The organism is Delftia sp. GW456-R20 (assembly GCF_001622915.1).
Classification (GTDB): Bacteria; Pseudomonadota; Gammaproteobacteria; order Burkholderiales; family Burkholderiaceae_C; genus Comamonas; species Comamonas acidovorans.
This window is the reverse complement of sequence record NZ_LWCN01000004.1, coordinates 3,370,307-3,426,452: the sequence shown is the minus strand read 5'-3', so window position 1 is coordinate 3,426,452 and position 56,146 is coordinate 3,370,307. Positions and strand designations below refer to the sequence as shown.

Genomic DNA, 56,146 nt, shown 5'->3' with positions numbered 1-56,146 from the left:
ATGAAGGCCCTTGCTCCGGCCGCTTGTCCTAGGCTTTTCCCAAGCCCGTTCCGGGTGGGAGAGCCGGCAACTTCCCCTTGGCAATCCTATTTTTCGGCAGAAACTGGAATTTCCATGGGGCGGCTCATTCTTCCATGATCTTTCCGTATCGAAAGACCGGGAGGGCGCCCCCGCAGGGCGCGAGCACCAATGACACGCCGAGTCACCATACACACGCCATTGGGCGAGCAGCTGCATTTCCGTGAATTGCGCGGCCAGGAAAACATCAGCCAGCTCTTCAGCCTCGATGTGGAAATGCTCAGCGAAAGCGAAAGCATCGATCCCAAGGCCCTATTGGGCAAAAACGCCACCATAGAAATAGAAACCCAGGGCGGTGGCAGGCGTTTCATCGACGGCATCGTCACCCGCTTTGGCATGCAGGGCCAGGACCACCGCCACTACGCCTACAAGGCGCGCCTGAGCCCCTGGCTGTGGCTGGCCACGCGCAAGAGCGACTTTCGCATCTTCCAGAACCAGACCGTGCCCGACATCATCGAGCAGGTATTGGGCGTCTATGGCCATCCCCTGCAAAAGAAACTCACGCGCGCCTATCGCAGCTGGGACTATTGCGTTCAATACAACGAAAGCGATTGCGACTTTGTCTCGCGATTGATGGAGCACGAAGGCATCTACTACCACTTCGCGCATGCCATGGGAGAACACACCCTGGTGCTGTGCGACGACATCATTGCCTCTCACAGCGCATTGCCAGGCGGCGAATCCATTCCCTTCTATCCCCCCGAAAAAGCCGCTGCAGGCGACCAGGAAAACATCCACGCCTGGCAGCTGGAGCAGGAAATCAAATCGGGCCGCCATTACAGCGACGACTACGACTTCAAGAAGCCCCGGGCCGACCTCACCCACCTGCGGCGCGACCCACCAGGCCATGCGCACGACGGCCATGAAACCTACGAATGGCCGGGCGGCTACACGGAGTACGGCGATGGAGAGGCCTACATCCGCGTGCGCCTGAAGGAAAGCCTCACGGGCCAAAGCCGGGTGCGGGGCCAGTCCTGTCACCGGGCGCTGGCCACGGGCTACACCTTCAGCCTCTGCAACTACCCGCGCGGCGACCAGAACCAGCAGTACCTGATCACCGGCCTGAGCTACCACCTGAAAGAAAACCCTCGCGTCAGCGCGATCACCAGCGTACGTGGCGCCCCATCCGCACCGAGTGCCCGGGACGGCGCCAAGGAAGAAGGCTCCTTCCAGCGCTACGAGTTGCAGGCCCAGCCCACGAGTCTTGCCTACACCCCTGCACGCACCACGCCCAAGCCGCGTACCACCGGCCCGCAGACCGCCGTCGTCGTGGGCCCTGCTGGGCAGGAGATATGGACCGACGAATACGGCCGCATCAAGGTGCAGTTCCACTGGGACCGCCTGGGCAAGAAGGACCAGAACTCCGGCTGCTGGATACGTGTTGCCACCCAATGGGCGGGCACAGGCTTTGGCGTTATCTCCATCCCGCGCATCGGCATGGAAGTCATCGTGGACTTCCTCAATGGCGACCCCGACTACCCCATCGTCACGGGCTGCGTCTACAACGCGGCCAACATGCCGCCCTGGGCGCTGCCTGCCAATGCCACGCAATCGGGCATCAAGACGCGGTCGAGCAAGGGCGGCGCACCGGGCGCGGGCATGAAGAACGGCCCGGGCGACGCCAATGCCATCCGCTTCGAGGACAAGGCCGGGCAAGAACAGCTGTGGCTGCATGCGCAAAAGGACCAGCTCACCGAAGTCGAGAACGACGAGGACAAATGGGTGGGCAACGACCGGCGCAAGACCGTGGACCGGGACGAGACCAACGTCATCCACCGGGACCGCACGGAGACCGTGGGCCGCAACGAGAAGATCGACGTGCACGGCTGGCGCACGGAGGTGGTGGACCTGGACGAGACCCTCACCGTCCACCAGAACCGCACGCGCACGGTGGACCTGGATGAAAGCATCCGCATCTGCAAGAACCGCACGAAAACCGTGGATGCCAATGGGCGCGACAGCATCGGCCGCAACTGGACCCTGGCCACGGGGCGCATGAAATCCGAAACCGTGGGCATCGGCTACACGCAGGGCACGGGCCTGTTCAAGATGGTCACCGTGGGGTGCGCCTACAACCTCAACGTGGGCGCGGTGCTGATGAGCAACGTGGGTGTCCTGCGAAGCGACAGCGTGGGGATGGACTGGAGCCGGACCGTGGGGCGCAATCGCAGCGCGCAGGTTGGCAACGATGAAGGCCTCGTCGTGGGCCACAACCGCAGCAGCACCATCCAGAACAATGACAGCACCGAGGTAGGGCAGGACCAGTCGGTCAACGTCGGCAACGACCACGCGCTGCGGGTGGGCGCCAACAGCCTGGTCGATGCGGGCGGACAGCTGGCCCTGGCGGCGGGCACCACGCTGACGGTCGATGGGCAACAGGTCATCGTCACCGGCACCCAAAGCATCCGGCTGCAATCGGGGGCGAGCTCCATCGAGATCTCTCCGGCCATGGTCGAGATCAAGTCGCCGCTGGTGAAGATCAACTGCTGAACCCGGGGCACTCGCATGGGACAACCTGCAGCAAGAGTGGGCGACATGCATGCCTGCCCCGCCCACGGGGGCGGGGCCATTCTCTCCGGCCAGGCCAATGTGCTCATCGGTGGCATGCCGGCGGCCAGGGTCACGGACAAGGCGCTGTGCCCCCGTTCACCGCCCGATGCCCTGGCCGAAGGCGAAGCCACGGTACTGATCGGTGGCAGGCCCGCGGCCCGCATGGGGGACAGGACCTTGCACGGCGGCGTGGTCGTCTCGGGCTGCACCACCGTCTGGATCGGTGCGAATGCGGGCCGGTGCCTGGCCGAAGCCGCGCAATCGGGGGCCGCCTTCGTGTCGGCCATGGAGGACTGAATCGCCATGTCCACCTTGATCCCCCCAGGCCCCGGCACGCCGGACGATCTCCAGATGGCGCGCCAGGCCGTGCTCGAAAAGGTGGCGGCCACCTATGACGGCCTGCTCTACGCCATCGTGGATGCGGCGGCGGATGAACACCTGCATGACGCCATCCTGGCCGAGCCGCCGCAGTCGTGCATCACCTGTCTGTATGACGGAATGCCCGCGGCCCGCTATGCCCGCTACGCGCCCTATCTCATGCGGGTGCATGCAGGCAGTCCGCTGTTCCAGCGCTGGCCGCATGAAGGTTGGCAGGCGCACTGGGGCATTTTCCTGATCAGCCGGCTGCCGGCCCCTGCGCTCAAGCGCCATCTCAAGCGGTTTCTGCAGGCCAGGGGGGACGGCGGCCAGCGGCTGTGGCTGCGTTTTTACGACCCGCGCGTGCTGCCTCGCCTGCTGGCGCAGTTCGACCCGGCGCATCTGGGGGACTGGTTCCGCGGCCACAGCATCCTCGCCTGCCTGGCACCGCATCCCGAGGGGATCTGGGTCGGCATGGCGCAGCGCAAGTTTATGGACCACGTCACAGGCCTGGCGCGCCTGGACAACAGGCAATGGGAGGTGTCTTCGCCATGATGGAAATTTCAACCCTGGAAATGCAGCGCACGCTGCGCCGCAACCTGGTGCCCAGCGAGGGAGGGATTGCCGCCATCGTGCGGCAGACCTGCCATCTCAGCGAGCAGGATTGGCCGCATGACAGGCTGCTGGCCCATACTCGGCGAGGCCTTGACCGTGCGGTGGGCTGGGGCCTGTCGACGCCGGACGATGTCATCGGCTTCCTGGCCTTGCGCCACCAGTTTGGCGAGCGCTTCGACGAGTTTCCCGCTGTGCGCAAGTTTCTCTCGCGCACCGACCTGCCGCCTGACGGACGCATCCAGTTGATGATGCTTGAACTGCCGATGGGCATCTGGGACGTGGTGCGGCGGCGTACGTCGGCAGGCGAGTCCTCCTCGCCTCTGGGGGGCCCGGGTGCATGAGCTGCGAGCAACTGGTCCCCGCCTTCATCGCCCTCAATCGCCTGAAGCGGTCCAGGGACCTGTGCAAGGCCATCGTCCTTGTGGGCTTCAACAAGGTATGCGGCACCCGGGACTTCGACAATGAACTGGACCGCAGGGCGCTGTGCGAGCTGTTTTGCTGCTGCATGACCGGCGGCATGGGCCAGCGCTGCGTGGCCGGCGTGGTCATGCAGGCCGACGGGTTTGAAGGCTACCGGGGCTACTACAAGCAGGAAGTGCCGTACCTGAACAAGGCCCCCGTCATGTCGCGCAACGAGCCCGTGCGCCCCACGCGCAGCCGGCCTGCGGGCTCGCGCATTCCCGATGTGGTCGTGGTGAAGAACCCGCGCCTGCCGCCTGTGCTGGACAACGTGCGGCGGGTCTATGAGATGAAGTTTCCGGGGGATAAATTTTCTTCAGACCTTGGGCCAGACGGCAGAAGTCAGCTTCAGGCCTACACATATATTTTTGAAGACAAGTTTCAAAAGGATGCCTTGGACGCTGGAAGCTGTGCTTGCGACAGTGATGGCGAAAACGCAAATGAAAGTGTGTTGAACCAGGCAGCGCAATGGCAGGCCAACAGGGAAAAGGTCATCTCTTTGTCCGAACGGGTGAATAAGGATACGGCGGCGGCTGTCGGGGCTGCCGCCGGTGCGTCTGCGCTGGGTCGGGTACTCAGAGGTGTCGGTACGGTAGGGAGTGCACTCGCAAGAGTCCTTGGATTGTCCTTTTGAAGCGATGGTTTAGGTACAGCGAAATATGGGGGATGGATATGGCGAAAGACTTCAACAAACCTTTGAGTACCAGAGAGCTACAGAAGGCCACTGTGGCGACTATGGATATTCTCAAGGCGCTGGTATTGAAGAACCAATTTGGGCGTATTTGTGCGCGAGCAGGCTGGACCATTGAAATGGTGTTTCATGATGGGGATTCATTGGCTGTGCGCGAGCGAGCTTGGAAGGTGATAGATCTATTCATTGAAGTCGTTGGTTCTGAAAAGCTTGCAATATGGTGGGGGCTGGCTCCTGTTGCTATGGCCAGCGAGAAAGGGCGGGAGAGGATGGAAAAACACAAACCGAGTACGCTCAATAATCCGAAGGGCTTTGCAATGATGTTTGATCTGGCCTCGGGCAAACCAAAACCTCCAGATGATTGGGTGGAAAATGCACAAGACTTTCGCCTTTGCTGTCGTGTGGAGAATGATGAAGGTATTTGGTATCGTGAAAGATATAGAACCCCGGGGAGAGGCCCTGCCATGTCTTTCATTCGCATGGCATTTCCCGCATGGTGGATTATGGGTCAACCGCCAGAGCACAATGTGGGCCGGCTCACCACCCAGATGGTGGAGTTGATGCAGCCCTATTGGGCCATTGCAGGCTGGGGCGTTATGCCCGCAGTGGAAGAACGCAATATTGGACCCGACGGGAAAGGGCAGCAAATACTGTATCCCTACTTGCAGCGTTTTCCAGGCTTGAATGCCCTGGGCAGCCTTGCGTTGATGAGCCATGACTTCAACAACGCCATGTACAGCATCAATTGGCTCAGTTTTGTCAGCGATGCCTTGCTGGAAAAACTGGGCGGGCGGGAAGCGGTGCGCAAGCAGATCGAGGCCAGCCAGTATCTTTCGGCCGGTGATGTAGGCAACTGCCTGGGAATCCGTGCAGGAGACTTTCCTGGTCTGGGGGATATGGATCAAGGACTGACGCTGCCCGCTTTTGGCGAGGCGGCACGCCTGCTCAAGCCTGTCCGTGCCAAATCTCGGCTCAATAACTTCATCGGCCCACCGCCTTCTGGCTCGAATGATGAACATGCGTGGCTACTGGCATGCGATGCCTATATGAGCCGGTTTGATCTGTTCTGATTTATGGGATTCTGAAGGTATAGGGAGATGACGATGGCTGCGGAACATGATTTCAATTGGCCCTCAGGCAATCGGGAAGCGGATGCTGCCATGGCGGCGACATTGGATATTCTCAAGGCACTGGTATTGCGGAATAATTTTGGCAATATTTGCGCAAGAGCTGGCTGGACCATCGAGATGGTATTCCATGAAGGGGATTCATTGGCTGTACGCGAGCGCGCTTGGAAGGTGATAGATCTATTCATTGAAACCGTTGGTGCTGAGAAGCTTGCAATATGGTGGGGGATGGCTCCTGTTGCTATGGCCAGCGAGAAAGGGAGTGCGAGAATGGAAAAGCACAAGCCGAGTACGCTCAATAATCCGAAGGGCTTTGCAATGATGTTTGATCTGGCTTCGGGAAGTCCAAAACCTCCAGATGATTGGGTGGAAAATGCACAAGAATTTCGACTTTATTGCCGGATAAAAAACAATGAAGGCATCTGGCTGCATGATCGCCATACAACACCTGGCATAGGACCTTCCATGTCTTTCATTCGCATGGCATTTCCAGCATGGTGGATTCTTGACCAGCCGCCTGAGCACAATGTGGGTCGCCTCACCACCCAGATGGTGGAGTTGATGCAACCCTTCTGGGCTATTGCCGGATGGGGTGTCATGCCTGCAGTGGAAGAGCGAAATATCGATCCCGACGGCAAAGGACAACAAGTGTTGTATCCCTATCTTCAGCGGTTCCCGGGCTTGAATGCCCTGGGAAGTCTTGCGTTGATGAGCCATGACTTCAACAACGCCATGTACAGCATCAACTGGCTGAGTTTTGTCAGCGATGCATTGCTGACAAAACTGGGCGGGCGAGAGGCCGTGCGAAAGCAGGTGGAGGCCAGCCAGTATCTTTCGGCCGGGGATGTGGGCAACTGCCTGGGAATCCGTGCGGGAGACTTTCCTGGTCTGGGGGATATGGATCAAGGACTGACGCTGCCCGCCTTTGGCGAGGCGGCGCGCCTGCTCAAGCCTTTGCGCGCCAGATCCCGGCTCAACAACTTCATCGGCCCACCGCCTTCGGGCTCGAATGATGAACATGCGTGGCAACTGGCATGCGATGCCTATATGAGTCGGTTTGACGGGTTTTGAATGGAAAGCACCATGAAGCCACAGCCCATCGCCCCGTTGATGGATGCCGTGTTGCGCACGCTGGGACGGCATAGCCGGCAGGACTACCTGCGCCTGGCCCTGCGCCAGGCGGGATTGAGCGATGCGCAGCTGCTGAAGATCGATCACGCCCCACCTTACCCGGTGACATGGGCGGAGAGGGGGCTGGGCCTGGTCCTTCAACGCCTGGCCTGGGGCGACATGCCAGGCGCTCCGACTTGGGGCGTGCACAGCGTGACCCTGGATGCGCAGCGCTGGAAGGGGACTTGGCCCATGGGCCTGGATCCGGAGACCGTGACCGCGCAGGAATTCGTCAGCATGCTGGCCCAAGACCCGGCCGAGGCGCTGTGCCTGCCCCAGATGGCCTGCTGCACGATCCGCGGTTTCGACGAGCAGACATGGGCACTGGTGGCAGTCTTTGGCGGCGCCAGCGGCGCTTTGCAGAATTTGACGATGAGCCGGGTCGGGGAATGGGTGGGGCTTTCCATGCTCCCGGCCTGGCAGGGAGCCGGGTAGCGGGTGGGCCATGTGGGGCGATAGGGCCCCGTGGGCGCCAGTTCCGACCGGGCGCCACGGGCATGGCGGCGCGGCTACACTGCGGGCCATTCATTCGAGGGGCTGGCCGTGGCCGGCTCCTTCCCCCTGTTTTCCCTAGAGATTTCCGCCATGTCCAACGACGCCCACGAAGCCACCGCCCTGCCCGACGAGCCTGCCCTGACGCCCGAGGCGCTGGAGGAACTCGACGATCTGCTCGACGAGCTGCGCACGCGCGGCGACGAGATTCCGCAGTGGGAGTTCTGCGACGGTTTCCTGACGGCGCTGATCTGCACGCGCCGCGAGGTGCCGGCCGCCGAGTGGCTGCCCATGCTGCTGGGCGACGGCGGCACGCTGGAGGCGGCCGAGGGCCAGCCGCTGCCGCTGATGGAAGTGTTCAAGGACGCGGCGCAGCAGGCGCGCTTTCTGGAGCTGGTGGGCCTGCGCATGGACGAGATCCGCACCCAGCTGGACGCCGATGTCAAGACGCTGGAAGACGACCGCACCTTCCAGCCCGAGGCCATGGACATGCGCGGCGCCATCCTGTCGCTGCCCGAGGAAGAGCGTCCCGATGACGGCGAGATTCCCTCGTTCGGCCAGATCTGGGCGCTGGGCTTCATGTTCGTGGTCGAGAACTGGGCCGAGGAATGGGCCGCCCCGCGCGACAAGGAAGCCGCCGGCTGGCTCAACGAGGCGCTCAACGCCGTCGTGGCCCTGACCGAGGACGACACCGGCAAGCCCGAAGTCTGCATGTACGACGAGGACGGCCCCGCCAGCACCAGCCAGGAGCGCGTGGAGCAGTTCGGCGAGGCCATCTGGGCGCTGTACGACCTGCGCCAGATCTGGAAGAGCATGGGCCCGCGCCAGGAAACCATCGTCAAGGGCGAGCAGCCGGGCCGCAACGACCCCTGCCCCTGCGGCAGCGGCAAGAAGTTCAAGAAGTGCCACGGCGCCTGAGCGCCCGCGCCACAGGCTTTGGATGCACGGGCCATGAGACATATCGGTGAACGCATACGCGCCCGCCGCGCCGAACTGGGCATGACCCAGGGCCGGCTGGCCGAGGCCGCAGGCATCACGGCCTCGGCCGTGTCGCAGATCGAATCGGGGGCCATCCGCACCCTCAAGAACGACACCCTGGCCCGCGTGGCCCTGGCGCTGCAGACCACGGCGCTGGAGCTGACGGCCGGCCTGGAAGACGACAACGCGCCGCTGCCCGTGGACGAGCAGCGCCTGCTGGAAAGCTACCGTGCCCTGCCTGCACCGCTGCAGGAGATCGCGCACCGGCTCATAAAAGCCTTGCGCTGATCAGCGCATTGAGGCGCTGCAAGGCGTGTGCCACGGTGGCCTGGCGCACGGCGGTGCGGTCGCCGTCAAAGCGCAGGCATTCGCTGTGCGTGGTGCCGTACACGCTCCAGCCGAACCAGACCGTGCCCACGGGCTTGGCGGCGCTGCCGCCCCCCGGCCCGGCCACGCCTGTCACGGCCACGCTGCACTGCGCGCGTGAGTAGGCGATGGCGCCTTCGGCCATGGCGCGCGCCACGGGCTCGCTCACGGCGCCGTGCTCGGCGATCAGCGCCTCGGGCACGCCCAGCAGGTCGTGCTTGGCCGCGTTGGAGTAGCTGACAAGGCCGCGCTCGAACCATTCGCTGGAGCCGGCGCGGTCCGTGCAGGCCGCGGCGATCATGCCGCCCGTGCAGCTCTCGGCCGTGGCCAGCATCCAGCCGCGCTGCAGCAGCAGGCCTGCCAGGGTTTCGACGAGTTCGTTGGATGCGCTCATGCCAGTTCCTTCAGCCGATGAAATGGCGCCACAGGGCGATGACCAGCAGCGTGCAGAAGGCGGCCACCAGGTCATCGAACATGATTCCCCAGCCGCCGCGCCAGCCGAAGCCCTTGAAGCACCGGTCGGCCCATTTGACGGGCTGGGGCTTGGCGGCGTCGAAGAAGCGGAACAGCGCGAAGGCGATGAGCTGGCCCCAGAAGCCCGTGGGCATGACCAGCCACAGCACCAGCCAGAAGGCCACGATCTCGTCCCAGACCAGGTTGCCCGGGTCGGCCACGCGCATGTGGCGCGCCGTGACCGTGCAGGCCCACCAGCCCAGGGGAATGCTGCCCGCGATCAGCAGGCCGATCTGCTGGGGCGTGAACCAGTGCTGCAGCAGCAGGAAGGACAGCCAGGCCCACAGCGTACCCACGGTGCCGGGCGCGATGCGCCCCAGCCCCGAGCCCAGCCCCATGGCGATGAAGTGGGCCGGGTGGGACATCATGAATTCCAGCGTGGGGCGAGCCATGCCGCCCTGCGGCGGGCCTTCCGGTGGGCGCGCCGCAGAGGCAAAGGTGGGGGTAGCAGGATCGCCGGAAACCTCCGGCCGCAGCGGCGCGTCACTCATGGGGCCAGATCATAAGCGCGGCCCTGGTGCTTCACTGACGCTCTTCCACCGCCAGATCCTGCGGATGGCGGATCTGGTGGCGGGCCTCGAAGCTGGCGCTGGCGCCAGCGGCCAGCGGCTGCTGCCAGGCGATCATGCCGTTGCGGTCGTTCCAGCGCGTGGTGGCCGGCTGCGGGTTGTATTGGGACTGCACGCGGATCTGGTCATTGCGCGAGATGGGTGCGGCGTCCACCACCTGCAGCTCGATGGCGCGGTCATGGCGGTTGTCCACCTGGAAGCGCCGCGTGACCTGGCGTTCGGTGCTGCTGCTGAGCAGGCCGCCGCTGCCCGTGGCCGAGTCCACGGGCAGGTTGCGCACCACCACCTTGTCATCGCGGCCGAAGGACAGGCCCTGGGCCAGCGCGGCGGCGTTGCCGAAGTCCAGCCGGCCCTGGCCGGCGAAGGCGCCGTCGCGGAACAGGGCCACGGGGCCTGCGGGCCACACACCGGCCGGCACGGCCAGCTGGGCCACCAGGTAGGCGGCCTCTTCCACGGCGGGCGCCGTGCGCGTGAGCAGGGTGGCCGGCAGGTTCTGCGAGCCCAGGGCCAGGGTCACGCGCTCGCTGCTGGAGGGCACGCTGATGCGGTAGGGCACGGAGAACTGCGTGGCGTAGGCGGTGTTGAGGCTGGCGACATCGAGCACCGGCAGTTCGGCCGCCTCGCTGGCCGCCCCGGGCTTGCGGGCGCGCTCCAGCATCATTGCAGGGGCCGCCGGGGCCGGCGCTGCCGCAGGGGCCATGGCGGCCACGGGGCGGGGCCGTTCCACATCCAGCGTCCAGGGATTGGGCAGGCGTGCCTGCGTGCTGCGCGAAGGCTGGCCGGTGGACAGCAGCAGTTGCACCTGGCTCCAGTCCTCGCCGCTGTTCTGGGCCACCAGGGCCAGGCGTTCGATGGCCACCGTGCCCTTGGCCGGGTCCAGCTGGGCGCGGTAGGTGGGCTGCCAGCTCGGGCCGCGCACCTGGTAGGTGAGCTGCACATTGGCATCGGCCGGGCTGGCCAGTTGCACGGTGACCTTCATCACCTGGGCGTTGCCTGCGCCCGTGCGGTCGCGTTCGAGCTGCAGCGGCCTGAGCTGCTCCTGCAGCGCCTGCTTTTGCCGCAGGATCTGGTGGGCGCGCAGCGTGTTGCCACGGCTGGTGCTGCGCAGCGCCTCGGTGGCGGCGCCCAGCTGGCTGGCGGCGGGCAGGGCGGGGGCTTTGGCGTCATCGCCGGGCTTGGCCAGGCCCTGCAGGTAGTCGCCCACGAGCTTGGCGGCGGACTCGTCGGCCTCCAGCGCGGCCAGTTGGTCTTCCAGCGTGCGGATCTGCTGCTCCAGCGGGCTGGCGCAGGCCTTGGAGGCCAGTTCGCGCGGCTGCGACTGCAGCTTGTAGTCGCCCAGGCGCACGCCGGCATCGGCGCTGACCTGCAGGCTCTGCGGGTCGATGGAGCCGGGCAGGCACTCGAACACCAGCTGGCGCGTGGCGGCCGTGATGCGCGCCGTGCGCTCCACCGAGGCCACGCCCGCATACAGGGTGACGCGCGCTATGGGGGCGCGGGCGATGGTGGCTTCCTGGGCTTGTGCCTGGGCCTGGACCGGGGTGCCTGCCAGCAGGAAGCAGGCGGCGGCCAGGGCAGAGAGGGCGGGCAGGGCGGAGCGTTGAACCATGGGCAGTCCTTCTCGGATGAAAGTGGTTTGGCGCGGCGTCAGGCCGCAGCGAAGTGGTCGAATGAGGTCCACCGGGGCGCCATGGCCGCTCCGTCCGGGCCGATCAGCCGCAGGCCGGGCGGGGCCTCGATGCAGCCGATGCGCGTGACGCGCGTGGCGGTGTCGCGGCCTGCGGCCTGCACGGCATCGCGCCGGTCGGCCGGGGCCGTGAAGCACAGCTCGTAGTCGTCGCCGCCGGACAGGGTGCACTGGTGCAGCAGGTCGATGGCCAGGGGCGCCTGTTGGCCGGCATCGAGCAGCGGCGTGATCAGGCGCGTGTCCAGGCTGGCGCCCACGCGGGACTGCTCGAGGATGTGGCTCAGGTCGCCCAGCAGGCCGTCGCTCACATCCAGCGCGCTGCTGGCAATGCCGAGCAGCGCCTGGCCCAGGGCCACGCGCGGCGTGGGCGCTTCCAGGCGCTGGCGCGCGGCGGCCAGCGTGCCGGGTGGCAAGGTGGTGTGGCCCAGCAGGGCTTCCAGCGCCAGGCGGGCATCGCCCAGGCTGCCACTGACCCAGATGTCGTCGCCCGCGCGCGCGCCGCTGCGCAGCAGGGCCTGGCCGGGCGGCACTTCGCCGAAGACGGTGATGCAGATGTTCAAGGGCCCCTGGGTGGTGTCGCCGCCGACCAGCTCGCAGCCGTGGGCGTCGGCCAGGGCCAGCAGGCCGGCCGCAAACGCCTCGGTCCAGGCTGCATCGGCGCGCGGCAGGGACAGGGCCAGGGTGAAGGCCAGCGGGCGCGCGCCGCAGGCCGCCAGGTCGGACAGGTTCACGGCCAGGGATTTGTGGCCCAGCAGGCGCGGGTCCACGTCGGCGAAGAAATGCCGGCCCTCGACCAGCATGTCGCTGGAGACGGCCAGCTGCATGCCCGGCGCCGGGGCGAGCAGGGCGCAGTCATCGCCCACGCCCAGGGCGGCGCGGCGCACGGGGCGCTGGAAGAAGCGGCGGATCAGGTCGAATTCACCCACGGTGGCGGCTTTCGGATGCGTTTGGCGATCGGGCTATTGTGCTGCGAGGTTCGTGCTGCCCCGTATCAGGTGGTCTCGCCCGCACCGGGCCGATGCTCCAGCGCCAGCGCGTGGAAGGCCTGGGCGGCAGGCGACAGGCTGCGCTGGCGCCTGCGCACCAGGTACAGGTCGCGCCGGCGGTCGGCATCGGCCAGCGGGCGCGTCACCAGGCCAGGCTGCACGAAGTGGAACAGCGCCAGGGCCGGCACCACGCTGATGCCCAGGCCCGCGCGCACCATGCCCATCACGGTGGCCAGGTGCTCCACTTCCAGCAAGGTGTTGAGGGCCGGGGCCTGCTCCTGCGATTCCAGGTACTGGCGCACGCTGCTGTGGCGGGCGAGCTGGATGAAGGGCTGGTCCCGCAGGTCGGCCATGGCCGGCGCGGGCAGGGCCGCCAGCGCATGGTCGGCGCGGCAGACCAGGTGCAGTCGGTCGGCGCAGAACCATTCGGCCTGCAGCTCCTCGGTGTCGGCGCGGATGGCGGCCAGCGCCAGGTCGGCCTGGCCCGAGGCCACCTGGGCGATGCACGATTCGGACAGCAGATCCGACACCTGCAGCTGTATGCCCGGATGGCGCGCATGGAACAGTGCCAGCACGGGCGGCAGCCAGGCCGCCGCCAGCGAAGGCAGCAGGGCGATGGACACGCGCCCGCGCTGCAGCGCCGCCGCCTCGCGCAGGCCGTGCACGGCATCGCCCAGGTCGGCGCGAATGCGCTGCGCGGCATCGAGAAACTGCGCCCCCTCCTGCGTCAGCGCCACATGGCGCGTGCTGCGGTCGAACAGGCGCACGCCCACGCCGTCTTCCAGCCCCTTGATCAGGGCGCTGAAGGCCGGCTGCGACAGATGGCAGCGCTGCGCGGCCAGCGTGAAGCTGCTGAGCTGGGCCAGGGCGATGAAGGCATCGAGCTGGCGGGAGGAGATATTCATCTGGTTTTTGGATGAGTTGATCCGAATAATCGATTTCACAGATTAGCAGCCCTTGCCTACATTGGCCTGCATGGACCACCTGGAAAACTCCTTTGCCCCGGACAAGCCCCCGCTGTGGGTGGGCTGCGCAGCCGGCTTCTCGGGCGACCGCACCGATGCCGCCGCGCCCGTGGTGCGCGCCCTGGCGGCCAGCGGCCAGAGCGCCTGCCTGATCTTCGAGACCCTGGCCGAGCGCACGCTGGCGCTGGCCCAGCTCGCGCGGCGCGAGCAGCCCGACGCGGGCTATGAGCCCCTGCTGGAGGACCTGCTGGAGCCCGTGCTGGCCGACTGCCTGGCGCATGGCATACGCATCGTCAGCAACTTCGGTGCCGCCAACCCCGAAGGTGCGGCGCGCTGCATCAAGCGGCTGGCGCAGCGCCTGGGCCTGCGCGTGCCGCGCATCGCCGTGGTGCATGGCGACGACGTCAGCGGCCCAGCGTACCGCGAGGCGCTGCGGGCCGCGCTGGGCGCAGAGTTCCCCGAGGATTCGCTGGTCAGTGCCAACGCCTACATCGGCGCGCGCGCGATTGCCGAGGCCCTGCAGGCCGGCGCCGAGATCGTGGTGGCCGGCCGCGTGTCCGACCCCTCGCTGACCCTGGGGCCGGCCATGGCGCATTTCGGCTGGGCCTGGGACGACTGGGACCGCCTGGCGCGCGCCACCATGGCCGGCCACCTGCTGGAATGCGGCGCCCAGGTCACGGGCGGCTACTTTGCCGACCCGGGCTTCAAGGACGTGCAGGGCCTGGCGCGGCTGGGCTATCCCATCGCCATCATCGAGCCCTCGGGCGACTGCACCATCACCAAGCCCGAAGGCACGGGCGGCCTGGTCAGCGAACGCACGGTCAAGGAACAACTGCTGTACGAGGTGCACGACCCGGCCGCTTACCTGACGCCCGACGTGGTGGCCGACCTGTCCGAGGCCGAGGTGCACCAGGTGGGGCCTGACGCCGTGCGCCTGAGCGGCGTGCGCGGCCATGCGCACAACGGCCACTACAAGGTCAATGTCTGCCATGCCTCGGGCTGGCTGGCCGAGGGCGAGATCTCCTATGCCGGCCCGCGCGCCCTGGAGCGCGCCCGGCTGGCCGGCGAGGTGCTGCGCGAGCGCCTGGGCGGCGAGGCCGCAGGCGACCTGCGCCTGGACTGGATCGGCGTGGCCAGCGTGCTGGGCGACGACGCCGGCCGCTGGCGCGACGCGCAGCCGGCCGGCGCAGCCGCCCCCCAGGACGTGCGCCTGCGCGCCGCCTGGCTGCGCCCCACGCAGGCCCAGGCGCGGCGCCTGCCGCGCGAGGTCAATGCGCTGTACACCTGCGGGCCGGCCGGCGGCGGCGGCGTGCGCACGGCGCTGCGCGCGCGGCTGGGCACGGTGTCCTGCCTGCTGGCGCAGCAGAGCATCGCCACCGGGTGGAAGTGGGCCGAGGGAGAGGTTAATAAAGGAGTCGAGAAAGAAGCCGGGGAGCACGCCGCATGAACACACTGCCAACCACGATGCCCGTCACCGTGCCGTTGTACCGCCTGGCGCACGGGCGCACGGGGGACAAGGGCAACCGCTCCAACATCAGCCTCATCGCCTGGAATGCCGCCTGCTGGCCCGTGCTGGTGGAGCAGATCACCGAAGAGCGCGTGGCCGCGCACTTCGCCGCCCGGCGCCCTGCGCGCGTGCAGCGCTTCGTGCTGCAGCGCCTGCAGGCCATGAACTGGGTGCTGGACGCGGTGCTGGACGGCGGCGTCAACGACGCGCTCAACCTCGACAGCCACGGCAAGGCGCTGTCGTACTGGCTGCTGCAGATGCAGGTCCACATACCGGCTTCGCTGCTGCCCCACCTGGCGCCGGAGTAGCCGGCAGGACCCGCCCGTCACACATTCATCACAACAAAGGAGACAGACATGAACCTTTCGCAGAACCTTCCCCGCCGCCATGCGCTCGTGCTGGCCGCCTGCGCGCTGGCAGCCGCCGCAGCACCGGCACTGGCGCAGGACTATCCGTCCAAGCCCATCACCTTCGTCGTGCCGTTTGCGGCCGGCAGCGCCACCGACCAGCTGGCACGGGCGCTGGGCCAGGCCGTGACCACGGCGACCAAGCAGGCCGTGGTGGTCGAGAACAAGGGCGGCGCCAGCGGCATGATCGCGGCCCAGCAGGTGGCGCGCTCGGCGGCCGATGGCTACACGGTGCTGATCACCACCAACACCACGCATGCGGCCAACCAGCATCTGTACAAAAAGCTGCCCTATGACGCGGTCAAGGACTTCGCGCCCGTGGCCGGGCTGGGCAAGGGCGGCCAGGTGCTGGTGGTGCGCGCCGATGCGCCGTACAGGAACGTGGGCGATCTGCTGGCGGCGGCGAAGAAGCAGCCGGGCAAGCTGTCGTTCGGCAGCGGCAGCTCCTCCAGCCGCGTGGCCGGTGAAATGCTCAAGCAGCTGGCCGGCGTGGACCTGATGCACGTGCCCTACAAGAGCAATCCGCTGGCCATCACCGACCTGCTGGGCGGCCAGATCGACCTGATGATCACCGACACCTCCACCGGCGTGCCCCAGGTCAAGTCGGGCAAGCTGCGCGCCCTGGGCTACTCCACCACCAAACGCAGCCCGCAGCTGCCCGAGGTGCCCACGCTGGAGGAAGCCGGCGTCAAGGGCTATGACATGGGCTACTGGTTCGCGGCCTACGCGCCCGCTGGCACGCCCGAGGCCGTGGTGGCCCGTCTCAACCGCCTGCTGTCCGACGCCGTGCACAGCGCGGGCGCCAAGTCCTTCTTCGAGATGTCCGGCTCCGAGGGCTGGACCGCCACGCCCCAGGAGCTGGCCGCCTTCCAGGCGGGCGAGACCCAGAAGTGGGGCCAGGTGATCAAGGCCGCCGGCATCCAGCCCGAGTAGGCCGCTCTCCGCTCTCCCGTTCCCTTTTTTTCCGAACCGTCCTAGGCCGCCGCAATGCACGGCGGCCAGGGCGGAGCCTTGCCTGTGCCATGACCCCAAGGAGACAACATGCACATCAGATCCATCCATCCACTGGCCCTTGCCCTGGCCGCATCCGGCCTGCTGACCGCCTGCGGCGGCAGTGACTCGCCCGCCGGCTCGCAGGCGCCGCGCATGCAGCTGAGCATCAGCGCCACCGAGGACTTTGCCGGCAGCTACGGCAGTGTCGGCGCCTACGAAAAAGTGACCGGCGTGCTGCGCGGCGAGCTGGACCCGGCCGACCCGAAGAACGCCGTGATCCAGGACCTGGCGCTGGCGCCCGTCAATGCGCGCGGCATGGTCGAGTACAGCACCGACTTCGTCATGCTCAAGCCCAAGGACATGTCCAAGGCCAGCGGCGTGCTGCGCTATGACGCGCCCAACCGCGGCAACATCCTGACCATGCCCAACCCCACGGCCACGCCCGGCGATGCGGTCTACCTGGAGCGCGGCTATGTGCTGCTGTACTCGGCCTGGCAGGGCGATGTGCCCAAGTCCACGCCCGCGCGCCTGACGGTCACCGTGCCCGTGGCCCGCAACAAGGACGGCAGCAGCATCACGGGCAGCTACCGCACCGAGCTGGTCCCGGCCGCCGCCGTGCCCTCCATGACCCTGCCCGGTGGCGTGTTCAACGGGACCATGATCCCCTACGAGCCCGCCAGCCTGGACAACACGCAGGCCGGCTACTCGCTCACGCGCCGCATCAACGAAACCGATGCGCGCCAGACCGTGCCTGCGGGCGACTGGAAGTTCGCCAGCTGCGATGCCGCCGCCAATCCCTTCCCCGGCACGCCTGCGGCCACCAGCGTCTGCCTGAAGGGCGGGTTCGACCCGCAGTACCTCTACGAGCTGGTCTACGTGGCCAAGGACCCCAAGGTCATGGGCGTGGGCCTGGCGGCGCTGCGCGATACGGTGAGCTTCTTCCGCGCCAAGTCGGCCGACGCTGACGGCAAGGCCAATCCGCTGGCCGGGCGCATCACGCACACCATCGGCCAGGGCACCTCGCAGTCGGGCAATGCCATGAAGACCTTCCTGCACCTGGGCTTCAACCAGGCGCTCGATGGCGGCAAGGTTTTCGACGGCATGTATGCCCATGTGGCCGCGCGCCAGACCAACATCAACACGCGCTTCGCCGTGCCCGGCGGCGGGGGCGGCCTGCGCACCGACCACACGGCCTTCGGCCAGACCGCGCCGCGTGGCCTGGACAAGGACTACAGCGACGAGGTCAGCGGCCGCCAGGGCGGCGTGATGAAGCGCTGCGAAGCCAGCAACACCTGCCCCAAGTTCTTCCTCGGCCTGTCGGGCACGGAGTTCTGGCAGCTGCAGGGCTCGCCCGTGCTGACCGATGCCAACGGCCTGCGCGACATCGCCCAGCCCGCCAATGCGCGCATCTACTACTACGCCAGCACCCAGCACGGCGGCGCGGGCGGCACGGCCAGCATCGGCTATGCGCCCACGCGCAATGTCTATCCGGCCGGCACCGTGGTGCACTTCAACGACACGTTCCGCGCGCTGTTCATCGCGCTGGAGGACTGGGTGGTGCGCGGCACCGAGCCGCCGGCCAGCCAGGTGCCCAGGCTGGCCGACGGCACCCTGGTGCGGCCCGACAAGCTGGTCTTTCCCGCCATGAAGGGCCTGAGCTGGAGCGTGGGCGGCGTGCAGACCGCCATCCCCGAGTTCCGCTACCTGGCGCGCCACAACGGCTTTGCGCTGCTCGACTTCGGCCCGCAGTACGTGCCGCAGGACGAAAGCGGCATCGCCACGCTGCAGCCGCCGCGCGCCACGGGCAAGGACTACGCCATCCTCGTGCCCCAGGTCGATGCGGCCACCGGCCTCACGCGCGCAGGCATCCGCAGCGTGGAGGCGCGGGCACCGCTGGGCACCAGCATGGAGTTCAACTACGTGGCCACGCCGGGCATCGTGGACCTGTCCAACCTCACGGGCAGCTTCATCCCCTTCCACAAGACGCGCGCGGCGCGGCTGGCGGCCGGTGACGGGCGGCCTTCACTGGAGGAGCTGTATGTCGACCAGGCCGGCTACGTGAGCGCCGTCACGGCCGCGGCCCAGGACCTGGTGCGCCAGCGCCTGCTTCTGCAGCGCGACGCGGACGCGCAGATCACCGCCGCGCGTGCGGCGGCGGTACTGCCTTGAGCCTGCGCTGAACGCAGGCCTCAGACGGCCTGGCCGCGAAAGCGCATGGCCGCCTGGCGCGAGACCTCGGCCAGCAGCTGCTCGCTGCGCTGGCGTTCGCGCAGCCAGCGGGCATCGTTGCTGCCGGCGGCCACGTCGCTGCGCAGCAGGTGCAGGGCGGGCGCGGCGCCATGGCGGGCCGCGTAGTCGGCCACGGCATCCATGGTCTTGAGGATGTGGTCGGCCAGCGGCATGTGCTCGCCCGTGGCCGGGTCCACGTACACGGCCTCCAGGCCGAAGCGGCAGGCCTGGAAGCGGTTGTAGGTGTAGACCAGGTAGTCGTCCTCCACGGGCGTGAAGGGCTGGGTGTCCATGAACCAGGCAGCCAGCGCCTGCACATAGCCGGACAGGGCGGCTGCGCGCTCGATGGTCAGCGGCGTGTCGAACACGCGGATCTCGATGGTGCCGAACTCGGGCTTGGGCCGGATGTCCCAGTAGAAGTCCTTCATGCTCTTGACCACGCCCGTGCGCGTCATCTTGTCGAAGTACTGCTCGAACTCGCTCCAGTGCAGCACGCAGGGCGCGCGGCCCGACAGCGGAAAGGCGAACACCGAGTTCAGCCGCGCCGAGTCGAAGGCCGTGTCGTGGCCCTGCACATAGGGGCTGGAGGCCGACAGCGCAATGAAGTGCGGGATGTAGCGCGACATGCGGTGCAGCATCAACAGTGCCGCGTCGGCGTCGGGGCAGCCGATGTGCACGTGCTGGCCGAAGATGGTGAACTGCTTGGACAGGTAGCCGTACAGCTGCGACAGCTCCTGGAAGCGCGGCTTGTCGTAGATGCGCCGCTCATGCCACTGCTGGAAGGGGTGGGTGCCGCCGCCCACCACGGCGATGTTGAGCTTGTCGGCGCTTTTGACCAGCGCATCGCGGATCTGGCTGAGCTGGCCCAGCACCTCCGAGGCCGAATGGCAGACGCTGGTGGAGATCTCGATCATGCTGTTCGTCATCTCGGGCACCACGCTGCCGGGCAGCGGGTTCTTGAGCATGAGGCGCAGCATGTCCTCGGCGTAGGGGGCCAGGTCGTAGTCGTGGGTGTTGACCAGCTGCAGTTCCAGCTCCACGCCCAGGGTCAGCGGTTCGGACGAGTTGAAGGCTTCAAGACTCACGTTCATCTCCTGCGGTATTCGTGCGGCTCAGCGGCTTCCAGGGACGGGAGCTTTCGCCGGAGCGGTAGATGGCCACGGTGGCGAGGGCGGCACCCAGCACCTCCATCACCAAAATGGTGGGCAGGGCCACGCCTGCGATCTGCGCGCCCAGCTCGGGCGCGGCGGCCACGAACTGCGATGCAATCAGCAGCGCCACCGATGACATGGGCGCCATCGCGCAGCCCACCCAGAAGGCCTGGCGCCAGTTGGCGCCCGTGCCCACATTGCCCACGGCCACGCCCAGGGTCTTGGCGACCAGGCGTGCCAGGATCACGGCGCCCACCACGCCGGCCACCGGCGCGCTCCAGTCGGCCTGCGCGGCCACGGTGGAGACCAGCACGAACATCAGCATGGTCAGCAGCGAGGCCGCCGTGCCCAGCTGGCGGGGCCAGGCCCAGGGGCGCGGGTTGAACTGCTTGAGCAGGATGCCGCCCAGCAGCGCCGCCAGCGGCGCCGAGCCGCCCAGGTAAGAGGCTACGGGCACGCTGGCCGAGATCAGGGTGAGAAAGAGGATGGAGGTGTTCTCGCTGGCCGGGCTCATGAAGCGCAGCGCCAGGCGCATCAGCACGGCCAGCACCAGGGCCACGGCCACCGAGACGCCCAGCACCACCAGCACCGGCATGATCGAGGCCACGAAGCCCGCCTTGGGCTGCGTCAGCATGCCCGCCTTGGCGCTGCCCAGGGCCAGCGCATACAGCGTGGACAGGGTGGCCAGCACCAGGCCGCGATCGGTCACGGCGCCTGCGGCACGCATGTCGGCCACCACGCGCGTCAGCACCAGGGGCGAGGCCGCCATGGCCACCAGGGCCAGCGGCCCGGCCACTTCGGGGGCCACGCCCAGCCAGCCCAGCACCAGGGAGACCAGCACATAGGTCAACGCGGATTCGGCCACGCTTTGCACCAGCACCATGGGGTTGTGGCGGAACCAGCGCAGCGTGATGCGCCCGCCGCATTCGAACAGCACGATGGCCACGCCCAGCTCCAGCAGGAACAATCCCGTGCCCTGCAGCGGCCAGGCGGTATTGGCGCCAAAGCCGATCAGCCCGGCAATGCCGCCCACCAGCGAATAGCCGACCACCTTGGGCAGGGCCGCATGGCGCTGGCAGGCGTAACCCACCATGGTGGCCACGGCCAGCAGCAGGGACCATTGCACCGTGGCCAACCCGGCCGATGGCCGCAGCCACGGTTCCCAGAAGCTCAGCATGTCATTCATAAGCGAGGTCCTTTGCGCGAGCCAGTGGCCCGCAAGCGAAGCTCCGCAGAGCCTTCCCTGCGGCGCGGGCAAGCCCGCGTCCCGTGCGCATGGCACGGGGACACTTCGTTGGCGATCCACTGGCGTGACTGCCGGGCTGCAAGGCCGGGCGGGCACGCCAGCACGTGGGTTCCGCGTGGTTCCCGAGGTCCCGCAGGCTCAGGGGCGGAAGAAACTCAGCGGCGCTGTGCGCAGACGGCGGCGGATGGCCGAATAGATGCGCGAGCGGTCGACTCCGCTGACATTGTGTGCCCTCATCGCAACGCGGAATGCCAGATAAAAGCTGACAGTGACATTCAACGCGCCATTGACCGGCAGTAGGGCAACCGCCCACCAGAACATGTCGGAGTGCAGCACCTGCCAGCCCAGGGCCGCCATGGCGGCACCGATCTGGCCTGCCGACAGCGTGACGTGGCGCACCTCCAGCCCCAGGCCGAAGAAGGCAGCGAACGCGGGCACCAGGCCCAGCATCATGCCCAGCGAGACGTTGGCGGCAAAGCCCGAAATGTTCTTGCGCCAGAAATGCGCCCAGCGGTCGGCGCGCTTGGCGCCCAGCCAGCGCGTGATGCCGGGGTTGTAGCGGATCACCGAGTCCAGCCGGCGCAGCACGAACCAGTTCTCGGCCCAGCCCGCGATCAGGCTGCTGGCGAACAGCAGCACGCCCGTGAAGGCCGCGAACAGCGGCGACATGCCCAGCAGACTCAACGAGTCGAGCACGGCAATCGCATGCGGCCCGTCGATGGGCGTGTGGCCGAACAGCTGGGCATAGCCCAGCGACAGCAGCAGCACCATGGGCAGCACCACCAGCACGTTGCCCAGCACGGCCGCCACCTGCGAGCGCACCAGGTGGGCGACCTCGTCCACGAACTCTTCGATGGCCTCGCTGGCGCGCAGGTCCTTGAGCTTGGCGGCCATGGCCGGTGCCGTCATGGCCGGCTGCTTGGTCGCCACCGTGAAGTGCAGCAGCTGGATCAGCACAAAGCTGATGGAGTAGTTGATGCCCGCCGCCAGCCCGCCCCAGAACGCCGACAGCCCCAGCGCGTAGAGCGCGAACTTCAGCAGCGTGGTGAAGGCCATCACAAAGCCGCCGCCGGCGGCCTTGGTCGCCATGGACAGGTATTCGCGGCCGGTGCGCGTGATGTAGTGCTCGCCCGTCTCGGCGCTGCGCTCGGCCACCTTGGCCGCCAGCAGCGAGGTGTTGGTGGACAGCAGCGCGCGCAGGCTGCGCCGCTCAATGCCCACGGACACCAGGTTGGCCAGCAGGTCGGCCGTCTCGGTGGCGCGGTTGTCGGCCACCAGGCAGTCCAGCAGCCGCCTGACGCGCAGGATGCGCGCGCGCAGCTGGCGCAGGCGGAACACCAGGCCCACCGAAATCCCTTCGGACTCGAAATGGGTGTAGACCGATGTCACGGCCGCGCGGCAGGCATCCAGGCGCTCGCGCAGCCGGGCCTCGGCCGCATCGCGCCGGTCATTGGTGCGCAGCGCGTGCATCACCTCCACGCGCAGGCTCTCGGCGTCGTGGATCAGGGCGTGGAAGGGCTGGTCGTCGCGCGCCTGCTCGTCCATGCGCAGGCGCAGTTCGGGCGAAAAGCCCGTGGACAGGATCTGCCCCGTGCAATAGGTGATGGAGCCCAGCAGGCTGTTCTGCCAGAAGCTGCTGCCCTGGCCCTCGCTGCCATCGGTCAGCAGCAGTGCGATGCGTTCGAGCAGCGGCGCCTCCAGCGCGTGCAGCCAGCGCGCGTCGAATTCGTCGGGCATGGCCAGCATGAACAGCTCGGAGGCATCCACCGTCTCGGGCGTGCTGGGCAGCAGCTTGTAGCGTGCGCGCTCGGACAGCTCGCTGAACATGTTGGTGCGCGGCGCAAAGCCGAAATCGGCCAGCAGCGCCGTGATGTCCACGGTGTCGATGAAGCGCAGCCACCAGGCATGCAGGCGCTGGCGCACGGCCGGGTCGGCCTCCACGGCCTCCACCAGCAACTGCACACGCTGCACGGCGCCGTCCACCGACGGCTTGGGCGCGCGCACCCACTCCAGCAGGTGGATCAGCCAGATATGGCGGTGCGCGAGGTCGGCCTCGGGGTCGAGTGCGGCCAGAAGGCCGGGCAGGTCTTGGGTGATTCGCTTCATGTAGGGGTCTTGCGGCAGGGCGGAAGACTAGCGCCTCCCCCGAGGAACGCGCTCAGTGCAGCACGCGGTTGTCAGGGTCTGGAAAGCTGTCGCCGCCGGCACCGGATATCAGCTGGAATCGCGGAATGCTGCACTCGAAGACCTCGCCCTCGTGGCTGATGCACAGATAGCTGCCCTGCATGCTGCCGTTGGGCGTGCGCAGCTGGCAGCCGCTGGTGTACTCGAAGGTCTCGCCAGGCTGCAGCAGCGGCTGGCGGCCGATCACCCCCAGGCCCTTGACCTCTTCGACATGGCCCAGTTCGTTGGTGATGATCCAGTGGCGCGCGATCAACTGGCCCGGCACCTGGCCGGTATTGGTCACGGTGATCGTGTAGGAGAAGGCGTATACGCCCGCCGCTGGAGCGGATTGCTCTGGCAAAAAGGCGGGGCGGACCTGGACCTGGAACTCGTTCATGGGCATGGCGGCAATGGTAACTACCCGCAATGTACCGGCTTGCGAACGTCCCCACGCGCCGCCGCCCATGGCTTTGTGCCGTCGCTGGTGCCGGCATGGGCTAGCTGCGACAATCGCAGGCCATGAGCCCCACCTACCGCATCGCCCCCTCCATCCTGTCTGCCGACTTCGCCCGTCTGGGTGACGAGGTCAAGAATGTGATCGCCTCCGGCGCCGACTGGATCCACTTCGACGTGATGGACAACCACTACGTGCCCAACCTCACGTTCGGTCCCATGATCTGCGAGGCCCTGAAGCCCCATGCGAAGACGCCCGACGGCCAGCCCGTGCCCATCGACGTGCACCTGATGGTCTCGCCCGTGGACGAACTGGCCACGGCCTTCGCCAAGGCCGGCGCCGACTACATCAGCTTCCACCCCGATGCCACGGCCCACGTGCACCGCAGCATCCAGAACATCCGCGCCCAGGGCGCCAAGCCCGGCCTGGTGTTCAACCCCGCCGCCCCGCTGGACGTGCTGGACTGGGTCATCGACGACATCGACCTCATCTTGCTGATGAGCGTGAACCCCGGCTTCGGCGGCCAGAGCTTCATCGACAGCACGCTGCGCAAGATCGAGGCCGCGCGCAAGCGCATCGAGGCCAGCGGCCGCGACATCCGCCTGGAAGTGGACGGCGGCATCAAGGAAACCAACATCCGCCGCGTGGCCGATGCCGGTGCCGACACCTTCGTGGCGGGCAGCGCCATCTTCGGCAAGCCTGACTACAAGGCCGTGATCGACGCCATGCGCGGCGCCCTGGCCGCCTGAGCTTCGGCCTGCCTCCAGCAAAAAAGGGCCCGCGAATTGCGGGCCCTTTTCGTTGCCAACGGCGCTTTCAGCCGCCCAGCTCATGCTCTCCGGGCATGACGAAGATGCTCTTGCCCTGCGTGTCGAAACCGGGCGGCGCAAAGCGCGCCACCGGGACGTGGTTGTGCTGGATGGAGCTGACCTTCCACGCGAATGTGCGGCCCTGGCTGGTGAAGTTCACGGTTTCGCCGCAGGCGATATTGATGGGCGCTTTCTGCGATAGATCGACAGTACGGTAGACGCCCGCAGGCGCGGGCGATCCGTAATAGGATTTGCCGTTTGCAAAGCGTTCTGCATGGGCCGGCAATGCAGCCATGACGATTGCTGCGGTGCCCAATATGAATATGGATTTCATTGAATATGCCTCCGAAATAGGGCGGATACATGGGCGGATTCATGAAATCCGCCATGAACTGTATTCAGTCCATGGCGGAGACTGTAGAGTCATCGGCTTCTATATATCCGGGCAGCCGGATGACATTTCAGCCATATTGCCGCAAATGCGTGGAAATCTTCAGAAACTATGGCGCATGCCGAGTTCAGCGCCTGTGGAGCTGCCGCCCGCAGCCAATCCGGTGGTGCCGCCATTGAGGCTGAAATTGGCCCCGCCCTTGTTGGTCACGCGTGCAAGGGTTCCGTACAGCGCCGTGCGCCGCGACAGGTTGTGCACATAGCCGATCGCATACCTGTTGGCATCGCTGCCATTGAAGGCCACCGGGCCACGGCGCGAATCGGTGCGCACATAGGAGGCGCGGATGTAGTTCGCCCCCACGGGCACGGTAAGTCCGACCTGCCAGCGGTCCTCGGAGCCCGCGATGCGGGTTCCATAGGTGCCATAGGGCAGGTCCTCGCGCTGGAAATACCCCATCAGCTTGGCAAAGCCGAAATCGTAGGAGGCGCCTGCGCCGTATTGCTTGAGCTTGGTGCCCGCAGCATTCACATCGGTCGAGCCATAGGTGAGCGCCAGGTTCAGAGGACCGTTGTCGTAGGTCAGGCGGCTGCCGAAATGGCGGCCGGCGCTGCTCACGGGGTCTTCGTCCAGGGCATACATCACTTCTGCCTGGAAACCGCTCCATTTGGGAGTGAAGTACTGGATGGCGTTGTCGCTGCGGTAGTAGTTCGAGAAGGTGCCAGGCAGGCGGCTGATGATGTTGGAGTTTGCCAGGCCGATCACGTTGAACGGGTCGAACTTGGTGGGATTTTGCGCGGCCGGCGTGAAATCGCGGCCCAGGCGCAGCTCGCCGAAGCCGCCCGCCAAGCTCACCGTGGAGCGGCGCTGGAAGAACTTGCCATTGGCGTTTGTCGTGCCGGTGTCGGCATAGAGGTCTGACTCCAGCCAGAACTCGGCCCTCAATCCGCCGCCCAGATCCTCGGTGCCGCGAAAGCCAAACCGGCCCGATGACAGCCCGCTGTTGTTCATGGTCATGTTGCTGGGCAGATCGCTGTTCTTCACGTAGCGCCCATTGACGTCAACGATGCCGAACAGGGTGATGGATGACTGCGCGCTGGCCGCCAGCGAAATGACGGGCAGTGCGGCCGCCAATATACGATTGAATTTCATGCCTGGTCCTTGTATTGAATGTGGATTCCATGCGCATCCATTTCAAAACGGATGCTGTTGTAAATACTAGAATTCACAGGACGGCGCCAGGAGTCTTGAAAAGGAATCGACGGGGGGTGGCAAGCCAATCACAGGTTTTTAGGGCTCAACATGTTCCGTCCGGCCAACACCAATGGATTGCAATTCCATTCATGGCAGTTATCTTTCTTCAATATGTCTTGAATGTCACTTTTCTGTTGGGTAGATGGATTCTGGAGATTGATAGCATCCCGTGGGTTGAATCCGGTAAAGAAGAAAAAATCAATTCGTATCGGGTTGTTGATACGGCTGTGAGCGGGTATCGCAAGATAGGAGGGGACAGAAAAATGCGGCGCGAGGATGTCAAGCTGAGGATGCTGGCCAGGCGAGGGGACACGGGTGCCAGGCTTCAGCTCGGGGAGGCGTATCTGACCGGGGGACCCGGCGTTTCCAGGAGCATCCCGGTGGGGTTGGAGTATCTGCAGGCCGCACTGCCTCAGGTCAGGCGCCAGGCCTCGGTCTGCATAGCCTTGCATCTGCCGCTCAGGGAGTTGCTGGAGCACGGGCTGCTGGAGACCCTGAGGATCGCGGCGGAGTATGAGGATGTCGGGCGCCAGAAGCTTGCCGCATGGCATCTCATCCGGGGGGAGCTCGATCTGGCGCTGGAGTGCCTTGGCAAGTGCAGCGCCGCCCTGCCAAGCCATCTGGCAAGCAGCGTGTCTGCGCACACATCCGGCGAGCTGCTGCAGGCGTTGCAGATCCTGCGCGCCATACAGCCGCTGGACATTGCCGAAGTCATGGCCTGCGAGGCCCGGCAGGCCATGGCCAAGGGCCAGTCGCACCGCGCCGTGCGGATGCTGGAGCTCCTGCGCGACCTGCCTCATGCCGCTCATGGCCCGGTCATGCAGCAGCTGATTGCCGACCTGGTCCACCAGGCGGAGGTGGCGGGCCATGGCCTGGGACGGCTGACCGTGGGCTGTATCGAAGCCAGCCTGGACCGATGCGCCGCCAATGGCGACGTGCGCGCCTGCCACGTGCTTGGACGGGCGCTTTCGGGGCTGCCCTGTGCACACCTGGCTCCCGAAAACCTCGTGAATGCGCAGAACCTGCGCAAGGCCGCAGCCCTGCTGCTGCGCGCTGCCGATGGCGGCATCGTCACCGCCTGGCTGCACCTGTTCCGCATCTGCTCCGACTACCGCAGCTCGGTGGCCAATCCCACCCTGGCACGCTTTTGCCTGGAGAAGGCGGCACGTCACGGGCTGCCCGAGGCCGAGCGCCGTCTGGGTGCACTGGTGCTGCGTGATGCCACGCACATCGAACCCATGGAACAGGGCGTGGCCCTGCTCCATGCTGCAGCGGCCAAGGGGGACGTGCTGGCCGGGCTGCTGCTGCGTTCCTTGCTGCTGCCCGTGGGCGGAGACAACGAGGAGGAGGCCCTCGCGGCCATCGAGGCGGTACAGCCAGATGCCCCGCTGCTGGCCATGCGCCTGCGCCTGGCGCGCGTGTTCGGGCTCACCAAGCTGGAGGCGCTGTCGGTCAATCCCTCGACCGCCATGCGTCCCTGGGGGCTGGTGGTGGGCCACAACCCCCTGGTGGCCAAGGCCCGGCTGTGCGAGCCCCGTGCCGTGCCCGCGACCACGCCCGATGCCCAGCGCTGCCTGGAGCAGGCCGCGTCCATGTTCTCGGCGCAGCACGGGGAATCCCTGGCGCCGGAAGGCTCGCTGAGGGCCCGATCCCTGCAGATGCGGCGGCTGTTTCACCGCCTGCAGATCAGTGAAACGGTCTTCTTCGCTTCTGCCTCCTCACAGCAGCGCGATGCCATTCGCATTGGCACGAAATGGGCCAGGCGGCAGCAGCAGATCCTCCGGCAGGTGCTGGCCTGAGCCTCGCCTGTGCCCGCGTGCGAAGGAAAAGACATGAAGATCCTGATCGTGGATGCCCACCCGCCGTCGGCGCAGTACCTGTGCCAGGGCCTGTGCCAGGACGGATTCAACGTCGATGTCGTGCATGACGGTCTGCAGGGCCGCAACCTGGCACTGAGCCGCGCCTACAGCCTGCTCGTGCTGGATCTGGACCTGCCTGGCCAGAGCGGGCGTGCGGTCCTGCAGACCCTGCTCCAGGCGGGCGACACGCCCACCATCGTGGTCACCGCAAACGACAGTCTGGAGGACCAGGTGTTCTGCCTGCAGAACGGCGCCGATGACTACCTGGTCAAACCCGTCAGGTTGCCGGTGTTCCTGGCCCGTGCACGGCTGCGGATGCGAGGCGCGGCCGGCCAGGAGGGCCTGCGCCTGACATTGGCGGATCTGGTGCTGGACCTGTCGAAAAAGCGGGCCGAGCGTGCCGGCCGGCGACTGGACCTGACTCGCCAGGAATTCGCCGTGCTGTGGCTGCTGCTGCAGCGCCAGGGCGATGTGGTCACGCGCGCCGAACTGGTGCAGCAGGTCTGGAGCCTGCCCGTCGATGCGCTGAACAACGTGGTGGATGTGGCGGTGTGCAGGCTGCGCAGCAAGCTCGATGATCCCTATGCGGTCAAGCTGCTGCACACGGTGCGCGGCATGGGCTACTTGCTGGCGTTGCGCGACGGGGATCCCGCCAAGTAGCCCTCATCTGCACTGCACTGCACTGCTTTGCTTTGCTTTGCTTTGCTCTGGAGCGCCCGCTGCCACAACGCCGGGCGTTCAGTCCAGCCACTGCCGGATGCGCCCCGCCAGCGCCTGGGCACTGATGCCGTAGCGCTCATGCAGCGTGGGCAGGGCGCCCGCGTCGAGGAAGGCGTCCGGCAGGCCCGCCAGCCGAAAGCGCGCGGGCCGCACATCGCGCTCCAGCAGGGCGCCGGCCACGGCCTCGCCCAGGCCGCCCACCACCGAATGGTTCTCCGCCACCACCACCAGGCGCGGCCCGCTGGCCACGGCCTGCACGATGGCCTGCACATCCAGCGGCTTGATGGTGGCGCAGTGCAGCACGGCGGCGCCCACGTTGTCGGCGGCCAGCAGCTGTGCGGCCTCCAGCGCGCGCATGGTCATGAAGCCGCTGGAGATGATGAGCACCTCGCGGCCCTCGCGCAACATCTTCGCCTTGCCCAGCTCGAAACGGTAGTCGTACTCGTCCAGCACCAGCGGCACGTTGCCGCGCAGCAGCCGCATGTAGACGGGGCCGCGGTGCGCCGCGATCTGGGGCACGGCCTGGGTGATGTCCAGCGCATCGCAGGGATCGACGATGGTCAGCCCCGGCACGGCCCGCATCATGGCCAGATCGTCCGTGGCCTGGTGGCTGGGGCCGTAGCCCGTGGTCAGGCCGGGCAGGGCGCAGCAGATCTTGACGTCCAGGTTTTCCTCGGCAATCACCTGGTGGATGAAGTCATAGGCCCGGCGCGTGCCGAACACCGCATAGGTGGTGGCAAAGGGCGTTAGCCCCTCCTTGGCCATGCCGCCGGCGGCGGCCATGAGCAACTGCTCGGCCATGCCCATCTGGAAGAAGCGCTCGGGGTGGGCCTGAGCGAACAGGTGCAGGTCGGTGTACTTGGCCAGGTCGGCCGTCATGCCCACCACATCGGGCCGGCTGGCGGCCAGCTCCACCAGGGCCTTGCCGAAGGGCGCGGCCTGCACGCGCTGGCCCTCGGCGGCGATGGAGGCGATCATGGCCGAGGTGGTCGGCCGGGGCTTGGGGGTGGCAAGAGGCATGTTCATGGCAGGGCGGGCTCCAGGGGTTGCGATGCGTCCAGGATGGCGATGGCCTGCTGCCACTCGGGCGGATCGACGCGGATGAAATGGTTCTTCTCGCGCTGCTCCAGGAAGGGCACGCCCTTGCCCATCAGCGTGTCGAACAGGATGACGCGGGGCCGGTCCTCGGCCAGCGCCCGCGCCGCGTCGAAGGCCTGCACCACCTGGGCCAGGTCGTTGCCGTCCACGCGCTGCACATGCCAGCCGAAGGCGGCCCATTTGTCGGCCAGCGGCTCGAAGCCCAGCATGCGCGTGGACGGGCCGTCGGCCTGCTGGTTGTTCACGTCCACCAGGCAGATCAGCCGGTCCAGGCCGTGGTGGGCTGCGGACAGCGCGGCCTCCCAGGTCGAGCCCTCGTCCAGCTCGCCGTCGGACATGGAGTTGTAGACAAAGGCATCGCTGCCCTTGTGGCGCAGCGCCAGCGCCATGCCCACGGCGATCGGCAGGCCCTGGCCCAGCGAGCCGCCCGAAATCTCCATGCCCGGCGTATAGCTGGCCATGCCCGACATGGGCAGGCGGCTGTCATCGCTGCCATAGGTCTGGAGTTCCTCGTCGGACAGGATGCCCGCCTCGGCCAGGGCCGCGTAGAAGGCGATGGCGTAGTGGCCGTGCGAGAGCAGGAAGCGGTCGCGGCCCTCCCACCCGGGCTCATCGGGCCGCAGCCGCAGCGCGTCGCCATAGGCCACGGCCAGCACATCGGCCCAGCCCAGGGCCTGCCCTATGTAGCCCTGGCCCTGCACCTCGCCCATTTGCAGGGCGCGGCGGCGTATGCGCCAGGCACAGGCCGCGAGCCGGTCCAGGCGCTGTTGCAGTTCTTGGTTCATGCATCGTCTCCTCGGGATGGAAGGGCGCGCGGCTCAGCGCAGGATGCTGGCCGGCACATAGGACACCAGCGCCAGCACGGCCAGCGCCACCAGGTAGAAGGGAATCAGCTCGCGCACGGTCTGGCCCACCTTGACCCGGGCCAGCGAACTCGTGATGAACAGCGTCGTGCCCACGGGCGGCGTGTACAGCCCCAGGGCCAGGTTCACGACCATCATGATTCCCAGCTGAGTCATGTCCATGCCGATGCTCTGGGCCAGCGGCACGAACACCGGCGTGAGCAGCAGCACGGCGGCCGGCAGGTCGATGAACATGCCGATGAAGAGCATCAGCAGGTTCATCAGCACGATCACCAGCCAGGCCGAATGCACATGCGACTGCACCCACTGCACGATGCCGTCGGGCATGCGGTCGAAGGTCAGCAGCCAGCCGATGGCCGACGAGGCCATGATCACCAGCAGCACCACGCCCGTGGCCAGGCCCGCATGCACCACCGCATCGTTGAGCCGGCGCCAGCCCAGGTCGCGGTAGATGGCGGCCGACACCAGGCCCGCATACAGCGTGGACAGCACGGCCACCTCGGTGGGCGTGGCGATGCCGAAGCGCAGGAACACGATGATCAGCACCGGCAGCAGCAGGGCCGGGCTGGCGTATAGCAGGTGGCGCCGGAAGGCGGGCCAGGCAAAGGGCGTGGTGTCGCGCGGAAAGCCGCGCCTGCGGCCCACCCACCAGCACACGCCCATGAAGCCCGCGCACATCAGCAGCCCCGGCACGATGCCCGCCACGAACAGCGCCGCAATCGAGGCATTGGCGCTGAGCGCGAACAGGATCATGGGGATCGACGGCGGGATCAGGATGTCGATGGTGGCCGCCGCCGCCAGCGTGGCCGCCGAGAACGCGGGCGGGTAGCCCAGCCGCCTGTGCCACGGGATCATCAGCGAGCCGATGGCCGAGGCATCGGCCACGGCCGAGCCCGACACCCCGCCGAACAGCGTGGACGACATCACCCCCACCTGGGCCGGCCCGCCGTGAAAGCGCCCTATCAGCGCCGACAGCACGCCCACCAGGGCCTCGCCCAGGCGCCCGCCCATCATCAGCGAGCCGGTGAGCATGAAGAACGGAATGGCGATCAGCGGAAAGCTCTGCACCTGGGCCACCATCTGCTGCACCAGCAGGTCCAGCGGCACGCGGTCCGATGTGGCCGCCGCCGCCATGGCGCCCATGAGCAGCGCGTGGGCAATGGGCATGGCGATCACGGCGCCCGCCATGAAGACGAAAAGCATGATGAAGGACATGGACCTGCCCCCTTCACCAGTGCACGGCGGCCACGGGCCGCGCGGGTTCGGCATCGGCACTTGCGGCATCGGCCGCATCTGCAGCCCCTGCGGATGCCCGGCCCCCGCCCGCCACGCAGGCGCGCCAGGCCGACTGCAGGGCCAGCAAGGCCAGCAGCGCCATGCCCACCATCACGCAGCCATAGGTCAGCGAGCCGGGAATGCCCAGGATCTGGCTGCGCTCGTCATGCACGATCTCCAGCATGTTCAGCGTGGACCAGGCCAGCGTGGCGTACAGGGCGGCCACGGCCAGCCAGCCCAGCACGGCCGTGGCGCGCTGCACGCGGGCCGGCAGGGCCTCGACCAGAAAGCTGGTGGTGATGTGGGCACCATGGGCGGCGGCCAGCACCACGCCCGACATCACCAGCCAGGGAAACAGCAGCTCGGGCACCTCGTTGGCCCATTGCAGGCTGGCGCCGCTGGCATAGCGCAGGGCGGTGTTGCACACCAGGATCACGAAGATCACCAGGGTGCTGGTCCACAGCACGGCGCGGCACAGGCCCGTGACCAGGCGTTCGATGAGGTTCATGGATGGCTCCCTGCGCTTCACTGCGCGCCTGCGGCCTTGACGACCTTGGCGATATAGGGGCCCGCAGGGCTGGCCAGCCACTTGTCCTGCACCTTGGCCGTGGCCTGGGCGAAGGCCCGCGCGTCGATGGTGCTGACCTCCACGCCCTTGGCGCGGATGTCGTCCAGCAGCTTGTCGTCGGCCTCGCGCGCCAGCTGGCGCTGGTAGGCCGTGGCCTCCTGCGCAGCCTCGGCCAGCAGCGTGCGGTCGGCGGCCGGCAGCCGGTCCCAGCTGCGCTTGCCCATGATCAGCGGCGTCATCTGGAACATGTGGCCAGTCAGCGTCAGGTGCTTTTGCACCTCGTACAGCTTGCTGGCGTGGAAGTTGGCCAGCGGGTTCTCCTGGCCGTCGACCACGCCCTGCTGCAGGGCCACGTACAGCTCGGCGAACTTGATCTGCTGGGCCTCGGCGCCCAGGGCCTGCATGATGTCCACCAGCACCGCGTCGGGCGGCGTGCGCATCTTCAGGCCCTTGAGATCGTCCACGCTGCGTATGGACCGCTTGCTGTTGGTCATGTGGCGTATGCCGTTGTCCCAGTAGCCCAGCACCACCATGCCCTTGGCGGCCGACCTGTCGGCCAGCTCGCGCCCCAGCGGCCCGTCCAGCACCTGGAAGGCCCGGGCCGGCGTGGCGAACAGAAACGGCATGCCATAAGCCGCGTACTCGGGCACGGCCGCCGCCACCGCGCCCTGGGAATTGGCCGACAGGTCCAGCGCGCCCGTGCGCAGGGCCGTGACCATGGCCGCGTCGTCGCCCAGCTGCGCCGAGGGGGCGACCTGCACCTCGATGCGGCCCGCGCTGCGCGCCTTCACGAGCTCGGCGAACTTCAGCGATGCGAGGTGGCGTGGATTGTCGGGCGCGGCGCCATGGCCCAGCGTGAGCTTGACGGCCTGGGCACAGGCCAGGGCCGGCAGCAGCAGGGCGCAGGCGGCCAGGGCGGCGCGGTGGAAAAGCGTGCGTTGCATGGTCTTGTCTCCTTTGCTTGGGTTGTGCGCGGCCATGCAGGCCATGGCCAGGTGCGCGGGGCTCAGTGGATGAGCATCCCGCCGTTCACATCGAGCGTGATGCCCGTGCAATAGGCGGCCAGGTCGCTGGCCAGGAATACGCAGGCGCCGGCCACATCGTCGGCGCGGCCCAGGCGTGCCAGCGGAATCGTGGCGGAGATCTCGCGCTTGCGTTCGGGGCCGAGCTTGCCCTGGGTGATATCGGTCTCGATCAGGCCCGGCGTGACGCAGTTGATGCGTATGCCATCGCCGCCGAACTCGCGCGCCATGGCGCGGGCCAGCCCCAGCACGCCGGCCTTGGCGGCCGAGTAGTGCGGTCCGCCGAAGATGCCGCCGCCGCGCTGGGCCGAGACGGAGGAGATGCAGACAATGGCGCCCGCTTGCTGCCTGCGCATGGCCGGCAGCACGGCCTGGGACATGTACAGGGTGCCGCGCAGGCTCACGTCGAGCACGCGGTCGTAGTCGGCCCCGCCGATCTCCAGCGTGCCCACGGCCTGCGTGATCCCCGCGTTGTTGACCAGCGCATCGATGTGCCCGAAGGCGCGCAGCACGGCAGCGGCGGCCGCCTCGCACGAGGGCTTGTCCGTCACATCGGCCACCAGCCCCAGGTGCCCGTCGCCCAGCCGCGCGGCCGCGCCGGCCGGATCGGCCCGCTCCAGGTCGAGGATGGCCACGCGGGCCCCCTGGGCGGCCATCTGGCGCGCCGTGGCAAAACCGAGTCCGTTGATCCCTGCGCCGCCGGTGATGATGGCGACCCTGTCCTTGAGCAGCATGTGCCTGTCTCCGCTGTAGTGGTGGTGGATGCAGCGATCTTGGGCTGTCGCGAGCATGAAGACAAACGATGTTTCATCAGCCTAAGATGACGGTTCTTCAGCTCAAGTAAGGGGTCTCCCGGGGTCTTCCGGTGTCTGCCCGTGAGCTGCCCGTGTCCTCGAGGAACTTGCCATGGCATCCATTCCCAGCAGTGCCCACCTGCAGGCCTTCGAGGCCGTGGCGCGCCGGCGCAGCTTCGCGCTGGCGGCCTCCGAGCTGCACCTGACGGCCTCGGCCGTCAGCCACCAGGTGGCCAAGCTGGAGGCGCAGCTGGGCGTGCGCCTGTTCGAGCGCAGCGCGCATGGCGTGCGCCTGAGCCGCCCGGGGCAGGCCTACCTGGAGCGGGTGGGCGGCGCGCTGGCGGCCATCGTCTCGGCCACCGAGGACCTGCGCCACAGCATGAGCAACAGCCTCTACGTGCACTGCGCGCCCAGCATCGCCAGCCTCTGGCTCATGCCCCGGCTGCGGGACTTTGCGCGGGCCTGCCCGCACATTGCGCTGAACCTGTCGGCTGCGCATTCGCACAGCGACTTCGCGCTGGGCCAGGCCGATATCGATATCCGCTACGGCATTGCGCAGTGGCCGGAGCTGGAGGTGGAGCCCCTGTTCGAGGAGCACATCCTGCCGCTGGCCAGCCCCGCCTTCGTGGCCGAGCATGGGCTGCAGCGCGTGCAGCAGTTGCTGCATGTGCCGCTGATCCAGAGCAACGTCAGCATCGTCCAGTGGTCGGACTGGTTCCAGTCGTTCTCGCAGCTGCGCGCGCCAGAGCGCTTTGCCGTGCGTTTCGACCGCGCCCAGATGTCGCTGGACGCGGCCACGCAGGGCCTGGGTGTGGCGCTGGAAAGCGCCATGAATGCGGGCGGCCACATTGCCGACGGCCGGCTGGTGGCCCCCTTCGGCATGGACCGGGCCCTGCGCGTCAAGGCCCACTTTGCCGTCTACCCCGCGCGCAACGCCCGGCGGCCCGCCGTGGCGGCCTTCCTGGCCTGGCTGCATGCCGAGGCCGCCCGCACCGAGCAGCAGCCCTGCCGCCAGAGCCCGGACTGAGCAGGCGGCCAGCCCGGGAAAAGGGCCGCACCGATATTCCTGCCTCCATCGGGAAATGCCTGCGATGCAATTTCTCTATGAATGAGAGAGAGAGCGGCAAATGGTTTTATTGCCCCTGTTTTCGGTGAATGACGACGTGAATGCGGGCAGGGATTGGCAATAATTCCGGACAGCCATACACACAGGGAGTGCCACGCTGAAATGGCCAAATCAGCAAGACGCCGATTTATCGGACTGATCACGGTGAGCTACGGATTGCTCGCATTCGCCTGGATCCTTCTGTCCGACAAGCTGTTGTTCGCATTGGCAGGCAGTGCGGATATCGGCTGGCTTTCCGTCGTCAAAGGGCTGTTCTTTGTGCTGGCCACGGACTTCCTGCTGTTTTTCGCGCTGTGCTCGGTGCCGGCCGGGCAGGGCATCGGCGCCTCCGCCATCGCCCAGGAAATGGGGCCGCGCCGCTTTCCGGTCTGGGCCTCCTATCTGTTTGCCCTGGCCATGAGCCTGGCCGTGCTGGCCGCCAGCAGCACGCTGGCCAGCCATTTCGGTGAACGCTCGCTGCTGCTGCTGTTCATGCTGCCCGTGCTGGTCAGCGCGCTGATCGGCGGCCTGGGGCCGGGCCTGCTGGCCACGGCCTTTGCCGCCTACAGCCTGGACCAGACCGACGGCGTCGCCGTGCGTGACTGGGCGCAGTGGGGCGTGGTGGCCGTCAACGGCCTGGCCGTGAGCGTGCTGGCCGAGACGCTGCAGCGCTCGCTGCGCAAGGCCAACATGCAGCGGCAGCTGCTGGACTCGGTGATCTCCGGCACCTCGGACGCCGTCTTCGTGAAGGACCTGCGCGGGCGCTACCTGCTGGTCAACCGGGCCGCCGCCAGCCTGGTGGGCCGGCAGGCCGAGGACATCGTGGGCAAGGATGACTTCGCGCTCTTTCCCTTCGGCATCGCCAGCGCCATCCGCAGGAAGGACCAGGCTGTGCTGCGCCAGGAGGTGGCCACGCATGAGGAGCAGCTGACGGTGGAGCCGGGCAGGACGCTGGACCTCCTTGTCACCAAGGGCCCGGTGCGCAACACCGCAGGCCACATCGCGGGCCTGTTCGGCATCTCCCGGGACATTACCGAGCGCAAGCGCTTCGAGCGCGAGCTGGCCCAGGCCGCCGTGGTGTTCGACAGCAGCCACCAGGGCATCATGGTGGTCGATCCGGGGCGGCGCATCACGCGCGTCAACCCGGCCTTCACCCGCATCACCGGCTATGCGCCCGAGGACGTGATCGGCAAGACGCCGCGCGTGCTGTCCTCGGGCCTGCACGGCCCGGAGTTCTACCGTCAGATCTGGGCCAGCATCACGCGCGACGGCTTCTGGCACGGTGAAATCTGGAACCGCCGCAAAACGGGCGAGATCTTCGCCGAAATGCTGTCCATCTCCGCCGCGCAGGGCGCCGGTGGCGAGATCGAGCACTACATCGGCGTCTTCACCGACATCAGTCACATCAAGGCCCACGAGGCCGAGCTCGAGCGCGTCACCCACTACGACCTGCTCACCGGCCTGCCCAACCGCCGCCTGCTGATCGAGCGCCTCAACCAGGCCATGCTGCGCACGGCGCGCGAGGGCCGGTCCCTGGCCGTGTGCTTTCTGGACCTGGACGGCTTCAAGGAAATCAACGACCTGCACGGCGCGGCCGCAGGCGATGCCCTGCTGGTGGGCGTGACCGCGCACCTCAAGAGCGTGCTGCGTTCCGAGGACACGCTGGCGCGGCTCGGTGGCGACGAGTTCGTGCTGCTGCTGTCGCACATCGGCTCGGCCGAACACTGCACCACCATCCTCGACCGGGTGCTGGAGGCGGCCAGCCGTCCCGTGCCCGTGCAGGACAGGCTTCTGGCCGTGACCGCCAGCGTGGGCGTCAGCCTCTATCCCGACGACCAGGCCGACCCCGACCTGCTGCTGCGCCATGCCGACCAGGCCATGTGCGTGGCCAAGCAGGCCGGGCGCAACCGCTACCAGCTGTTCGACCCGGAAAACGACCGCAAGGCCCATGCGCGCCGCCTGCAGCTGGGCTGGCTGCGCCAGGCGCTGGAGCAGGGCGAATTCCTGCTGCACTACCAGCCCAAGGTGGAGCTGGGCGGCGGCAGGCTGGTGGGTGCCGAGGCCCTGCTGCGCTGGCACGACCCGCGCCAGGGCCTGCGCGCGCCGGGCGAGTTCCTGCCCTTCATCGCGGGCAGCGACCTGGAGCGGCCGCTGGGCGACTGGGTCATCGGCGAGGCCGTGGCCCAGGCGGCGCGCTGGTTCGGCCAGGGCCTGGACCTGTGCGTGAGCATCAACGTCAGCGCCAACCAGCTGCTGGACGGCGGTTTCCACGCCAAGATGGCCCAGGTGCTGGCCCGCCACCCGGACCTGCCGCCGCACCTGATCGAGCTGGAAATCCTGGAAAGCGCCGCCATTGCCGACATGGAGCAGGCCATCCAGGTGATGGGCCAGTGCCGGCAGCTGGGCATACGCTTTGCGCTGGACGACTTCGGCACCGGCTACTCCTCGCTCACCTACCTGCGCAAGCTGCCCGTGCAGTCGCTCAAGATCGACCAGAGCTTTGTGCGCGACATGCTGGCCGACCCGGACGACCTGGGCATCGTCGAAGGCGTCATCCAGCTGGCCAGCACCTTCCAGCTCGAATCGGTGGCCGAAGGCGTGGAAACGCCCAAGCATGCGCGCCGCCTGCGCGACATGGGCTGCCACGTGGCCCAGGGCTACGGCATCGCCCGGCCCATGCCCGCCGACCAGCTGCCCGCCTGGGCCGCGCGCTGGCAGGCCGGGGAAAACTGGCTGGCGCATGGAACACACGGCACGCACGGCGCTCAAGGCGCTCAGGGCGCTCAGGGCACGCACGATCACCCGCTGCAGTCCGGGACCTGAGTTCCGCAAGACTCCGCTGTCACCAACGGCTTTGCGCAGGCACTACGATCGGTGCCCGACATCCTTCAACCGTTTGCAAGGCCGTGCAAGTGCACCTCATTCCCCTCGATTCCACGCAACTGGACGCCGCCATCGTTGATCTCGACGGCACCATGGTCAACACCCTGGGCGACTTCGCCGAAGCCCTCAACCGCATGCTGGCGGACCTGCAACTGCCGGCCATCGCCCCGCAGGCCATCGAGAACATGGTGGGCAAGGGCTCGGAGCACCTGATCCGCTCGGTGCTGGCCCATGTGGGCGCGGCCGATGTGGATGCCATCTACGGCCAGGCCTGGCAGCGCTACGAGCACCACTACCTGCAGCTCAACGGCCAGTTCGCCGAGGTCTATCCGGGCGTGCTCGAAGGCCTGCAGGCCCTGCGCGCGCGCGGCCTGCGGCTGGCCTGCCTGACCAACAAGCCGCTGTCCTTCGCACAGCCGCTGCTGGCACAAAAGGGCCTGGCGCCGCTGTTCGAGCAGGTCTTCGGTGGGGACTCCTTCGAGCGCAAGAAGCCCGACCCCCTGCCCCTGCTCAAGACCTGCGAGGCCCTGGGCACCTCCCCCGCGCGCACGCTGATGCTGGGCGACTCCAGCAACGACGCCCAGGCCGCGCGCGCCGCGGGCTGCCCCGTGGTGCTGGTCAGCTACGGCTACAACCACGGCCAGCCCGTGCGCCAGGTCGATGCCGACGGCTTTGTCGATGCGCTGACCGAACTGGCCTGATTTGCACAGTTCCAGGTTTTTTGGAAAAAGAATGGGATTTGGCGATGGTTAACGCACTTTGACGGTGCGATTTATGTTTTTGCTAGAGTCGTCTGCTTTGCCATCCTGGCCGCGATCCGGCCACAGACAAGGAGGAAGCACGCCACATGCACGGACTGCACCTGACCGCCGATCTCTACCAATGCCAGGGCGACGCGCGCCACATGCTCGATGCCGACGCCATCGCCGCCCTGTGCCGCGCACAGACCGCGCAGGCTGGCCTGACCCTGGTGGAGGACCGCTGGGTCAAGTTCCCGGACTACCAGGGCCAGCCCGGCGGCGTCACCGGCACCGTGCTGCTGGCCGAATCGCACCTGGCCATACACACCTGGCCCGAGACCGGCTGCGTCACCGTCGATGTCTACGTCTGCAACTTCTCCGCCGACAACTCGGGCAAGGCCCGCGCGCTGATGGAGGGCGTGATCGCCGTCTACGCGCCGGGCCGCGTGGTGCGCCAGCAGCTCATGCGCGGCGACATCGGCCCCGGCGCCAAGGACGAGGCGGCGGCCGATGAGGGCGATTGGGCGCTGGAGGCGCTCACGCCCCATGCGCGCTTTGGCTGGCGCGCCACGCGGCGCGAAACCGTGCAGACGCCCCATCAGGAACTGGAGCTGCTGCATACGCCGCAGTTCGGCAAGGTGCTGCGCCTGGACGGGCGCTTCATGACCTCCGAAGGCGAGGAATTCTTCTACCACGAGGCCCTGGTCCACCCCGCTGCCCTGGCCCACCCGGCGCCGCGCAAGGCGCTGATCCTGGGCGGTGGTGATGGCGGCGCAGCCGAGGAGCTGCTCAAGCACCCGTCCATGGAGCAGGTGGTGGTGGCCGAGCTGGACGAGGCCGTGGTCCAGGCCGCGCGCACGCACCTGCAGCAGGTGCACCGCGGCGTGTTCGATGACCCGCGCCTGCAGCTGCGCATAGGCGACGGCATGGCCATGGTGGAGCGCACCGAAGAACGCTTCGACCTCGCCCTCATGGACCTCACCGACCCCGACACGCCTGCCAGCGCGCTGTACTCCGACCAGGCCCTGGCGCGCATGAAGCGCGTGCTGGCGCCGGGCGGCGCCCTGGTGCTGCACCTGGGCAGTCCCGTCTTCCATGGCGAGCAGGTGGCGCGGCTGGTGGCCGGCCTGCGCGAGCGCTTTGCCATCGTGCGCTGCTACGGCCTCTACATCCCCCTGTACGGCGCCTACTGGGGCCTGGCCGTGGCCTCCGACACGCTGGATGCGGCGGCGCTGCCCCCCGCCCAGCTGCGCCAGCGCCTGGCCGAGCGCCGCCTGCCCGACCTGCGCTACTACAACGCCGAAGTGCACCCCGCACTGTTCGCGCTGCCCAACTATTACCGCGACCTGGTGCAGCCCGCGCCCCTGGCGGCGCTGCCCCCGCGCGCGGTCCGCGTCGCCTGAACCCAGCCCGCCCTGGCCGGGCTGCGGTGCCAACTGCGCGCCCGGCAGGGCAAATTTGACACAGTGCTGCAATCTGGTGGCAAGTCTGCTGTAATGAAAAACGGCGGGAAGGCCCGTGCGCCCGCCATTTTTCCGGCTTCCTGGTAAGTATTCCGGGATATTGCGTGCTTGCAAAAACCATATCAACAGATAAAGCGCCAGACGCCCTGTATCAAAATGACTGCTTCCCTTTCAAAAACAAGAATATCCGCGTCCAAATACCATGATGATTCCTTGCTGCGGCTTTGGAATTGGGCTTTGTTGGCGGGGCTGGTATTGAGTTTCCCCCTGAGCTTTGTATTGCCGCAGAGCCTGAGCTGGGAAAATGGATTCCTGGAGAATATCCAGGCCGTGACCCTGCTGCTGGGCATGGTGGCGGCCCTGGTTGCGGCGCGGCGGCAAAAGGGCTCCTTTGCAGCGCCACTGTGGTGGATCGCCTCCCTGTTCTGGCTGGCCTTTCTGGGGCGTGAACTGGCCTGGGGCGCGGCTTTCCTGCCCAGCCTGGAGGCTGGCAAGTGGGGGCCGGTGATCAGCTCCCAGGTGCTGTGGTACCGGCCCGCCGTCAAATGGGTGGTGGGTGCCATGCTGCTGCTGTGCTGCTATTGGTTTGTGCGCCATGGTGTCTGGAACAAGGTCATCAAGCGCCTGGTGCGCGAGAAGGCGCTGCCGATATTCAGCCTGGCGATATTTGTCGCGGCCATGGTGATATCCACCAATGCGGAAGGTCATGGCTTCATTGTCCTGCAGCAATGGTTTGATTATCAGGTGATCGTGCTGGAGGAGCTGGTGGAGACCTTTGGCTATATGGCACTGTGGCTGGCACAGTGGGCGCTGGTCAGGTATGTTGCTGGCTGGCAGGAAGATATTTGAGCCAATATTGATCAAACCGGCCGCCTGCATATTCCCGGTGTAATGGGGCAGATTCAGGGGCCGGTAAGTCGCCAGTAAGACGCAATCGGGGAGCATGGCCGTTTTCCCCGAAGGTTTGCCGCTCTCGCGGCGGACCGACGGAGCCTGAAACGACAGAACGTGCCATCGCAATGCAAGCCTCCATCTACCAGGACGTGATAGGTATCCAGGCGGCGGGCCAGGCGTATTCCCTGGGTTCGCGCTTCCAAGAATGCAGCCAGCACCGTGCAGTGCGGCTGGAGACGATCTTCGAGCTGCTCATCCTCAAGTTCCGCGAGGACCTGCTGCAGGCGCTGGCCGAGGAGCCGCCAGGCCCCGCACGCCACCTGCGCGCCTACGTGCGCTGCGTCTGCGAGCATGCCCTGTCCCGCCAGCGCGGCCAGAAGACGGCCGCACAGTTGCTGACCCGCGCAAGATTCCAGAACATATGGTTTGATTTCGTGGACGCGGCCTGCGCCGACGATCTGGTGTCCGAGGACATTGCCCTGCAATGCCGCGCCATGGTCGAGGACCTGTGGGTCATCCATGTGCTGGTCGAGCCCATGGCGCCGCAGCGCATCACCGGGATCAGGGAGCATTTGCTGTCCCTGTGCGGCAACGACGGAAACCATGAATCGCATCGCATTAATTGAGGACCATGCCAGGCTGGCCACGCTGGTCAGCCGCTCGCTGGCCAACTCCGGCATAGAGACCGACGTCTTCCACCAGATCTCCACGGCCTGGCTGGCCCTGCAGGACATCGACTACGGCGTCATCGTCATCGACCGCGGCCTGCCCGACGGCGACGGCCTGCAACTGGTGCAGCGCCTGCGCGCCGCGGGCCGCTCCACGCCCTGCCTGATGCTCACGGCCCGTGACGCACTCAGCGACCGCGTGGGCGGCCTGGAGGCCGGTGCCGACGACTACCTGACCAAGCCCTTTCCCATGGAAGAACTGATTGCCCGCGTGCGCGCCCTGCTGCGCCGCCCGGCCCTGGTGCAGGAGCTGGCGCCGCAGCTGGGCGACATCAGCATCAGCCCGCAGCAGGCCTGCATGCACTGCGCGGGCTCGGCCATCGCGCTGCCGCCGGCGGAGCTGCAGATCATGCTCAGCCTGGTGCGCAAGGCCGGCGCCACGGTGCGCCGCTCCACACTGGAGGCGGCGGCCTGGGGCATGAGCAGCGTGGTCACGCCCAACGCCCTCGATGTGGCCCTGCACCGGCTGCGCCGCAAGCTGGCCGCGGCCGGCTCGTGCATGGAAATCGTCAACATCCGGGGTCAGGGCTATGCGCTTCGCGAACCTTTGCTGGCCCGGTAGCCTGCGCTCGCGGCTGCTGGCCGTCTATGGGTTGAGCATGGTGTTCAGCGCGCTGCTGGTCGGCGCGCTGGTGATCCTCGTCGCCAAGCCCTTCGACAGCTACGCGCTGCAGCGCGGCATGGGGCATGCGGCCGAGAAGCTGGCCGAGTGGGTGAGCTTCGACGCCAAGGGCGTGCCCCAGGGGTTCAGCGAGCGCGAACTCAAGGCCTGGATGCTGACCAGCCTGGGCGAGGAAATGCAGCTGCGCATCACCGACGCCCGCGGCCGCGTGGTCTTCGCCCCCAACGGCGAAATGCAGCCGCTGACGCAGACCGGCCAGGGCTTCGACCCCCAGCTCAAGGCCTTTGCCTACGAGCGCGGCGGCGTGGTCATGCGCGCGGGCACGGCCACGCTGGTCCACGACGGCACGACGTGGCACGTGCAGATAGCCGTCAGCGACCGCATGGTGGACTGGCTGCGCGAATCGGTGGGCCTGCCCGCGCTGTGGCGGGGCATGGTGGCCATCGGCGTGGTCTTCCTGGTCGTGTTCCTGTTCTCCACGCACCGCACGCTGCAGCGCATGCTCAGGCCGCTGGGCGTGGCCGCGCAGGATGCCCAGCGCATCACCCCGCAGACGCTGGGCACGCGCCTGCAGCCCAAGGACCTGCCGCGCGAGTTCGCGCCCCTGGTCGAGGCCTTCAACCACGTGCTGGACCGGCTGCAGGCCGGCTTCAGGAACCAGCAGGAATTCCTGTCCATGGCTGCGCATGAGCTCAAGACGCCTCTGGCCCTGATGCGCGTGCAGATCGAGCTGGAGCCCGAGGACCGGCGCAGTCCCGAGCTGCTCAAGGACGTGGACCACATGGCGCGCCAGGTCCAGCAGCTGCTGCACCTGGCCGAGGTCTGCGAACACCAGCGCTACCGCATGGAAGACATTGCGCCGGCCGACATCATTGGCGAGGTCTGCGACTTCATGGCCCGCGCCTCCGAAAAATGCGGTGTGCACATCCACTGCGAGGTCAAGGACGGCTCGCCTGCCTGGCGTGCCGACCGGGGCGCGCTCTTCGTGCTGCTCAAGAACCTGATCGAGAACGCCGTGCAGCACAGCCCGCAGGGCGCCACCGTCACCGTGAAGGCCTGCGGCCTGGGCTTTTCGGTGCTGGACCAGGGCCGTGGCGTGCCGCCCGAGGACCTGCCGCGCATCTTCGAGCGCTTTTGGCGCAGCAGCGAGCGGCGCGACCTGGGCGCGGGCCTGGGCCTGCCCATCTGCCTGGAGATTGCGCGCGCCCATGGCTGGACGCTCACGGCCCTGCCCGGTGCCACGGGACTGGAGATCCAGGCGCGCTTTGCCGGGCCGGTGCAGGAGCCCGCGCAGCCGTTCAACCGCCCAGCAATGCCTTCTTGAGCTGATCGTCGGCCGGGTGCGGGCCCAGCCAGATGCCCAGCAGCGCCTGGAAGAACTCGGGCTCCTGGAAGGGCGCGCCCTGGGCCTGGCCCTTGACGAAGACCTGGGCACCCTGGCCCGGCACCCAGTCCACCGAGAAGTTCTCGCCCGGCAGCAGCTTCTTGTGCTGCGTGAAGATGTCGCTCATGCGCAGCACGCCGGGCACCAGGCGCGAGAAGCGGGCGCGCTCCATGTTGTCCTCGATGCCGCGCGCGAACAGCTTGCCCAGCTCGGCCGAATCGATCTCGCGCAGCATGGTCACGCTCACGCGCTTGGGGCCGGGCAGGGCCGCGATTTCCTGCAGGCTGGCGGCCGGCTTTTCCAGGTACAGGCCCGCCGTGTAGACCTTGAAGATGGCCTTGTAGCGGATGCCCGCGCCATTGAGCTGCAGCGTCTGGCCGCCCACCCCCGCCTGGGCGGGATAGGCCACGCCCGCTACGGTGCGCGGCGGCTCCTGGGCAGTGGCGGCCAGCGGCATCGCCAGCGCCATGGCCAGGGCGGCTGTCTTCATCCAGCGGGGCAAGGCGGTCATGGTGTCTCCTGCGCGGGGCCTGTGGCCCGGTTGCGGTTTGTTACGTCCGGGCGACATGTTGTGGGGATTGGAGAGGGGTGGCAACAGGGTTTTCGCGGGCCGGTGGATGGCGCTGCTTTGGCGGCGTTTCCGCGCTGGTTCTCTTTGTAAGCCCCTGTCGGGGCGTTTCTTTTCGAGGCCGGGTTTCGGCCCGGCGGCCGACCTCCTTTTCTTTGATTCGTCAAAGAAAAGGAGGCAAAAGAAAGACGACCGGTACGACTCACACTCATAGGTGACACATCAGTACAAGGACATGGGTAACAGATCCAAGCTTGGCAGCTGTAGCCAACAGCAGCCAAGGAGCGATCACCATGCCCTGGAAGGAGTGCGCACCCATGGACGAGAAACTGCTCTTCATAGCCGACCATCTGCGCAGTGGCGTGTCGCTGAGCGAGCTGTGCAGGCGCTACGGCATCAGCCGCAAGACGGCCTACAAGTGGGTTGAGCGTTACCGCCAACTGGGCATGGATGGATTGCAAGAGCGCAGTCGCAGGCCCCACGGGAACAATCAGGCGATCAGCTATGCACAGCGCCGGGCCATCATTGAGCTGCGCACGCAGCAAAGGTCACAGATGGGGCCCAAGAAGCTGCACGCTTTGCTCCTGCAGCGTTGGGGCCCACAGGAGACACCCAGCAAAACCACCATCTACAACGTGCTGAAGGCTGAGGGGCTTGTTTGCAGCAGGCGTGTACGCAGACGCTCGGTGCCTACGGCCCAGCCCTTGCGAACGAGCAAGCAGCCCAATGGGGTGTGGAGTGCAGACTACAAAGGCCAGTTCAAGACAGCCGATGGTCACTGGTGCTATCCATTGACCATCATGGACCACGCCAGCCGCTATTTGCTGGCCGTGCATGTCTACGACAGCCCCAACTACGAGGATGCCAAACGCAGCTTTGAACAGGTGTTTCGGCAATACGGACTGCCCGAGCGCATACGCAGTGACAACGGTCCGCCGTTCGCGACTACTGGCGTGGCGGGCCTGTCACGCCTGGCGATATGGTGGATAAGGCTGGGCATCAGGCCGGAGCGCATCGAGAGGGGCAAGCCACAGCAAAACGGTCGCCACGAGCGGATGCACCGCACGCTCAAGCATGCCCTGGGCAAAGAGCCTGCGGCGGACAAAGCGGCATTGCAGATGCAGCTCGATGCCTTTGTGGAGCACTACAACCAGCAGCGCCCGCATGAGGCCTTGCAGCAAAGCATGCCGGCCCAGCATTACAGCGACTCGGCCAGGCCATACCCCTCAAAGCTACCCGAGCTGCAGTACCCGAAGCATTGGGAACGAGTTCGAGTCAGCCACAACGGCCTGATTTACTGGCGAGCGCTGCGGGTCTACATCGGCTACCTGCTGGCGGGGCAGTGGATCGGGATGCAGGAAGTGGCCGCTGGCCAGTGGGATGTGTATCTGGGGCCGGTGCGACTGGGCTGCTTCAACGAAGAGGATGTGCGAGGACCCCAGAAGGACTATGTGAGCTTGAAGTGTTACCCATGTCTGTGAGCTGAGTTGTTACCCATGTCCTTGACACGTACACCCCGAATGTCCGCGACCCCTTCGCTGCGCTGCGGGGCAACCTGCGCCGTGGCGGTTGCGGGGTTCGCCGTGAAACTCACTTCGCTCTGCGAGCTACGTTCAAACAATCACGGCGAGTCAGATGACGAAGCAGTCCTGTCCTGCGGCAGGACTGCAACCCCGCAACCGCCACGTCGCAGGCGCTGACATACGGGGAGTTGGCCCGGGCCTTCGCTGTGCTCGGCCTGGGGCTTCGGGGCGTTTGCCGTCTTGAAAGCCTCTATCATTGCGGCGGCCCCCTGTTCAGGGGCTGGTGCGTAAGAACACCTGCGTGTAAAGCGGTGCGGCCTCCCCGTGAGCGAGGCCTTGTCACGTCTGAATTGTCGGATCGTGGGTGCATGCCCACGTCCCTGCGGTTACGGGCGGGATGGGGCTACCCGCAAGGGCGTCCGCACGGCTTTGCACGTGTTCTTAACATCCCGTCCACCTGTCTGTGCGTAAGAACACGGGCCGGTGGTTTTGTTCTCTCGCAAAGGAGTACGAAATCATGTACGGCATTTCCATTTCTGCCTTCCCCTCCTCCCATCAAGCGCCCCACGCTGGCGCGTCTGCCGTGGGAGGGGTTGCGCCATGAGTACCGCTTCCACAACCCTGACCCAGCCCACGCCGCAGCAGTTGAGCCATGCCGTGACCGAGATCGGCCGGCTGACGCTGCAGGGCAGCAGCGAGGTGTATTCCCTGGGCCAGCTGGCGCTGGCCTGGCTGGAGCGGCCCGAGGGCCATCGCAATCTGGAGGTGGTGGCCAATGCGCTGCAGGCCATTTGCGGGGCTGCGCAGCGGATGGAGGAGCTGGTGGAGGACGAGGTGAGCTACGTGCATTGCCTGCAGGAGGATCCGGCGTATCTGCGGCGGATGGCTGCAGCTTCGGCGGCGTTTGAGCGCTGATTCTCTTTGCAAGCCCTGTCGGGCCTTCGCTTCGCTTGGCCTGGCGTTTCAGCCCAGGACGTTCTTCAGCAGCGTCTTTTCCTGCTCCGTGAGGGCGGCGATGCATTCGTCGCCCAGGGCCTGCAGCAGCCGGGTGCTGTCGGCGTTGGCGATGTCCAGGCCCAGGCGCTTTTGCTGGGCTGCGGGCTGCGTGAAGTTCAGGCGCAGGTAGCTGCTGGTGCCCAGTTCCTGGCGGGCCGCCTTGACGGCCTGGACCTCCTGGGCGGCCATGACCAGGTCCAGCAGGGGCTTGACCAGGGTCAGCCCGCGCCGGGGCATGGCCACGGGGTCCTGGCCCTGCTGGGGGTTGGCGGTGCCTATGCTGATCATCACGATGTCGGCGGCCGGCCCCCACAGCTGCCGTGCGGCCTGCAGGGCCAGCAGGTCGGGCGCGTTGGCGGCGAGTCCGCCGTCCACGAAGACATGGCCTGCTGCGGTGTGCGCGGGAAAGTAGGTGGGGGCGGCCGATGAGGCCAGCATGGCGTCCATCAGCGTCAGGCCCAGCCGGTCCCTGTCGGGCAGGGCGCCGCTGGCCAGCAGGTGCAGCTGCGATGAATTCCAGTTCACGGCGGGCAGCAGCAGCGGCACCTGCAGTTGCCCCAGGGCGGACTGCTCCGCTTGCGGCATGGCCTCCTTGATCGCTGCGCGCAGCGGGGCGCTGTCGTAGAGCGCCTTGCCCATGGCCTGGCGCAGGCCGGGCAGCCATTTGGAGGGAAAGATGGCGGGGCCATGGTCCAGCAGCAGTTGCTTGATGCGCGCGGGCTGGCAGCCGCTGGCCAGGGCGGTGGCGATGATTGCGCCGATGGAGGTGCCGGCGAACAGGTCCACTTTCTCCAGCAGGTCGCCGTTGCCGAATTCGCGGTGGATGCGCTTCAGCACATGGGCGCTGAACAGGCCGCGATAGCCGCCGCCCGACAGGCTCAGGACGACCCGGCGCCGGCGCAGGCCCTGGCGCACCGCGCTGGACAGGGGCGGTACGTCGAAGTCCATCACAGCGCGTGCACGGTGACGCCCCGGGCGGCGGCCTGCGCCAGGTAGAGGTTGGCGGGCTCGGTGTAGCAGACCTTGAGCAGGTCGGCCGTGGCGATGAGCAGCCGCAGGTCCTGCGCCAGGGGCGCCGTGCCCTGCGGGCCCTGGCTGTCCAGCGGCGCGAAGTTGCGCCATTCGATGAAGCGCTCCAGCACCTTGTTGTCCACGCTGGTCAGCATGGAGGCGCCTTCGGCCCGCAGGTTGGCGTACAGCGCATCGAGCAGGGAGAACCACTCGTTGCGGTCACGCAGGTCGTGGAATGCCTCGGCCACGGCCGCCTTGGCGATGGCCATGGACAGGTCGCTGACGATGCAGTCCAGCGGCCGGATGGTGGAGAACCACTGCAGGGTTGCGGGCTCCTGGTTCGCCATCCACAGCAGGCAGCGGGGGCCCAGCAGGTAGCGGCTCATGGCGCGCGCCGGGCGGGTACGTCGATATCGCCGCGCGCCCCGGACATCTGCGCAGCGGACAGATCCATGGCCTGGCGCGGCAGCGGCAGGGACCGGCAGATGTCGGCCACCGTGCGGGGGGCGCGCTCGTTGGCGGACAGGGCCACCATGTGCTCCTCGCTGACGATCACGTAGCGCTTGCGGCCCTGGGAGATGAGGGCCACCCCGTCGTGGTCGGCCTGTTTGAGCACCGCGCCGTATTGCGCCTTGAAGACCGAGATCGGCATGGGCGTGGTGTTGCGCGGCATGGCCGATCCGACCTGATGGCTCAGGTCCCGCAGGGCGCGGTTCAGCGGGTCGCGTTCGCCCTCGGGCAAGGCAGCGTCGGTGCGGGCGGAGAAATGGGACGGCATGGTCGACCTTTCTGGTCAGGTTGTGCTGCCATTGTTGGTCAGGCTGACCAGGGTGTCAATTGTGGCGCTGGCAGGCCCCTGCGGCGCCCCCGCAAGGCGCCGGTCCGCACTTGTACCCAGCCGCGTCTGCGCTACACTTGCCCGCTATGTTCATTCATCGCATGTTCATTGCAGGTTGTGGAGACCGGGGAGCCTGGCCCTGGCGCAAGCCTGTCCAACTGAACAGCTGAAGCACCCGGGGCGCGACCCGGCGTGCACCCGAGGCCCTACGGGCCAATCGAATGAATCGGCGCAATCCATACGCAGCCCGCACCCACACCAGGTCTGCCAGCGCCACGCAATCCGGAGCCTTCCCCCGTGATCACCGAACTCGAATTCAAGAGCCTTGCTGCGCAGGGCTACAACCGCATCCCTCTGATGGTCGAGGCGTTTGCGGACCTCGAAACCCCCCTGTCCCTCTACCTCAAGCTGGCCCATGCGGGCGGTGACGGCAAGCACAGCTTTTTGCTGGAGTCCGTGGTGGGCGGCGAGCGCTTCGGGCGCTACAGCTTCATCGGCCTGCCTGCACGCACGCTGCTGCGCGCCAGCGGCTTCGGCGATGCGGCATGCACCGAGGTGGTGACCGATGGCCAGGTGGTGGAGACGGCCAAGGGCAATCCGCTGGATTTCATCGCTGCCTACCAAAAGCGCTTCAAGGTGGCACTGCGCCCGGGGCTGCCGCGTTTTTGCGGCGGGCTGGCCGGCTACTTCGGCTACGACGCCGTGCGCTACATCGAGAAGAAGCTGGAAGATTCCTGCCCGCCCGATACGCTCAACTGCCCCGACATCCTGCTGCTGCAGTGCGAGGAAGTGGCGGTGATCGACAACCTGTCGGGCAAGCTGTACCTGATCGTCTATGCCAACCCCGGCGAGAGCGAGGCCTATACGCGCGCCAAGAAGCGGCTGCGGCAGCTGAAGGATCTGCTGCGCTACTCGGTCAGCGCGCCGCAGATCAAGGCCGGCGAGAGCCACCCGGCCCAGCGCAGCTTTGCCAAGGAAGACTACCTGGCGGCCGTGGAGAAGGCCAAGGAGCTGATCGCCGCGGGCGACTTCATGCAGGTGCAGGTGGGCCAGCGCATCCACAAGCGCTTCACGGCCAGCCCCTTGAGCCTGTACCGCGCGCTGCGTTCGCTCAATCCCAGCCCCTACATGTACTACTACCACCTGGGCGATTTCCATGTGGTGGGCGCCAGCCCCGAGATCCTGGTGCGCCAGGAGAACACGGACGAGGGCCAGAAGGTCACCATCCGCCCGCTGGCCGGCACGCGCCCGCGCGGCGCCACGCCCGAGGCCGACAAGGCCACCGAAAAGGAACTGGTGGCCGACCCCAAGGAACGCGCCGAGCACGTGATGCTGATCGACCTGGCGCGCAACGACATCGGCCGCATCGCCAAGACGGGCAGCGTGAAGGTGACCGAGGCCTTTGCCGTGGAACGCTACAGCCACGTGATGCACATCGTCAGCAACGTGGAGGGCATTCTGCGCGACGGCATGGACAACATGGACGTGTTCAAGGCCACCTTCCCGGCCGGCACGCTGACGGGCGCGCCCAAGGTGCATGCCATGGAGGTCATCGACCAGCTGGAGCCCACCAAGCGCGGCATCTACGGCGGCGCCTGCGGCTACCTGAGCTTTGCGGGCGACATGGACCTGGCCATTGCCATCCGCACGGGCGTGATCAAGGACGGCACGCTCTACGTGCAGGCCGCCGCCGGCGTGGTGGCCGATTCCGTGCCCGAGATGGAATGGAAAGAGACCGAGCACAAGGCGCGCGCACTGATGCGTGCGGCCGAGCTGGTGGAGGAAGGACTGGAATGAGCACGGACCGCGCCAAGCAGGCCATCGACCTGGTGCAGCACTGCACCGACATGCTGGATGTGCGCCGCAATGTGGATGCGCTGGACGATGTGCTGGTGCCGCTGCTGGTCACGCGCATGGGCTACATGCAGCAGGCCGCGCGCATCAAGGCCGATGCGGCCCAGGTGCGCGACGAGGGCCGCATCGAGACCATCGTGCGCCGCGTGCGCGAGCGCACGGCCGCCGAGGGCGGCCAGCCCGACATGATGGAGGCGGTGTACCGCCACCTCATGGAGGAATGCATTGCCTACGAGCACCGCGAGTTCGCGCGGCTGCGCGAAGGCGGTGCGCAGGACGATCATTCCTAGCCCGGCAGCCAGCGCAGCGCATGGCGCGCTGCCACCCATTCCTCGTTCGTGGGCTCCACGCCCACGGTGACGGCGCTGCCGGTGGCCGAGATCACGGTCGCATCGCGCGCATTGGCCTCGGCGTCCAGCCGCAGGCCCAGAAAACCCAGGCCCTCGCACACGCGCCGCCGTATCTCGGCGCTGTGCTCGCCCACGCCTGCGGTGAACACCAGCAGGTCCAGGCCGCCCAGCACGGCGACCAGGGCGCCGATCTCGCGCACGATGCGCCGCACGTACAGGGCCAGCGCATCGCGCGCACGCTCGGCCTGGGCATCGCCGCCTGACTCCAGCGGCAGCAGCACGCGCGGCTCGGACGAGGTGCCCGAGACGCCCAGCAGGCCGGACTCGTGGTACAGGATGCGGCCCACTTCCTGCAGGCTGAGCTTTTCGATTTCCATCAGGTAGATCACGGCGCCGGGGTCCAGCGCGCCGGTGCGTGTGCCCATCATCAGGCCGTCCAGCGCAGAGAAGCCCATGGTCGTCGCCACGCTTTGCAGGCCCTGCATGGCGCACAGGCTGGCGCCGCTGCCCAGGTGGGCCACCAGGGTGCGCCCGCGCGCCAGGTCGCCATGGCGCTCGGGCAGGGCGGTGGCCATGTATTCGTAGGACAGGCCGTGGAAGCCGTAGCGGCGCAGCCCGCGCTCCCAGGCCGCATGCGGCAGGGGCAGCAGTTGCTCGACCTTGGGCAGCGTGTGGTGGAAGGCGGTGTCGAAGCAGGCCACCTGCACCAGTTCGGGCCGCTCGCGCAGCAGGATGTCCATGGCCTCCAGCGCAAAGGGCTGGTGCAGCGGCGCCAGCGGGATGAAGGCCTTGAGGTCGGCCAGCACGCCGGCATCGACGCGCACGGGCTCGAAGTAGCGGCTGCCGCCGTGCACCACGCGGTGGGCGACGGCGGCCACGCGGGCGCCGTCCAGCTGCGCCAGGCGCGCGGTGATGCGCTCGCGGATCAGCTGCAGCGCAGCGCGGTAGGGGTGGGCGGCATCCAGGGCAATGGCAAAGGGCGGCACGCCGCTCTCGCCGAAGTCGGGCGCGGGCCCGCCTATGCCCTGGACCTTGCCGTTCCACAGCGGCTTGCGCGGCAGCGGGCGCTGGGCACCGTCGAAGACGGCGAACTTGATGCTGGATGAGCCGCAGTTGAGCACCACGACCAGTTCGCGGGCGGGGGAGGATGCGGTGTGGGCAGGGATCATGGCGGGGAGTTCCGGTAGCGGTGGGCCAGCAGCAGGGCGATGGCGCAGGAGGCGATGCGCGAGGCGCGGCTGTCGGCGCGGCTGGTCAGGATCACGGGCACCTTGGCGCCCATGACGATGCCGGCGCTGGCCGCCTCGCCCATGTACATGAGCTGCTTGGCCAGCATGTTGCCGCTTTCCAGGTCGGGCACGACCAGGATGTCGGCCTGGCCTGCCACGGGCGAATCGATGCCCTTGGTGCGCGCGGCGGCCATGGACACGGCGTTGTCGAAGGCCAGCGGCCCGTCGAGCACGCCGCCTTCGATCTGGCCCCGGTCGGCCATCTTGCACAGCGCGGCGGCGTCCAGCGTGGCCGGCATGTGCGGGCTCACGGTCTCCACGGCGGCCAGGATGGCGACCTTGGGCTCGGGCACGCCGATGGCATGGGCCAGGGCGATGGCGTTGCGCACGATGTCGGCCTTTTGCTGCAGGTCGGGCGCGAGGTTGATGGCCGCATCGGTGACGATGAAGGGGCGCGGGTAGTGCGGCGTCTGCAGCACGAAGCAGTGGCTGACGCGGCGCTTGGTGCGCAGGCCGGCGGCGGCGGCCACCACCTCGGCCATGAGTTCGTCCGTGTGCAGGCTGCCTTTCATGATGGCCTCGACCTCGCCGCAGGCGGCCAGCTCGGCGCCGCGCGTGGCGGCGGCGTGGCTGTGCGGCACGTCCTCGATGCGTAGGCCGCCCAGGTCCAGCCCATGCTCGGCCGCCACGGCCTCCAGCCGCGCGCGCGGGGCCACCAGAACGGGGTCGATCAGGCCTTCGCGGCGCGCGTCCAGCGCGGCCGAGAGGCTGGGCTCGTCGCAGGGATGGACCACGGCCACGCGGATGGGCGGCAGGCCGGCCACATGGGCCAGCAGGCGCTGCAGGCCGTCGCGTCCACCGGCTTCCAGGCGGATCTCGGGCAGGCTGGTGCGCTGGCGCTCGATGTGGCGCGCAGGCGCATGCACGGTGGCCTGGCCCTCGATCACGGCGGCGCCATGCTGGTTGGTGCAGGCCACGGCCAGCGTGACCTGGCGCTGCTCGGCCTGCTTGGCCAGCACCTCCACGCGCACGGTCAGCCGGTCGCCTGCGGCCAGCGGCGCCAGAAAGCGCAGGGTCTGGCCGACCAGGGTGGTGCCGGGGCCGGGCAGGCGCGTGCCCAGCACCGAGGCCAGCAGCATGCCGCCCCACATGCCGTGGGCGATCAGGGCCGTGTCGTCATCGTCGGCGCCGGCAACCGTGCCGGCACCGGCACCAGCGCCGTCGGCCACGGCCGCGCCCGACAGGGCGGCGAACAGGCGCAGGTCCTGGGTGCTCAGCGTGCGTTCCAGGCTGGCGCTGTCGCCCACGTCCAGCTCGTCAAAGCTGTGGTTGCGCAGCAGGGCCAGGTCTTCGGGCGGCAGGGCCGCATCGGAATCGGGGGAGAGGTTCATCGCTTTTTCCGGGGGCTGGGGTGTGCGCGGCTGGCCTGGGCGCGTGCGGGGCGCTTGGCGGCAGGCGCGGAGTCGGGAACAGGTGCGGGCTCGGGTGCCGGTTCAGGAGCCGCAACAGGGGCGGTCAGAGGCGCTGCCGAAGGAGCTGTCAAAGGTGCGGGTTCAGGCTCGGCCACCGAGGCTGGCGCGATGGCCGGGTGCCGCTCGGCCTGCTCTTTCGCCTGCCTGGACTCGGCCGCCTCCAGCGCCTGCACGAAATGCCCCATGGCCTGCAGCAGGCGCTGGTGCTCGGCATCGCTGAGGTTGCCGCCCTGGTTGGCCAGCTCGTCCACCGTGGTCATGCCCCAGCGGATGTCGCCGGCGGGCGAGGCGGCCAGCAACCGGGGGATGGCGGCCATGGCGGCGTCGGGCTCGCGCTGCATCAGCAGGGCCTGGCGGCGCACGATGCGGCGGAACTGCGCCATGTCGGGCGGCACGCCGCCCAGGTGGTCCTGCAGCAGCCGCCAGGCGTGGCGGAAGTGGCGCTCATCGGCCTCGCCGCGTGCGCGCAGCACGTGGAACAGGGCGCGGATGACGGCCTCGTACAGCCCGCCCTGGGCCACGCTTTCGTGCAGCCGCGCCAGCTCCTGGCGCATGTACTGGCAGTGCTCGGGCGATTCGCCGGGGTGCGGGCGCGGCGGGCCGTCGTCCTGCCGGCTCTGGCCGGCCAGGGCCTGGACCAGGGGCGAGCCATAGATGGCGTGGAACAGCCGCGCCTGCATGGCATCGCGCTGGTCGCGGTAGGTGTCGAGCAGATGCACCACGGCCTGCGACATGGCCTGCTGCGCCTTCAGGAAGGGGTTGTCGGGCTCGACGGGGTGGCGGTCCTCGCGCGCATGCTCGGCGGCCTGGGCCACGACGGGGGCCAGCGGGTGCGAGTCCGACCAGCATTCATAGCCCACGCGCAGCGGGTGCATGGCCTGCAGCCAGCGCGCAGACAGCGGCGTGGACAGCGCCTGCACCCAGGGCTGCACGGTGTTGCGGTACAGGGCCAGGTTGATTTCGGAGACGCGCGCGGCAGCGGCGAAATGGCGCTCGCTTTCGGGGTCGGGCCGGACGATGGAGCGCACCTCGGCCAGGTCGCTGCGGCGGATCTTCATCAGGTAGGCGTCGTCGGTCAGATCCTGTGCCGGCACACCGGCCGGGCGGTCGGCGATCTCGGCGCGGTAGATGCCGGCGGGCAGCAGGTCGATGATGTCGATGTGCGCCGCGAACTCGCGGTGCTCCTTGCGGCCCACGGCGCCCGAGACAAAGATGCCCAGGTGGCCGATGCTGTCATGCGTGGCGAAGACGATGGTCTGGTCGTGGGCGGCGATGTCCTCGTCGTCGCGGTACAGGTCGGTGATCCAGCCCAGGGCCTGGCCCGGTGGCGTGATGTTGTCGCCATGCGAGCAGAACACCACGATGGGCGAGCGGATGTTGCGCAGGTCGATGCGCACGCCGTCCGAGGTCGTCAGCTCGGCCGTGGCCAGCCGGTTGCCGATGAACAGGTTGTCCACGATGTACTGCATCTCGCGGCCTTCCAGGAAGACATAGCCGCCCCAGTACTTCTCGAAGCCCAGGTAGCGCGGCCCCTCGGTGTCCACGTCGGCATAGACCTGGTACTGCTTTTCCCACAGCGTGTTGGCCGGGTTGAGGTTCTCGAAGTTCTGCACCAGCCATGCGCCGTCGAAGCGGCCCGCGCCTAGGTCGCTGGTCAGCGCCGTCATCCAGCTGCCGCCCATGAGGCCGCCGCCGTAGCGCATGGGGTTGTCGCCGGCCCAGTACGACAGCGGCGCACCGGCCACGATGATGGGGCCGAACAGCTCGGGCCAGACGGCCGCCGTCATGAGGATCTGCCAGCCGGCCTGGCAGTTGCCGATGACGGCGGGCTTGCCCCGGCTCTCGGGGTGCAGCTCGGCGACCTTGCGCACGAATTGGGCCTCGGCGCGCATCACGTCCTCGACGGTCTGGCCGGGCACGGGGTCGGGCAGGAAGCCCACGAAGTAGCAGGGATGGCCGGCCTTGAGCGCGGCGCCGATCTCGCTGTCGGGCTTGAAGCCGCCGATGCCGGGGCCGTGGCCCGCGCGCGGATCGACGACGATGAAGGGGCGCTTGGCCGGGTCGATGACCGTGCCCTCCATGGGCG

General features: G+C 67.5%; 53 protein-coding genes (1 of these 53 only partly in view). 29 read left to right on the top strand and 24 right to left on the bottom strand.

Features of this window, described 5'->3' with window-relative positions; genetic code table 11:
• Positions 1-189: 189 nt before the first annotated feature.
• The 10 genes from A4F85_RS20635 to A4F85_RS20590 all read left to right on the top strand — a co-directional run bounded on the left by A4F85_RS20635 (position 190) and on the right by A4F85_RS20590 (position 8,805).
• On the top strand, positions 190-2,568 hold the full coding sequence (locus tag A4F85_RS20635) for a type VI secretion system Vgr family protein (RefSeq protein ID WP_063327603.1): 2,379 nt from the start codon (positions 190-192) through the stop codon (positions 2,566-2,568).
• Positions 2,569-2,613: 45 nt separating this feature from the next.
• Entirely contained in the window at positions 2,614-2,925 is a 312-nt protein-coding gene (locus A4F85_RS20630) for a PAAR domain-containing protein (protein ID WP_063328047.1), read from the top strand.
• A gap of 6 nt (positions 2,926-2,931) precedes the next feature.
• A complete protein-coding gene (locus tag A4F85_RS20625; protein WP_063327602.1) occupies positions 2,932-3,540 on the top strand; it encodes a DUF4123 domain-containing protein in 609 nt (202 codons plus the stop codon).
• On the top strand, positions 3,537-3,941 hold the full coding sequence (locus A4F85_RS20620) for a hypothetical protein (protein ID WP_063327601.1): 405 nt from the start codon (positions 3,537-3,539) through the stop codon (positions 3,939-3,941). Before A4F85_RS20625 ends, A4F85_RS20620 begins: the two co-directional genes overlap by 4 nt.
• Entirely contained in the window at positions 3,938-4,693 is a 756-nt protein-coding gene (locus tag A4F85_RS20615) for a hypothetical protein (RefSeq protein ID WP_063327600.1), read from the top strand. The genes A4F85_RS20620 and A4F85_RS20615 overlap by 4 nt, the downstream gene beginning before the upstream one ends.
• A gap of 38 nt (positions 4,694-4,731) precedes the next feature.
• Positions 4,732-5,820, top strand: coding sequence for a type VI immunity family protein (locus A4F85_RS20610; protein ID WP_231890586.1), 1,089 nt, complete (start codon positions 4,732-4,734; stop codon positions 5,818-5,820).
• Positions 5,821-5,853: 33 nt separating this feature from the next.
• The gene (locus A4F85_RS20605; RefSeq protein WP_063328046.1) at positions 5,854-6,948 is read left to right on the top strand and encodes a type VI immunity family protein; all 1,095 of its coding nucleotides are present in this window, start codon (positions 5,854-5,856) and stop codon (positions 6,946-6,948) included.
• A complete protein-coding gene (locus A4F85_RS20600; RefSeq protein WP_063327598.1) occupies positions 6,949-7,482 on the top strand; it encodes a hypothetical protein in 534 nt (177 codons plus the stop codon).
• Positions 7,483-7,632: 150 nt separating this feature from the next.
• The gene (locus tag A4F85_RS20595) at positions 7,633-8,457 is read left to right on the top strand and encodes a YecA/YgfB family protein (protein ID WP_063327597.1); all 825 of its coding nucleotides are present in this window, start codon (positions 7,633-7,635) and stop codon (positions 8,455-8,457) included.
• Positions 8,458-8,490: 33 nt separating this feature from the next.
• Positions 8,491-8,805: a helix-turn-helix domain-containing protein gene (locus A4F85_RS20590; RefSeq protein WP_012202639.1), complete on the top strand. Its 315-nt coding sequence runs from the start codon at positions 8,491-8,493 to the stop codon at positions 8,803-8,805.
• On the opposite strand, the gene A4F85_RS20585 is transcribed toward A4F85_RS20590, so the two are convergent.
• The 5 genes from A4F85_RS20585 to A4F85_RS20565 form a co-directional block, all read right to left on the bottom strand.
• The gene (locus A4F85_RS20585; RefSeq protein WP_063327596.1) at positions 8,786-9,277 is read right to left on the bottom strand and encodes a CinA family protein; all 492 of its coding nucleotides are present in this window, start codon (positions 9,275-9,277) and stop codon (positions 8,786-8,788) included. The genes A4F85_RS20590 and A4F85_RS20585 overlap by 20 nt on opposite strands.
• Positions 9,278-9,287: 10 nt before the next feature.
• Complete coding sequence (locus A4F85_RS20580; RefSeq protein WP_012202641.1) at positions 9,288-9,788, bottom strand: phosphatidylglycerophosphatase A family protein; 501 nt, start codon at positions 9,786-9,788, stop codon at positions 9,288-9,290.
• A 130-nt stretch (positions 9,789-9,918) separates the two neighbouring features.
• Positions 9,919-11,571 carry a DUF4139 domain-containing protein gene (locus A4F85_RS20575; RefSeq protein WP_063327595.1) on the bottom strand — a complete coding sequence of 551 codons (1,653 nt, stop codon included), beginning with the start codon at positions 11,569-11,571 and terminating at the stop codon, positions 9,919-9,921.
• A gap of 38 nt (positions 11,572-11,609) precedes the next feature.
• The gene (thiL, locus tag A4F85_RS20570) at positions 11,610-12,575 is read right to left on the bottom strand and encodes a thiamine-phosphate kinase (protein WP_063327594.1); all 966 of its coding nucleotides are present in this window, start codon (positions 12,573-12,575) and stop codon (positions 11,610-11,612) included.
• A 65-nt stretch (positions 12,576-12,640) separates the two neighbouring features.
• Complete coding sequence (locus A4F85_RS20565) at positions 12,641-13,540, bottom strand: LysR family transcriptional regulator (protein ID WP_063327593.1); 900 nt, start codon at positions 13,538-13,540, stop codon at positions 12,641-12,643.
• Between the two features lie 70 nt (positions 13,541-13,610).
• Between A4F85_RS20565 and A4F85_RS20560 the strand changes: the two genes are divergently transcribed.
• The 4 genes from A4F85_RS20560 to A4F85_RS20545 all read left to right on the top strand — a co-directional run bounded on the left by A4F85_RS20560 (position 13,611) and on the right by A4F85_RS20545 (position 18,676).
• Positions 13,611-15,047 carry an acyclic terpene utilization AtuA family protein gene (locus A4F85_RS20560; protein ID WP_063327592.1) on the top strand — a complete coding sequence of 479 codons (1,437 nt, stop codon included), beginning with the start codon at positions 13,611-13,613 and terminating at the stop codon, positions 15,045-15,047.
• The gene (locus A4F85_RS20555) at positions 15,044-15,415 is read left to right on the top strand and encodes an AtuA-related protein (RefSeq protein WP_013804720.1); all 372 of its coding nucleotides are present in this window, start codon (positions 15,044-15,046) and stop codon (positions 15,413-15,415) included. The genes A4F85_RS20560 and A4F85_RS20555 overlap by 4 nt, the downstream gene beginning before the upstream one ends.
• Before the next feature lie 48 nt (positions 15,416-15,463).
• Positions 15,464-16,447, top strand: coding sequence for a Bug family tripartite tricarboxylate transporter substrate binding protein (locus A4F85_RS20550; protein ID WP_013804719.1), 984 nt, complete (start codon positions 15,464-15,466; stop codon positions 16,445-16,447).
• A gap of 108 nt (positions 16,448-16,555) precedes the next feature.
• Positions 16,556-18,676, top strand: a complete 2,121-nt coding sequence (locus tag A4F85_RS20545; protein WP_063327591.1) for an alpha/beta hydrolase domain-containing protein — start codon at positions 16,556-16,558, stop codon at positions 18,674-18,676.
• 20 nt (positions 18,677-18,696) lie between these two features.
• Here A4F85_RS20545 and A4F85_RS20540 read toward each other — a convergent pair whose 3' ends face one another.
• From A4F85_RS20540 to apaG, 4 genes are all read right to left on the bottom strand, one after another.
• A complete protein-coding gene (locus A4F85_RS20540) occupies positions 18,697-19,821 on the bottom strand; it encodes a YbdK family carboxylate-amine ligase (RefSeq protein WP_013804717.1) in 1,125 nt (374 codons plus the stop codon).
• A complete protein-coding gene (locus A4F85_RS20535) occupies positions 19,811-21,073 on the bottom strand; it encodes a cation:proton antiporter (protein WP_012202651.1) in 1,263 nt (420 codons plus the stop codon). The genes A4F85_RS20540 and A4F85_RS20535 overlap by 11 nt, the downstream gene beginning before the upstream one ends.
• A gap of 198 nt (positions 21,074-21,271) precedes the next feature.
• Positions 21,272-23,239: a site-specific recombinase gene (locus A4F85_RS20530; protein ID WP_012202652.1), complete on the bottom strand. Its 1,968-nt coding sequence runs from the start codon at positions 23,237-23,239 to the stop codon at positions 21,272-21,274.
• 52 nt (positions 23,240-23,291) lie between these two features.
• Positions 23,292-23,699: a Co2+/Mg2+ efflux protein ApaG gene (gene apaG, locus A4F85_RS20525; RefSeq protein WP_034389582.1), complete on the bottom strand. Its 408-nt coding sequence runs from the start codon at positions 23,697-23,699 to the stop codon at positions 23,292-23,294.
• A 116-nt stretch (positions 23,700-23,815) separates the two neighbouring features.
• Here apaG and rpe point away from each other — a divergent pair, with 116 nt between their 5' ends.
• Entirely contained in the window at positions 23,816-24,499 is a 684-nt protein-coding gene (rpe, locus tag A4F85_RS20520) for a ribulose-phosphate 3-epimerase (RefSeq protein WP_012202654.1), read from the top strand.
• 67 nt (positions 24,500-24,566) lie between these two features.
• Here the strand turns inward: rpe and A4F85_RS20515 are convergent, their stop codons facing one another.
• Together A4F85_RS20515 and A4F85_RS20510 are read right to left on the bottom strand one after the other, a co-directional pair.
• A complete protein-coding gene (locus A4F85_RS20515) occupies positions 24,567-24,854 on the bottom strand; it encodes a CzcE family metal-binding protein (protein WP_224986389.1) in 288 nt (95 codons plus the stop codon).
• A gap of 198 nt (positions 24,855-25,052) precedes the next feature.
• Complete coding sequence (locus A4F85_RS20510; protein WP_013804713.1) at positions 25,053-26,099, bottom strand: porin; 1,047 nt, start codon at positions 26,097-26,099, stop codon at positions 25,053-25,055.
• 482 nt (positions 26,100-26,581) lie between these two features.
• Between A4F85_RS20510 and A4F85_RS20505 the strand changes: the two genes are divergently transcribed.
• Entirely contained in the window at positions 26,582-28,000 is a 1,419-nt protein-coding gene (locus tag A4F85_RS20505; protein WP_231890585.1) for a hypothetical protein, read from the top strand.
• Between the two features lie 33 nt (positions 28,001-28,033).
• Positions 28,034-28,720, top strand: coding sequence for a winged helix-turn-helix domain-containing protein (locus A4F85_RS20500; RefSeq protein WP_063327589.1), 687 nt, complete (start codon positions 28,034-28,036; stop codon positions 28,718-28,720).
• A gap of 78 nt (positions 28,721-28,798) precedes the next feature.
• Here A4F85_RS20500 and A4F85_RS20495 read toward each other — a convergent pair whose 3' ends face one another.
• The 6 genes from A4F85_RS20495 to A4F85_RS20470 form a co-directional block, all read right to left on the bottom strand.
• A complete protein-coding gene (locus A4F85_RS20495; RefSeq protein ID WP_063327588.1) occupies positions 28,799-29,806 on the bottom strand; it encodes a transketolase family protein in 1,008 nt (335 codons plus the stop codon).
• On the bottom strand, positions 29,803-30,663 hold the full coding sequence (locus A4F85_RS20490) for a transketolase (RefSeq protein WP_063327587.1): 861 nt from the start codon (positions 30,661-30,663) through the stop codon (positions 29,803-29,805). Before A4F85_RS20490 ends, A4F85_RS20495 begins: the two co-directional genes overlap by 4 nt.
• Positions 30,664-30,696: 33 nt before the next feature.
• A complete protein-coding gene (locus tag A4F85_RS20485; protein WP_017406354.1) occupies positions 30,697-31,956 on the bottom strand; it encodes a TRAP transporter large permease in 1,260 nt (419 codons plus the stop codon).
• A gap of 13 nt (positions 31,957-31,969) precedes the next feature.
• Positions 31,970-32,524 carry a TRAP transporter small permease gene (locus tag A4F85_RS20480; RefSeq protein ID WP_063327586.1) on the bottom strand — a complete coding sequence of 185 codons (555 nt, stop codon included), beginning with the start codon at positions 32,522-32,524 and terminating at the stop codon, positions 31,970-31,972.
• A gap of 17 nt (positions 32,525-32,541) precedes the next feature.
• On the bottom strand, positions 32,542-33,528 hold the full coding sequence (locus A4F85_RS20475) for a TRAP transporter substrate-binding protein (protein WP_063328045.1): 987 nt from the start codon (positions 33,526-33,528) through the stop codon (positions 32,542-32,544).
• A gap of 62 nt (positions 33,529-33,590) precedes the next feature.
• Entirely contained in the window at positions 33,591-34,340 is a 750-nt protein-coding gene (locus A4F85_RS20470) for an SDR family NAD(P)-dependent oxidoreductase (protein WP_063327585.1), read from the bottom strand.
• 172 nt (positions 34,341-34,512) lie between these two features.
• Between A4F85_RS20470 and A4F85_RS20465 the strand changes: the two genes are divergently transcribed.
• From A4F85_RS20465 to A4F85_RS20430, 8 genes are all read left to right on the top strand, one after another.
• Positions 34,513-35,427 carry a LysR substrate-binding domain-containing protein gene (locus A4F85_RS20465; protein ID WP_063327584.1) on the top strand — a complete coding sequence of 305 codons (915 nt, stop codon included), beginning with the start codon at positions 34,513-34,515 and terminating at the stop codon, positions 35,425-35,427.
• A 255-nt stretch (positions 35,428-35,682) separates the two neighbouring features.
• Positions 35,683-38,328 carry a putative bifunctional diguanylate cyclase/phosphodiesterase gene (locus tag A4F85_RS20460; RefSeq protein WP_231890584.1) on the top strand — a complete coding sequence of 882 codons (2,646 nt, stop codon included), beginning with the start codon at positions 35,683-35,685 and terminating at the stop codon, positions 38,326-38,328.
• A gap of 89 nt (positions 38,329-38,417) precedes the next feature.
• A complete protein-coding gene (locus A4F85_RS20455) occupies positions 38,418-39,089 on the top strand; it encodes a phosphoglycolate phosphatase (RefSeq protein ID WP_404826771.1) in 672 nt (223 codons plus the stop codon).
• Between the two features lie 146 nt (positions 39,090-39,235).
• On the top strand, positions 39,236-40,531 hold the full coding sequence (gene speE, locus A4F85_RS20450) for a polyamine aminopropyltransferase (protein WP_063327582.1): 1,296 nt from the start codon (positions 39,236-39,238) through the stop codon (positions 40,529-40,531).
• Positions 40,532-40,747: 216 nt separating this feature from the next.
• Positions 40,748-41,440: a hypothetical protein gene (locus A4F85_RS20445; protein WP_047219816.1), complete on the top strand. Its 693-nt coding sequence runs from the start codon at positions 40,748-40,750 to the stop codon at positions 41,438-41,440.
• Between the two features lie 170 nt (positions 41,441-41,610).
• Positions 41,611-42,111 (top strand): hypothetical protein, encoded by a 501-nt coding sequence (locus A4F85_RS20440; RefSeq protein ID WP_034389620.1) that lies wholly within the window; start codon positions 41,611-41,613, stop codon positions 42,109-42,111.
• A complete protein-coding gene (locus tag A4F85_RS20435) occupies positions 42,089-42,775 on the top strand; it encodes a response regulator transcription factor (protein WP_013804692.1) in 687 nt (228 codons plus the stop codon). Before A4F85_RS20440 ends, A4F85_RS20435 begins: the two co-directional genes overlap by 23 nt.
• On the top strand, positions 42,744-44,159 hold the full coding sequence (locus A4F85_RS20430) for a sensor histidine kinase (RefSeq protein WP_063327581.1): 1,416 nt from the start codon (positions 42,744-42,746) through the stop codon (positions 44,157-44,159). Before A4F85_RS20435 ends, A4F85_RS20430 begins: the two co-directional genes overlap by 32 nt.
• Here the strand turns inward: A4F85_RS20430 and A4F85_RS20425 are convergent.
• The gene (locus A4F85_RS20425; RefSeq protein ID WP_013804690.1) at positions 44,134-44,730 is read right to left on the bottom strand and encodes a chalcone isomerase family protein; all 597 of its coding nucleotides are present in this window, start codon (positions 44,728-44,730) and stop codon (positions 44,134-44,136) included. The two genes, A4F85_RS20430 and A4F85_RS20425, sit on opposite strands and share 26 nt — an antisense overlap.
• Positions 44,731-45,080: 350 nt before the next feature.
• Between A4F85_RS20425 and A4F85_RS20420 the strand changes: the two genes are divergently transcribed.
• Complete coding sequence (locus A4F85_RS20420; protein ID WP_063327580.1) at positions 45,081-46,268, top strand: IS481 family transposase; 1,188 nt, start codon at positions 45,081-45,083, stop codon at positions 46,266-46,268.
• Between the two features lie 642 nt (positions 46,269-46,910).
• Positions 46,911-47,225: a hypothetical protein gene (locus tag A4F85_RS20415; protein ID WP_034389625.1), complete on the top strand. Its 315-nt coding sequence runs from the start codon at positions 46,911-46,913 to the stop codon at positions 47,223-47,225.
• Between the two features lie 48 nt (positions 47,226-47,273).
• Here the strand turns inward: A4F85_RS20415 and A4F85_RS20410 are convergent, their stop codons facing one another.
• Genes A4F85_RS20410 through A4F85_RS20400 form a run of 3 tightly spaced genes read right to left on the bottom strand, consistent with a single transcriptional unit; the run spans position 47,274 to position 49,095 of the window.
• A complete protein-coding gene (locus A4F85_RS20410) occupies positions 47,274-48,254 on the bottom strand; it encodes a CBASS cGAMP-activated phospholipase (protein WP_063327579.1) in 981 nt (326 codons plus the stop codon).
• Positions 48,254-48,703, bottom strand: a complete 450-nt coding sequence (locus tag A4F85_RS20405; protein ID WP_063327578.1) for a hypothetical protein — start codon at positions 48,701-48,703, stop codon at positions 48,254-48,256. Before A4F85_RS20405 ends, A4F85_RS20410 begins: the two co-directional genes overlap by 1 nt.
• Entirely contained in the window at positions 48,700-49,095 is a 396-nt protein-coding gene (locus tag A4F85_RS20400) for a hypothetical protein (RefSeq protein ID WP_063327577.1), read from the bottom strand. The genes A4F85_RS20405 and A4F85_RS20400 overlap by 4 nt, the downstream gene beginning before the upstream one ends.
• Positions 49,096-49,452: 357 nt before the next feature.
• On the opposite strand from A4F85_RS20400, the gene trpE reads away from it, so the two are divergent.
• Both trpE and A4F85_RS20390 read left to right on the top strand, forming a co-directional pair.
• A complete protein-coding gene (gene trpE / locus A4F85_RS20395) occupies positions 49,453-50,952 on the top strand; it encodes an anthranilate synthase component I (RefSeq protein ID WP_013804687.1) in 1,500 nt (499 codons plus the stop codon).
• Entirely contained in the window at positions 50,949-51,299 is a 351-nt protein-coding gene (locus A4F85_RS20390; protein WP_063327576.1) for a chorismate mutase, read from the top strand. The genes trpE and A4F85_RS20390 overlap by 4 nt, the downstream gene beginning before the upstream one ends.
• Here the strand turns inward: A4F85_RS20390 and A4F85_RS20385 are convergent.
• The 3 genes in view from A4F85_RS20385 to A4F85_RS20375 are tightly spaced (each overlapping or abutting the next) and all read right to left on the bottom strand, a layout consistent with a single transcriptional unit that may run on beyond the window.
• Positions 51,296-52,528, bottom strand: coding sequence for an acetate/propionate family kinase (locus A4F85_RS20385; protein ID WP_063327575.1), 1,233 nt, complete (start codon positions 52,526-52,528; stop codon positions 51,296-51,298). The two genes, A4F85_RS20390 and A4F85_RS20385, sit on opposite strands and share 4 nt — an antisense overlap.
• Complete coding sequence (locus A4F85_RS20380) at positions 52,525-53,979, bottom strand: bifunctional enoyl-CoA hydratase/phosphate acetyltransferase (RefSeq protein WP_063327574.1); 1,455 nt, start codon at positions 53,977-53,979, stop codon at positions 52,525-52,527. The genes A4F85_RS20385 and A4F85_RS20380 overlap by 4 nt, the downstream gene beginning before the upstream one ends.
• Positions 53,976-56,146 carry the 3' portion of a DUF3141 domain-containing protein gene (locus A4F85_RS20375; RefSeq protein WP_063328044.1) on the bottom strand. Its footprint extends 265 nt past the window's final position, so 2,171 of the gene's 2,436 nt are visible here — the last part of the coding sequence; the start codon falls outside the window, past its right edge; it ends in the stop codon at positions 53,976-53,978. Before A4F85_RS20375 ends, A4F85_RS20380 begins: the two co-directional genes overlap by 4 nt.

Excerpts from the sequence above, each read along its gene's own strand:
- A4F85_RS20635 (WP_063327603.1), top strand. The coding sequence starts at position 190 with ATGACACGCCGAGTCACCATACACACGCCATTGGGCGAGCAGCTGCAT.
- A4F85_RS20630 (WP_063328047.1), top strand. The coding sequence starts at position 2,614 with ATGCATGCCTGCCCCGCCCACGGGGGCGGGGCCATTCTCTCCGGCCAG.
- A4F85_RS20625 (WP_063327602.1), top strand. The coding sequence starts at position 2,932 with ATGTCCACCTTGATCCCCCCAGGCCCCGGCACGCCGGACGATCTCCAG.
- A4F85_RS20620 (WP_063327601.1), top strand. The coding sequence starts at position 3,537 with ATGATGGAAATTTCAACCCTGGAAATGCAGCGCACGCTGCGCCGCAAC.
- A4F85_RS20615 (WP_063327600.1), top strand. The coding sequence starts at position 3,938 with ATGAGCTGCGAGCAACTGGTCCCCGCCTTCATCGCCCTCAATCGCCTG.
- A4F85_RS20610 (WP_231890586.1), top strand. The coding sequence starts at position 4,732 with ATGGCGAAAGACTTCAACAAACCTTTGAGTACCAGAGAGCTACAGAAG.
- A4F85_RS20605 (WP_063328046.1), top strand. The coding sequence starts at position 5,854 with ATGGCTGCGGAACATGATTTCAATTGGCCCTCAGGCAATCGGGAAGCG.
- A4F85_RS20600 (WP_063327598.1), top strand. The coding sequence starts at position 6,949 with ATGGAAAGCACCATGAAGCCACAGCCCATCGCCCCGTTGATGGATGCC.
- A4F85_RS20595 (WP_063327597.1), top strand. The coding sequence starts at position 7,633 with ATGTCCAACGACGCCCACGAAGCCACCGCCCTGCCCGACGAGCCTGCC.
- A4F85_RS20590 (WP_012202639.1), top strand. The coding sequence starts at position 8,491 with ATGAGACATATCGGTGAACGCATACGCGCCCGCCGCGCCGAACTGGGC.
- A4F85_RS20585 (WP_063327596.1), bottom strand. The coding sequence starts at position 9,277 with ATGAGCGCATCCAACGAACTCGTCGAAACCCTGGCAGGCCTGCTGCTG.
- A4F85_RS20580 (WP_012202641.1), bottom strand. The coding sequence starts at position 9,788 with ATGGCTCGCCCCACGCTGGAATTCATGATGTCCCACCCGGCCCACTTC.
- A4F85_RS20575 (WP_063327595.1), bottom strand. The coding sequence starts at position 11,571 with ATGGTTCAACGCTCCGCCCTGCCCGCCCTCTCTGCCCTGGCCGCCGCC.
- A4F85_RS20565 (WP_063327593.1), bottom strand. The coding sequence starts at position 13,540 with ATGAATATCTCCTCCCGCCAGCTCGATGCCTTCATCGCCCTGGCCCAG.
- A4F85_RS20560 (WP_063327592.1), top strand. The coding sequence starts at position 13,611 with ATGGACCACCTGGAAAACTCCTTTGCCCCGGACAAGCCCCCGCTGTGG.
- A4F85_RS20555 (WP_013804720.1), top strand. The coding sequence starts at position 15,044 with ATGAACACACTGCCAACCACGATGCCCGTCACCGTGCCGTTGTACCGC.
- A4F85_RS20550 (WP_013804719.1), top strand. The coding sequence starts at position 15,464 with ATGAACCTTTCGCAGAACCTTCCCCGCCGCCATGCGCTCGTGCTGGCC.
- A4F85_RS20545 (WP_063327591.1), top strand. The coding sequence starts at position 16,556 with ATGCACATCAGATCCATCCATCCACTGGCCCTTGCCCTGGCCGCATCC.
- A4F85_RS20535 (WP_012202651.1), bottom strand. The coding sequence starts at position 21,073 with ATGAATGACATGCTGAGCTTCTGGGAACCGTGGCTGCGGCCATCGGCC.
- A4F85_RS20530 (WP_012202652.1), bottom strand. The coding sequence starts at position 23,239 with ATGAAGCGAATCACCCAAGACCTGCCCGGCCTTCTGGCCGCACTCGAC.
- apaG (WP_034389582.1), bottom strand. The coding sequence starts at position 23,699 with ATGCCCATGAACGAGTTCCAGGTCCAGGTCCGCCCCGCCTTTTTGCCA.
- rpe (WP_012202654.1), top strand. The coding sequence starts at position 23,816 with ATGAGCCCCACCTACCGCATCGCCCCCTCCATCCTGTCTGCCGACTTC.
- A4F85_RS20515 (WP_224986389.1), bottom strand. The coding sequence starts at position 24,854 with ATGGCTGCATTGCCGGCCCATGCAGAACGCTTTGCAAACGGCAAATCC.
- A4F85_RS20510 (WP_013804713.1), bottom strand. The coding sequence starts at position 26,099 with ATGAAATTCAATCGTATATTGGCGGCCGCACTGCCCGTCATTTCGCTG.
- A4F85_RS20500 (WP_063327589.1), top strand. The coding sequence starts at position 28,034 with ATGAAGATCCTGATCGTGGATGCCCACCCGCCGTCGGCGCAGTACCTG.
- A4F85_RS20495 (WP_063327588.1), bottom strand. The coding sequence starts at position 29,806 with ATGAACATGCCTCTTGCCACCCCCAAGCCCCGGCCGACCACCTCGGCC.
- A4F85_RS20490 (WP_063327587.1), bottom strand. The coding sequence starts at position 30,663 with ATGAACCAAGAACTGCAACAGCGCCTGGACCGGCTCGCGGCCTGTGCC.
- A4F85_RS20485 (WP_017406354.1), bottom strand. The coding sequence starts at position 31,956 with ATGTCCTTCATCATGCTTTTCGTCTTCATGGCGGGCGCCGTGATCGCC.
- A4F85_RS20480 (WP_063327586.1), bottom strand. The coding sequence starts at position 32,524 with ATGAACCTCATCGAACGCCTGGTCACGGGCCTGTGCCGCGCCGTGCTG.
- A4F85_RS20475 (WP_063328045.1), bottom strand. The coding sequence starts at position 33,528 with ATGCAACGCACGCTTTTCCACCGCGCCGCCCTGGCCGCCTGCGCCCTG.
- A4F85_RS20470 (WP_063327585.1), bottom strand. The coding sequence starts at position 34,340 with ATGCTGCTCAAGGACAGGGTCGCCATCATCACCGGCGGCGCAGGGATC.
- A4F85_RS20465 (WP_063327584.1), top strand. The coding sequence starts at position 34,513 with ATGGCATCCATTCCCAGCAGTGCCCACCTGCAGGCCTTCGAGGCCGTG.
- speE (WP_063327582.1), top strand. The coding sequence starts at position 39,236 with ATGCACGGACTGCACCTGACCGCCGATCTCTACCAATGCCAGGGCGAC.
- A4F85_RS20445 (WP_047219816.1), top strand. The coding sequence starts at position 40,748 with ATGACTGCTTCCCTTTCAAAAACAAGAATATCCGCGTCCAAATACCAT.
- A4F85_RS20440 (WP_034389620.1), top strand. The coding sequence starts at position 41,611 with ATGCAAGCCTCCATCTACCAGGACGTGATAGGTATCCAGGCGGCGGGC.
- A4F85_RS20435 (WP_013804692.1), top strand. The coding sequence starts at position 42,089 with ATGAATCGCATCGCATTAATTGAGGACCATGCCAGGCTGGCCACGCTG.
- A4F85_RS20430 (WP_063327581.1), top strand. The coding sequence starts at position 42,744 with ATGCGCTTCGCGAACCTTTGCTGGCCCGGTAGCCTGCGCTCGCGGCTG.
- A4F85_RS20425 (WP_013804690.1), bottom strand. The coding sequence starts at position 44,730 with ATGACCGCCTTGCCCCGCTGGATGAAGACAGCCGCCCTGGCCATGGCG.
- A4F85_RS20420 (WP_063327580.1), top strand. The coding sequence starts at position 45,081 with ATGCCCTGGAAGGAGTGCGCACCCATGGACGAGAAACTGCTCTTCATA.
- A4F85_RS20415 (WP_034389625.1), top strand. The coding sequence starts at position 46,911 with ATGAGTACCGCTTCCACAACCCTGACCCAGCCCACGCCGCAGCAGTTG.
- A4F85_RS20410 (WP_063327579.1), bottom strand. The coding sequence starts at position 48,254 with ATGGACTTCGACGTACCGCCCCTGTCCAGCGCGGTGCGCCAGGGCCTG.
- A4F85_RS20405 (WP_063327578.1), bottom strand. The coding sequence starts at position 48,703 with ATGAGCCGCTACCTGCTGGGCCCCCGCTGCCTGCTGTGGATGGCGAAC.
- A4F85_RS20400 (WP_063327577.1), bottom strand. The coding sequence starts at position 49,095 with ATGCCGTCCCATTTCTCCGCCCGCACCGACGCTGCCTTGCCCGAGGGC.
- A4F85_RS20390 (WP_063327576.1), top strand. The coding sequence starts at position 50,949 with ATGAGCACGGACCGCGCCAAGCAGGCCATCGACCTGGTGCAGCACTGC.
- A4F85_RS20385 (WP_063327575.1), bottom strand. The coding sequence starts at position 52,528 with ATGATCCCTGCCCACACCGCATCCTCCCCCGCCCGCGAACTGGTCGTG.
- A4F85_RS20380 (WP_063327574.1), bottom strand. The coding sequence starts at position 53,979 with ATGAACCTCTCCCCCGATTCCGATGCGGCCCTGCCGCCCGAAGACCTG.